Raw genomic sequence first — 56838 nt, forward strand, 5'->3', positions numbered from 1 at the left:
GTTGGCGGCGAGGCCACGCAGGCTGAGGCCATGCGGGAAACGATCGCCGTGGCCCAGGCGGCCGAGCGGCTGGGCTATGACCGGTTCTGGGTGGCCGAGCACCACAACATGCGCAGCCTGGCCTCGGCATCGCCCGAGATCCTGATGGCCGCCCTGACCCAGGCCACCAAGACCATCCGCCTCGGCTCGGGCGGGGTCATGCTGGTCAACTATTCGCCCCTGAAGGTGGCGGAGGTCTTCATGGCCCTGGAGGCCCTGGCGCCGGGGCGGATCGACCTGGGCGTCGGCCGGGCCCTGGGGACGGACGGGCGGACCGGCGGGGCCCTGCGCTCGGCGGGGTCGGAGGCCTTCCCCCAGTACTTCGCCCTGCTCAACGCCTGGCTGCTGGACGCCGGCGGGGTGGAGCCGATCACCGAGGCCCATCCGGCCCGGGGCATCCACGCCTCGCCCTCGGGGCCCTCGCACCCCGACCTCTTCCTCCTCTGCTCCTCGCCGGAGACCGCCGACTTCGCCGGCCGCGCCGGGGTGGGCATGGTCTTCGCCGAGTTCATCGCCCGGGCTGACGGCGGCCCGGCGGTGAGCGCCTATCGCGCCGCCTTCACCCCCTCGGCCTTCCGTGAGCAGGGCTGGGCGGCGGTGGCGACCATCGCCCTGGCCGCGGAGACCGCCGAGGCCGCCGAGCGCCTCGCCGCCCCCATGCGGGCCAGCGCCCTCGCCGGCCTGGACGGCCCCGGCGCAGACGGCGAGCGGCCGCGCTTTCCCCGTATCGAGGACGCCCTCGCCTTCCTGGAGGCCCGCCGCGACGACCCCCGCCTGGCCGGCGTGATCGCTCGGGCGATCGTGGGTGATCCGGAGACCGTGCGCCGAGGTTTGGCGCAGAAGGCCGAGGCGACCGGGGCGGACGAGCTGTTCGTCATGGCCGTAGGGCCGGACCTGGACAGCCGGGTGCGGTCGCTGGAGCTGATCAAGGGGGGGTGAGGCGGGGGTCTTCGGTGAGCGGTTGAAGCTCCGTCGACCCCCTCACCCGGCTTCGCCGGGAGCTCCCCCTCGGGGGAGCAATTGCTGAGTCATTCCTCCCCATCAGGGGGAGGTAGACCGCGCAGCGGGCCGGAGGGGGTCAACCAGACCGCCGTTGACCCCCTCAGTCGGCTTTGCCGACAGCTCCCCCTTGGGGGAGCAAACTACGGGCCTCAGACCGCCACGGTCGCCGCCGGGCGGGCGCGCATGGCGGCCATCCAGCGGTGCACGCCTTCCAGCTCCGCCGGGATCTCCAGCTTGATCATCCGGGTGAAGTCGATGCCGATGAAGGCGACGATGTCGGCGATGGTGAGGCGCTCGCCGGCCAGCCATTCATGGTCGCGAAGCTGGCGGTCGAGGACCTTCAGGCCCCGCAGGCCCGCCGTACGGTTGGCCTCGGCGATGGCGGGGACCTGGGTCTCCAGCCGGGCCAGGGCCGGGTGGGTGTGGCGGACGGCCAGCATGAGGGGCCAGGCGACCAGGAGCTCGCCGCGGCGGGTCCACATCTCGATGACGGCGGCCTCTTCCGGCGTGGCGCCGAACAGGTTGCCCTGCGGGTAGCGGCTCTCGAGGTATCGGCAGATGGCCAGGCTCTCGGTGAGGCAGGTCCCGTCGTCCAGTTCCAGGGCCGGGATATTGGCGAGGCCAAAACGCTGAATGTAGTCGGGCGTCTTGTGGTCGCCCTCCATGATGTTGATGCGGACGATCTCGACGTCCTCGATCCCCTTCTCGGCCATGAACCAGCGCACACGGCGGGGATTGGGGGCGAGGGGCGTGTCGTAGAGCTTCATGGGGAACTCCCGTTCCAGCGGCTCAGTGGAAGAGTTCGCGGGGCAGGAGACCCACGACGGCGGCGGACAGGCAGGTGGCGAGGAAGCCGGCGAACATGGCCTTCCAGACCATGCCGATGACCTCGGAGCGGCGCTCGGGCACGAGGACGGAGTAGCCGGCCACGTTCATTCCCACCGAGGCGATGTTGGCGAAACCGCAGAGGGCGTAGGTCATCAGGACCCGGGTGCGCGGATCGATGGCCTCCAGGGGCGTCGCGCCCAGCTGTATGAAGGCGGAGAACTCGGTCAGGACCAGCTTGACCCCCAGGAGGGAGCCGGCGAGGCGGGCGTCCTCGGCGGGAACACCGGTCAGCCAGACCAGGGGGGCGAAGATGAGTCCCAGGATGCGCTCGAGGGTCAGGGGGGCGCCGGCCACGTCGGGCAGGAGGCCGAGGACCCCGTTCAGCAGGGCGGCGATGGCCACGAAGACGATCAGGGTCGCGCCGATGTTGAGGGCGATCTGAAGGCCGTCGGAGGCGCCCCGGATCACCGCATCGATGCTGCTCTCGTAGACCTTGTCCGGACCGTGATCGAGGGGATCGGCCTGCTCGGCGACGCGATCCCGGGGCACGAGGATCCGGGCGAGGAGCACCCCCGCCGGCGCCGAGATGATGGAGGCGGTGATGACGTGGGCCGCGGCGTTGGGCAGGAAATCCTTCAGGATGGCGGCGTAGGCCACCATGGTCGAGCCGGCCACGCAGCTCATGCCGACGGTGATCAGCATGAAGAGCTCGGAGCGGCTCAGCCGGGCGAGGTAGCTTCGGATGAAGATCGGCCCCTCGACCTGGCCCATGAAGATGGTGGCGGCGACGGCCAGGGCGGGCGGGCCGCGCAGGCCCATGGTCTTCTCGAAGACGAAGCCGAAGCCCCGGGTGAGGACCTTGAGGATCTTCCAGTGCCAGAGCAGCGCCGCCAGGGCGCAGACCACCAGGATGACCGGCAGGACCCGGAAGGCGAAGACGAAGAGGGCGCCGGAATTGGCGACGGCGTAGGGCTGGCCCTCCCCGCCCGCGAGGTAGCCGAAGACGAAGGCCACGCCGGTCTGGGTGGCGGCGGCGAGGGCCTCGACCCCCTGGCCGAGGGCGGCCACCACGGCCCGCAGGGGCGGCAGGCCGAACAGGCCCAGCACCAGCAGGAGCTGGATCAGGAGGGCGCCGCCCGCCAGCCGCCAGGGAAAGGCGCGGCGGTTCTCGGACAGGGCCCAGCACAGGCCCATGATGACGGCCAGGCCCAGAAGGCTCTGGGCGTTCTCGGCGCGGAACATGTCCTGGTCTCCCCCGGTGCAAACCCCACTTGAACGCTGGAGGGCCTCCGGCGCAACCCGCTAGCTGTTGGGGATCAACAGGTTGTCGGCGAGGCCGTCGACCCCCTCACCCGGCTTCGCCGGGAGCTCCCCCTTGGGGGAGCAACGGCTTAGTGATTCCTCCCCCCAGGGGAAGGTGGACCGCGAAGCGGGCCGAAGGGGGTCAGCTGAGGGGCCGTCGACCCCCTCACCCGGCTTCGCCGGGAGCTCCCCCTTGGGGGAGCAACGGCTCAGTAATTCCTCCCCCCAGGGGGAGGTGGACCGCGAAGCGGGCCGGAGGGGGTCAGCTGAGGGGCCGTCGACCCCCTCACCCGGCTTCGCCGGGAGCTCCCCCTTGGGGGAGCAATTGAGGCGTTGCTAGCCTTCGACGAAGCCGGCCCAGGTGCTCATGTAGTTCACGAAGGTCGGGCCCAGGCCCTCAGCCTCGAGATGGGAGCGGGAGACCGGGAGGCTGACGGGGCGGAAGTCGGGGTTGGCGCGGGCCTTCTGGGGCCAGTCGTGGTGCAGGATGGCGGCCCGGCCGAGGAGGACGAAGTCGGCGCCGGCGTCCAGCATGGCCCTGGCGTCGGCGGCGCTCATGAGCTTGCCGGCGACGCCGAGGCGCACGTCCCCGCGGGGCAGGTCGGTGAAGAACGACATGAGGGTCCGGCCGCGATGGGCCTCCTCGACCGGTTCCTTGAAACAATCCCAGAGGGACATGTCGAGGTAGTCGATCCTCGCCTCGGACAGGAGGCGGCCGGCGAGGTCGCGGACCTCCATCAGGCTGAGGCCGAACCGCTCGGGCGACAGGCGCAGGCCGAGGTTGAAATCGGCGCGGCAGGCGGCCCGGACGCCGTCGATGATCTCGAGGATCAGGCGGGCGCGGTTCTCGGGCGAGCCGCCGTAGGCGTCGGTGCGGCGATTGGTCTCGGCGCTGAGGAACTGGCAGAGCACATAGCCGTGGGCGCCGTGGATCTCCACGCCATCGAAGCCGGCCTTGTCGGCGCGGACGGCGGCGGCGACGAAGTCATCACGCAGCTGGTGGACCTCATCCAGGGTCAGGGCGCGGGAGCCCGTACCGGCGTCCTCCGAGGGGCAGACCGGCGCCTCGCCGATCAGGGCGGCGGGCGAGCGCATGCCGGCGTGGTGCAGCTGAACGACCCCGAGGCTGCCCGCCTTGCGGATGTCCTCCGCCAGGCGGGCGAGGCCCGGGATGTGGACGTCGGAGAAGATGCCGACCTGGCCGGGGAAGCCCTGGCCGATCCGCTGGACATGGGCCGCCGCGGTCATGGTCAGGCCAAAGCCGCCCTGGGCGCGCAGGGTGAGCCAGCGGTGCTCGTCGTAGGAGAGCGTCCCGTCGGGATGGCTCTGCAGGTTGGTGAGCGGCGCCAGCATCAGCCGGTTCTTCATCTCCGGACCGCGGATGAAGCTCATCGGTGCGAACAGGTCGGTCATCGGTTTCCCCCTCTATCCCTTGGTCGGCCCTAGCGGACCCCGAGTTCCCGGACCAGGGCGTCGGCGCCGTAGACATGGCGCAGGGCCTCGGTGGCGCCGGCGGTGGAGACCACCACGGTCCGGTTCAGGGTTCCGTCATAGCCGTAGTTGCCGCCGAGGGAATGGATGTTCCCGTCGAAGGCGGCTCCCAGGACCTCGCCCTTGGCGCTGATCACCGGCGAGCCGGAATTGCCGCCGATGATGTCGTTGGTCGTGACGAAGTTGAAGACGGTGTCGAGCTTCATCCGGTCGCGGGCGGCCAGCCAGCGGTCGGCGACGCGGAAGGGCTCGGCGCCGGTGGCGCGCTCATAGAGGCCGGCCAGCTGGGTGGTCGACGGGACCTCGGTCCCGCGCCAGGTCCAGCCGGCGACCTTTCCGTAGGACAGGCGCAGGGAGAAGGTGGCGTCCGGATAGACCTTGTCGCCGTAAACCGCGAAACGGGCGGTGGCGATACGGGCGGCGGCGGCCTCGGTAGGGGCCGAGACCTGGGTCTCCCAGGACTTGCGGGCGGCGCGGGCCTCGGAGTCGATGCGGAGGGCGTAGCGGATCATGGGGTCGTCAGACGCCTCGATCGCAGCCTGGCCGCCTTCCCAGAGGGCCTTGCGGACGGCGGGGTCGCCCAGCTTCGAGCCGGAGACGAGGGCGGCCGAAAGGGCCTCGGGGCTCTCGCGGCCCAGGAGCAGCTTGGTGACCGGATCATCGGCGGTCAGGTACTCGCGGGTCTTCAGGAGCCAGAACTCCAGCTCCAGCTGCTCGAGGGGCGCATCGATGGGCGTCGAGTCCAGGAGCTGCTTGGTCAGGAGCGGCAGGCGGGCATCGGCGAACTCGGGCAGGCGCTCGGCGCTGGGCAGGGTGCGCTCGCGCGCGCCGCGGACCAGGATCTGGGCGAAGTTGAACAGGTCGGAGGATCCCCCCGACGCCGCCTCGAGCTGGCGGAAGCGCAGGTACTGGTCGCCGTAGACCTTCTGGATGGCGGCGATCTCGGACCAGGGGTCGCCGATGCGGGCGGCCAGGGCCGGGTCGGCGGCGACGCGCGCCCTCAGGTCGGCCTCGTCGGCCCGCTTGGCGTCCATCAGGGACGGCGTGTTGAGGGCGAACTGGCGGCCGAAAAAGACCTTGAAGCCGTTCTCGAGCCCGAAGAGGGAATCGGTGGCGATCCGCCGGCTCTCGGCGTCGCGGCGCGAGAACTCGATCAGGCGTCCGCGCATCTCCGAGCGCTGCAGCTGGCTGACCGGGATGACCAGGTCGCGCTGGGTCTCGAGCTGGGAGACGGTCAGCAGGCGGTCCGTGGAGCCCGGGTTGCCGGAGACGAAGGTCGCCTCACCCGGCAGCGGGGCGCGGGCCTTCCAGGTCAGGTGCTGGGGCGTGCGGACGGCCTTGCCGTCCTCGTACAGGCGCAGGAAGCCGACATCGAGGGCGTAGCGCGGGAAGTTGAAGTTGTCCGGGTCGCCCCCGAAGAAGGCGGCGCTGAGTTCAGGAGCGAAAACAAGGCGGACGTCGGAATACTTCCGGTAACGGTAGAGCTTGTGCTGGCCGCCCCGGTAGAAGCTGATGACCTGGCAGCGGACGGTCGTATCCGTCCCGCAGGCGGCGGTTTCCAGGCGGGCGTAGGCGGCGTTGCGGGCCTTGATGAAGTCGCCGCCGGACAGGCCGTTGGTCGCCTTGGCGACATCGGCCGACACATCGGTGATGGTCTGGAGGATCTCGGCCTGCACCCCGGGGCAGGTGCGCTCCTCGGCCCGGGTGCGGGCCAGGAAGCTGTCCTTCACGTAGTCGGCCGAACCGGAGGACAGGTTCTGGGCGCAGTCGACCACGCAGTGCTGGTTGGTGAGGACGAGGCCATCCGGCGAGACCAGAGAGGCCGAGCACCCGCTGGTGAGGCGCACGGAGGCGGCCTGGACGCGGTCCAGCCACTTCTGGTCGACCTTCACGCCCAGGGATTGCTCCACCCGGGCCGAGGGGAAGGCGTCGAAGGTCCACATGCCTTCGTCGGCGCGGGCAAGGGCGGGAAGGCAGAGGGTGGCCGCCGCGAGGGCGCCAGCGAGCTTGTAGGTCATGTCAGCATCCGTCCGCGCCCGGGAGGGGCGCCTTTTCCGCCTTCTAGCGAGCCCGGGACAAACGGGCCACCCCCCGGGCGTGGCGCCGGTGCAAACCCCGGGTGTTCAGGCCATAGCCTTACCTTCAGTTAACGCAGTCGGTGGAATGGTGCAGGCGGGGAATGGTCCCCGCGGAGCGTCCATGTCCCTGGCCCTGGCCACGCTGGTCCACGAATGGCGACGGTATCTGGCCGCCGTGATCGCGCTTGCGTTCTCGGGGGTGCTGATCCTTTCCCAGGTCGGGCTGATGACGGGAATCCTGCGCGCCTACACCGCCACAATCGACCGCTCGCCCGCCGAGATCATCATCCTGCCGCCCAAGGCCCAGAGCCTGATGGGAACGACCCAGGCGGAACTGCCCAGCCGGATCCGCCCACGGATGTACCTGCATCCGGACGTCGAGGCCGTGGACACCTGGGAAGACAAGGTGGGCGAGTGGACCAACATCCCCAAGCCTGGCGACAAGCAGGTGCGGACCTACGCCCGCTTGGCCATGGCCGATCCCGCGCCAGGGTCCGTCACCCTTCCCGTGGACTTTCCCGAGAGCGCGAGGCGCGCCCTCGAGGCGCCCCTGTCGGTGGTCGTGGATGTTTCCGCCCTCCAGAGGCTGGGCGTCGGCGTCGGCGATTCCGTCATCATCAGGGGCCAGACCCTTCAGGTTGCAGCCGCGGTGTCGGGCTACGCCAACATTGAACTCCCGACGGTCTTCGTGTCCCGGGACACGCTCATCCGGCTGGGGCTGATGACGGGGGGCGACAAGACCGGCCTGCTCCTCCTGAAGATCCGGGACGGCGGCGACCCCGCAGCGGTCCGGGACTTTCTCAACACCGCAGCAAACGGTGAATACCGCGCCTGGCTCCGCGAGGACCTGTCGGAGGCCAACAGCGCCGCCTTCATGGAGGAACAGGTCGTAGGCATCCTGCTGGGATTTTCACTGGTCCTTGCGATGCTCATCGGGGTCGGCATCACCTCCCAGACCCTTCGCGGCGCGGTGGCGTCCAACATCCGCGAGTTCGCAAGCCTGCGCGCCCTGGGGGTGTCCATGCCCGCCCTGCGGGGTGTGTTGGTGGAGCTGTCCTTCTGGGTCGGGATTGCAGGCCTGGCGGGAACCGCAGTCCTTACCGGCTGCGTCCTGGCGGCGGCGCGCCTCGGCAATGTCAACATGAGCCTGCCCCCCACCTATGTCGGAGGCGTCGCGGCGCTCCTGATGGCGATCTCCCTGGTCTCGGGCTTCCTGTCCCTCGGAGCCCTGTCGCGCAGCGAGCCGGCGGAGCTGCTGCGATGAGCGGAGAGACAGCGATCCGGTCGCAGGGCCTGACCAAGCGTTACCGGTCCGGAAACGCAACCCTGACCGTCCTGGACCGGGCGGACTTCGACGCCCGGAGCGGCGAGATCGCCCTGGTGATGGGGCCGTCAGGCTCGGGCAAGTCGACCCTGATCGCGGTGCTGTCGGGCCTCCTGCGCCCGGACGCCGGATCGGTGAACGCCCTGGGCGTGGACCTCTGGGGGCTGAAGCCCGCCCAGATCGACCGCTTCCGCCTGGACCACTGCGGCTTCATCTTCCAGGGGTTCAACCTGTTCCCCGCCCTGACGGCCCTGGAACAGGTGGCCCAGGTCCTGAGGTTCGCCGGCCGTTCCCCGCGCGAGGCGCGCCGCCAGGCCGAGGCGGCCCTGGACGCCGTGGGCCTGACCCCGCGCCTGACCCTGCGCCCGGCCGAGCTGTCCGGCGGCGAGAAGCAGAGGGTGGCCATCGCCCGGGCCCTGGCCAAGAAACCCCGGCTGATCTTCGCCGACGAGCCGACCTCGGCCCTCGACGGCGAGAACGGCCAGAGGGTGATCGCCCTCCTGCAGACCGCCGCCCGCGAACAGGACGCCGCGGTGATCTGCGTGACCCATGACCAGAGACTTGAAGCCTGGGCGGACCGGGTCATCCATATCGAGGATGGTCGGATCGCCGGAGCGGAAGAGGAAACCCGATGACTGGCCTGCTGCGTAACCCCCTGGTTTGGGTCCTGGCCGTGCTGCTGGCTGGCGGCGGCGGCTTCGTCGTTTGGAGGACGCTGGGCGCGCGCCCGCCCGTCGCGCCTGTCGCGCCATCCTCGCCCTACTCGGCGGCGGCCAGCGGCAAGGTGGACGTGGAAGGCGGCATGATCCAGGTCGCCGCCCGTCGCGCAGGGATCATCCGGGACGTCCTGGTCAACGAAGGCGATGACGTGGTCCGCGGACAGGTCCTGGCCCGGCAGGAGGACGAGGAGCCCCGCCTGTCCGCCGGTCGCGCCTCAGCGGCCCTTGGCGAAGCGCGCGCCCGGATCACCGCCCTGGAGGTCGCGGTCTCGACCGCGAAGCGGGAGCGCGAGCGCCTGCGGGGCCTGGTGGGCTCGAACTTCGTGGCCGCCCAGAAGCTGGACCAGGCCGAGGACCAGGTGCGCCAGGCCGAGGCCGATCTGGCGGCAGGACAGGCTTCGGTGGACACCGCCCGGGCGGCCCTGGCCCAGGCCCAGTACGAGCTGGAGCTGACGATCGTGCGCGCGCCGGTCGACGGCCGGATCGCCCGCCGCTACGCCAACCCGGGCAGCGGCGCCTCGACCCTGAACGTGTCCACCCTGTTCGACCTGGAGCCCAAGGCGCCCCGCATCGTGCGGGTGGAGGTGACCGAGGGCGCCCTGCCCTCCGTGGCCCAGGGCCAGGCCGTACAGATCAGTCCCGAAGCCGATCCGGCGAAATCCTATCCCGGCAAGGTGGCGCGCATCTCGGCCGTCTTCGGCGCCCGGCGCCTCCAGTCTGATGACCCCGCCGAGCGCAAGGACGAGCGGGTGGTCGAGGTGGTGGTCACCGCCGACGGCGCGCCCCTGCTGATCGGCCAGCGCGTACTGGTGCGGTTCCTGAAGCCCGGCGCGAAGGCCGTGCCCGCCGCGGCTTCTTGACGCCCGGCCCCGGCCGCCGCACAACCCGGCCCGACTTCAATTCTGGGCAGGGAGCCTTCTCATGGCTGACATCCGTTTCGACGGTAAGGTTGCGATCGTCACGGGCGCGGGCGGCGGCCTCGGCCGGCAGCATGCGCTGGAGCTGGCGCGGCGTGGCGCGAAGGTCGTGATCAACGACCTGGGGGGCTCGATGGATGGCTCGGGCGGCTCCTCCGCCGCGGCCGAGGCGGTCGTGGCCGAGATCAAGGCCTTCGGCGGCGAGGCCATCGCCAACGGCAGCTCGGTGACCGACGACGCCGGCGTCGCCAACATGGTCCAGCAGGCCATGGACGCCTGGGGCCGGATCGACATCCTGGTCGCCAACGCCGGCATCCTGCGGGACAAGACCTTCTCGAAGATGGAAATGGCCGACTTCGAGGCGGTGATGAATGTCCACGTCATGGGCTCGGTGAAGCCGGCCAAGGCGGTCTGGGAGATCATGAAGGCCCAGAACTACGGCCGGATCGTTGTGACGACCTCGTCCACCGGGCTCTATGGCAACTTCGGCCAGTCCAACTACGGCGCCGCCAAGCTGGCCCTGATCGGCTTCATGAACACCCTCAAGCTCGAGGGCCAGAAGAACAACATCCACGTCAACGCCATCAGCCCGGTGGCCGCGACCCGGATGACCGAGAACCTGATGCCGGCCGAGGTCCTGGCCAAGCTGAAGCCGGAGTACGTGACCCCTGCCGTGGTCTACCTGGTCTCGGAAGAGGCCCCCACCGGCGTGGTCATGACCGCCGGCGCCGGCGCCTTCGCCCAGGCCCGGATCTACGAGACCGAAGGCGTCTATCTGGGTGAAGGCGGGCTGTCGGTCGAGGAAGTGCGCGACAACTTCGCCCGCATCACCGATCCCACGGGCCAGCAGGCCTACGTGAACGGCGGCGAGCAGAGCGGGAAGTTCTTCCGCAAGATGCAGGGCGGCTAGGCCTGGGCGGGGCCGGAGTTTCCCCTTGCCCTGAGAGGGGGAACCCGGCCTATCCTTCTGGCGACCCGGAAACACCGGGCGCTGTGTAGGGGGAGTCCAGAGTGTCCAACGTGAACCGGCCGACGGCGAGCCATAACCTGAGCCTGCCGGCGGCCCTGGCCTTCGCCGCGATCAGCCTTCCCCTGGCTGCCCTGGGCCTTTCGGTTGGCGTCCAGCTGCCGCCCTATTTCGCCAGCCAACTGGGCGTCAGCCTGGCGGTTGTCGGCGGCGCCTTTGGCATCGTGCGGCTCCTGGACATCTGGCTGGACCCGATCATCGGCCTGGGCATGGACCGGACGCGGACGCGGTTCGGACGCTACAGGGTCTGGATGGTGGCTGGGGCGCCGCTCCTGATCGTCGCCGTCTACATGCTCTACAATGCGCCCAAGGGCGCGACGCAGGTCTACCTGATCATCTGGCTGCTCGCGATGTACCTTGGCCAGTCGATCATGGGCTTGTCCCACTCGGCCTGGGCCGCGGTCCTGGCCAAGAGCTATGAACAGAGGTCACGGATCTTCGGCGTGCTCACGGCCGTGGGCGTGATCGGCTCGCTGACCGCCCTCGCCATCCCAATTCTCCTGGAACAGGCGGGCGTAGAAGGGGTCAACCCGATCCAGGCGATAGGATGGTTCGTGATCGCCATGATCCCGGTCACCCTCCTGATCGCCGTGATCCCGACCCCCGAGACCATCAACAGGGACGACGGGGCGCACTTCACCCTGGCCGACTACGCCAAGCTGTTCAGCCGTGGAAACGTCATCCGGATCCTGGCGGCGGACCTCTTCGTCACCCTGGGTCCCGGCTGGATGGCCGCCCTCTACATGTTCTTCTTCACCAGCACCCGGGGCTTCTCGCCGACCGGCGCCAGCCTGCTGCTGATGGTCTACATCGTCGCGGGCTTCGTGGGCGCGCCGCTCACGGCGGCCCTGGCCAACCGCATCAGCAAGCACCGGGCCCTGATGCTGGCGACCACCCTCTACTCCATTGGCCTGATCCTGCTCCTGTTCCTGCCGAAGGGGAGCTTCGCCTGGTTCGTACCCGCCATGGCCGTCGAGGGCGCACTGGCCGCAGGCTTCGGGGTCATGACCCGGGCCATCACAGCCGACATCGGCGACGAACTCCGCCTCGAGGGCGGCCGGGAACAGATCGGCCTGCTCTATGCCCTGACGGCCGCGACCAGCAAGCTGGCGGGCGCCTTCTCCATCTTCCTGACCTTCAATGTCCTGGCCCTGGTCGGTTACGACGCCAAGGTCGGCGCGAAGAACACGCCAGAGCAGATCCTGGGCCTGGAGCTCGCCTACATCGTCGGACCCATCGTCTTCGTCATGCTCGCGGGCGCCTGCTTCATCGGCTACAAGCTGGACGCCGAGCGGCACGCCGAAATCCGGCGCCAGCTGGACGAGCGCGACGGCCATACCGAGGTGGCCTATGACGAGGCTGCGGTGCTTGAGGGCCTGACCGGCGAGCCGGGAGGCCACTCGTCCGTGGACCGGCGTTAGGTTCTGAAACCAAACGCCTGCTCACCCGGCTTCCGGCCGGAGCTCCCCCTTGGGGAAGCCATTGCTGTGTTTCAGCCGGGGCTCAGGCCACCGCCGCGGCCAGCGCCGCGAAGGCCCGGGATGAGGCGCTGTCAGGATGGGAAAGCACGCCTGGCCGGCCCTCGTCGCAGGCCGCCCGCAGGGGCGTCTCCAGGGGGATTTCCGCCAGCAGGGGCACGCCCAGCCGGACGGCCTCGGCCCGGGCGCCGCCCTCGCCGAAGATCGGGATGCGGGCGCCGGTAGAGGGTTCCTCGAACCAGGCCATGTTCTCGACGACGCCCAGCAGGGGCGTCTCGGTCTTGCGGAACATGGCGGCGGCCCGCCGGGCGTCGATCAGGGCGATCTCCTGAGGGGTGGAGACGATGAGGACCCCATCGATCTTCAGCTTCTGGACCAGGGTCAGCTGGATGTCGCCCGTACCCGGCGGCAGGTCGACGACCAACACATCCAGGGGCGCCTCAGCGGTTCCCCACAGGACGTCCTGCACCATCTGGCGGGCGGCGGAGGAGGCCATGGGGCCGCGCCAGATCATGGGCGAGCCCTCGTCCACCAGAAAGCCGATGGACATGACCTTCACGCCCCAGGCCTCGAGGGGAACGAGCTTCTTGTCGGCGTTGAAGGCGGGACGGGAATCCAGGCCCATCATTCTCGGCGCCGAAGGGCCGTAGACGTCGGCGTCGAGCAGGCCGACCGACAGGCCGCGGGCGGCGAGGGCGGCGGCCAGGTTGACCGAGATGGTGGACTTGCCCACCCCACCCTTGCCGCTGGCGACGGCGATGACCCGGCGGACGTGCGGGGGACGTACGGCCTCTCCGGACGGCGCCGGGCGGGCGGCGGGGTCCTCGGACACCCGGGCGGCGGTCCGGCGCTGGGGCGCGGCGCCCACAGGGGTGACCGTGGCGCTGGGCCGGCCGGCCGGCGCTTCGGCGGTCAGCACCACCTGGGCGCGGGTAACGCCGGGCAGGCCGGCGATCAGGGCCTCGGCGGCGTCACGGACAGGCTGGTAGTCGGCCACCTCGCCCGCCGGGACCTCCAGCATGAATCCAGCCCGACCCGGCGCCAGGATCAGGCCACGGACGAGGCCCGCCGCGTTGAGGCCCTTGCCGGACTTGGGATCGACGATTCCGTCGAGGGCTGCAAGGAGGGCGGCTCGGTCGATGGGAGCGTCTGCGGTCATCGGGGTCCCTTCCGGCGTGAGGCCCTCATATCCCGTCGCCGGGCGGCGAAGACAAGAGGCGAAGGTCCCCCGCCAGGCGCCCTTGCCCGCGCGCCGGCGGCGTCCGACAAGGGAGCCATGCCCCTGCCCCGCCCGCCCCGCGCCGTCATCTTCGACATGGACGGCCTGCTGTTCGACACCGAGGTCCTCTATCGCGACGCTCTCTCCGCCGCCGCCCGGGACATGGGGGCCCATATGCCCGAACCCGTCTTCCACAGCCTGATCGGCCTGCCGGGAGAGAGCAGCCGCCGGCTGCTGCTGGACCATTTCGGCGAGAACTTCGACGTCGACGGGCTGTGGGACGCCTCGGCGGAACACTTCCACACCCTCGCCCGCGGGCAGGACTTCCTGAAGGCGGGGGTGCGCGAGTTCCTGGACCTCCTGGACGCCCTGGCCCTGCCCCGGGCCATCGCCACCTCGTCCCGGCATGAGGACGTGACGTTCAACCTGGGCCGGCATGGGCTGGAAGGCCGCTTCCACGCCGTGGCGGCGCGGGGCGACTATCCCCGGGGCAAGCCCCATCCGGACCCATTCCTGGTCGCAGCGGGGCGACTGGAGGTGGATCCGGCAGACTGCCTGGCGCTGGAGGACAGCCACAACGGGGTCCGGTCGGCGGCCTCGGCGGGAATGATGACGGTGATGGTCCCGGACCTGCTGGCGGCGACCGACGAGATGGACGCCCTGTGCGCCCGCATCGTGGACGACCTGCACGCCGCCGCTGACCTGGTCCGTTTCAGCCTCGGGGCCTGAGCCCTCAGTCGCGGACGAACTCGGCTTCGGAGAAGCCCATGAAGTAGAGGGCCGCCGTCAGGTCGGCATGGTCGATCTGGGCGTCGGCCTCGGCGGCGACCACCGGCTTCGCGCGGTAAGCCAGTCCCAGGCCCGCGGCCCCGATCATGGCGAGGTCGTTGGCGCCATCTCCGATGGCGGCCGCCTGGGACAGGTCCAGCCCGAGACGATCAGCCTCCGAGACGAGGGTGGCGAGCTTGGCCTCGCGGCCCAGGATGGGATCCTCGACCGCGCCGGTGAGGTGGCCGTCGGTGACGACGAACCGGTTGGCCCTGTCCCCGTGGAACCCGGCCTGGATGGCCACCCTGCGGGTGAAGAAGTCGAAGCCGCCGGACACCAGGACGCAGTGGGCGCCTGAGGCGGCAAGGGTGCGCACGAAGGTCCGGGCGCCAGGATTGAGGCGGACCCGCTCGGCGTAGGCGCGCTCGAGCTGGGACTCCGGAAGGCCCGCCAGCATGGCCACCCGTTCGCGGAGGGCGCCCTCGAACTCCAGTTCACCCCGCATGGCCCGCTCGGTGATGGCGGCCACCTCCGCCTTGCGGCCGGCGAAGTCGGCCAGCTCGTCCAGGCATTCGCAGGCAATGATGGTGCTGTCCATGTCGGCCAGGAGGAGACGCTTGCGACGTCCCTCCTCGGGCTGGACGCAGAGGTCCACGGGCAGGCCGGAAGCCGCCTCCAGGGCGGCGCGGCGCAGGTCCTGAAGGTCTGCGGGCTCGAGGCGGAGTTCGCGCGCCGACGGGCCGGGCGCGGGCGCCGGCTTGACGGGGCGCCCCCGGGCTGCGAGCGCTTCGGAGATCCGACCCGCGGCGGCGTCCGCCGCAGCCGGGTCCTGGCCGACAAGGGTAAGCGCGATCTGCATGACGTCCCGCATCTGGCTCATCGCCGGCCCCACGGCAAGCGGCAAGTCCGCCCTGGCCCTGCGACTGGCCCGGCTGACTGGCGGCGAGATCGTCGGGGCGGACGCCCTGCAGGTCTACCGCGGCCTGCCGGTCCTGACCGCGGCGCCGGATGCGGCCGACCTGGCGGCGGCGGCGCATCACCTGGTCGGGACAGTGGACGCCGGCGAGGCCTGGTCCACGGGGCTCTGGGTCGCCGCCGCGCGGGCGGTGATCGACGACCTCGCCGCCCGGGGGACCGACGTGATCGTCGCCGGCGGGACGGGCCTGTACTTCGAGGCCCTGGTGAACGGGCTGGCGGACATTCCCGCCGTTCCGGCCACTGTCCGGGCCCGGACGGGAGACGACTACGCCGCCCTGGGCGAAGCGGCCTTCCGGGAGCGGTTGGCCGGGGTCGATCCCGCCGCCGCGGCGCGGATCCTGCCGGGGGACCGGCAGCGCCTCTGCCGGGCCTGGGAGGTGTTCGCCGCCTCGGGCCGGGCGCTCAGCGACTGGCAGGCCGAGCCCGCCGGCGGCCTTCCCGCCGGAAGCTGGCGGGGCGTGCGGCTCATGCCCCCGCGGGAGGCCCTCTACCGGCGCGGAGACAACCGGTTCCTCGCCATGGTCGAAGGCGGCGCCCTGGACGAGGTGCGGGCCCTGGTCGCCCGCGGCCTGGGCCCCGCCCTGCCCGCCTGCAAGGCGGTGGGCGTGCGGCCCATCGCCAGCTTCCTGTCCGGGGAAGTCTCGCTCGACGACGCCATCGCCGCCGGCCAGAGGGAGACCCGGAACTACGTCAAGCGCCAGGAGGTCTGGCTGAGGGGCAGGATGGACGGCTGGCCGACGATTACCGACCTGGAGACTGAGGCGCAGTGGAGGTCATTTCTTGCGCTGAACCCTGACTTGACGCCCTGACAGGGGCATGGCACTAGCCTTTCGACCTGTTTTTGGAGACGACACATGCGTCGCGTCCTCGTACTCGCCAGGCGGCCCGCCGCGGACTGACACCGTCAGCCGCGACTGGTCGCACACGCCCGGGCCCCTTGAGGGCCTTTTTTGTTGCCCATGACACCCTTCGGAAGACCCCCGACATGACCGCCCAGACCCAGACCCTGACCGCCGCCTCCGCCGAGACCCTGACGGGCGCCGAGATCGTCGTGCGCGCCCTGGTGGACCAGGGGGTGGAAGTCCTGTTCGGCTATCCCGGCGGGGCGGTCCTGCCGATCTACGACGCGCTCTTCAACGAGCCGCGCCTGCAGCACGTGCTGGTCCGCCACGAGCAGGGCGCCACCCACGCCGCCGAGGGCTACGCGCGTTCCACCGGCAAGCCGGGCGTGGTGCTTGTGACCTCGGGCCCCGGGGCCACCAACGCCGTCACGGGCATTGTGGACGCCCTGATGGACTCCATCCCCCTGGTGGTCATCACCGGCCAGGTCGCCACCCACCTGATCGGCACCGACGCCTTCCAGGAGTGCGACACCATCGGCATCACCCGGTCGATCACCAAGCACAACTACCTGGTCAAGGACCCGGCGGACCTTCCCCGTGTCATGCACGAGGCCTTCCACATCGCCACCTCCGGGCGGCCGGGCCCGGTGGTCATCGACATTCCCAAGGACGTCCAGTTCGGCAAGGCCGCCTACCAGGGGCCCGGCGAGGTCAAGCACGCCCACAACTATCGCCCGCGGACCCAGGGCGATCCGACGCGCATCGCCGAGGCGGTGCAGTTGATCGCCGGGGCCCGGCGGCCCATCCTCTACACGGGCGGCGGGGTCATCAACGCCGGCCCCCGGGCCGCCGCCCTGCTGAGGGAATTCGCCGCCCTGACCGGCGCGCCGGTGACCTCGACCCTGATGGGCCTGGGCGCCTTCCCCGCCTCGGATGACAAGTGGCTGGGCATGCTGGGCATGCACGGCAGCTTCGAGGCCAACAACGCCATGCACGACTGCGACGTCATGGTCGCCATCGGCGCGCGCTTTGACGACCGGGTCACCGGCAAGCTCGACGCCTTCTCGCCGGGCTCGCGGAAGATCCACATCGACATCGACCCGTCCTCGATCTCCAAGAACGTGCGGGCCGATATCGGCATCGTCGGCGACGCCGCCAGCGTGCTGGAGGACATGATCGCCGCCTGGAAGGCCCGCGGCCTGTCCAACGACGCCGGGGCCCTGGCGGAATGGTGGCGGCAGATCGAGGCCTGGCGGGCGCGCAAGTCGTTCCGCTATGCGCCCTCCGCCGACAGCATCAAGCCGCAGTACGCCATCGAGCGCCTCTACGCCCTGACGCGGGACAAGGACGTCTACATCACGACCGAGGTGGGCCAGCACCAGATGTGGGCGGCCCAGTTCTTCCACTTCGAGGAGCCGAACCGCTGGATGACCTCCGGGGGTCTCGGCACCATGGGCTATGGCCTGCCCGCCGCGGTGGGCGTGCAGCTGGCCCACCCGGACAGCCTGGTCATCGACATCGGCGGCGACGCCAGCGTGCAGATGACCATGCAGGAGATGTCGACGGCCATCCAGTACGGCCTGCCGATCAAGATCTTCATCCTGAACAACGAGTGGATGGGCATGGTGCGCCAGTGGCAGCAGCTGCTGCATGGCGAGCGCTATTCGCACTCCTACTCGGCCAGCCTGCCCGACTTCGTGAAGATGGCCGAGGCCTTTGGCTGCCTGGGCCTCCGGGCCCGGACCCCGGCCGAGCTGGATGACGCCATCCGTCAGATGATCGACTATCCCGGTCCCGTCATCTTCGACTGCTGCGTCACCAAGGAGGAGAACTGCTTCCCCATGATCCCCTCGGGCAAGGCGCACAACGACATGATCCTGGCCGAGGAGACCCGCGACCTGGGATCGATCATCGACGACGCCGGCAAGCGCCTGGTCTAGGTCCTGAGCCGGGACGAAGGGGAGATCAGGCCGCTCGGCTGACCCCTCCGGTCCGCTACGCGGTTCACCTCCCCCTCGGGAGGGAATGACCCGGCAATTGCTCCCCCAAGGGGGAGCTCCGGACGAAGTCCGGTGAGGGGGTCAACGGCGACTCGGGAGACCCCCTCCGGCCCGCTGGGCGGTCCACCTCCCCCTGGGGGGAGGAATTGGGGGGCTGTTTCTTCCCATCCGGGGGGCCTGCCGGCGGCAGGGGTCAGGAGACCCTGGGCGCCTCGACCAGGACGAGAGAGCCCTCGGGGCCCGGGGCCGGCAGGGCGTCCAGGTCGCCACGGTCCAGCCAGGCGAGGCCCTCGGCGAGGGTGAGGATGACCGGCTGGCGGTCGTGGATGCGCGACATGTCCGTGCCCGCCGGCCGGGTGATGACGGCGAAGCTGTCGAGGCCCTGGGGCAGGTCGGCGGGGCGGGACCGGGCGCAGAGGCCGGCCAGGAAGCGGACAGGGCCGGACGCGGCGTCCGCCGGCCAGGAGACCTCCCAGCGCCGCTTGGGCTGGCCCTTCCGCCACCCCGGCGGGGCGTCGTACTCGAAGATCGAGGTCACGGGGGCGAGGCAGCGCCCCGACCGGACGGACTCCCGGAAGGCGGGGGTCGTCGCGGCGGTCTCGATGCGGGCGTTGGTGCACATCGCCTTCCAGTCTGAGGCGGGACCCCGGTGGAAACCCGGCACCAGCCACCAGCGAGCCTCCAGGCCCTCCAGGCCGGCTCCCGGGGCGGCGCGGCGCAGGATCGGCGCCCGGTCGGTCGGCCGGAAAGGCCGGTCCGGTGGGCGGTTGGGCTCGGCGTCCCGCCAGAGGATGTCGACCCCTGCCCCCCGGAAGGCGGCGTCATAGTCGGCGCGCCGAACCTTGAGCTGGTATTCGTTGCACACGCGCCGGGATCAGGCGGAAGCGACCGGCCCGGTCAGGCGTCGCAGGCCCAGGCCCACCCGGACCCATCCGAACCCTGCGAACAGGAGGTCTATCCCGAGCAGGAGGCCCAGGATCGTCAGGCTGGACGCCGGCCATTGCAGGAGAACCACCAGGCCCAGCAGGAGGGTGGCGGCGCCCGAAGCGGCCAGCCATCCCCAGGCGTCCGTGACCTGCCGGACCTGGAAGGCCAGGGCGATGCGGACGATGCCCGAGGCGGCGAGGCCGGCGCCGAGCATCAGGGTAAGGACCCCCGCCGCCAGTGTCGGATTGCGGAGCACCAGGATTCCGCACACGAGGTAGAGGGCCCCCAACAGGACCCAGAAAGGCGCCCGTCCGGTGCCGCGCTGGCGGAACCCGTGGACGATCTCGACGAGGCCGGCGAGGCACATGGCGACACCCACCAGGGTCACGGTGGCCAGGGTGGCGAAGGCCTGGGAGCCCAGGGCGAGGACCCCGAGGACGATCAGGACCGCCCCGACTCCAATGACCCATCCCGAGGCGCCGCGAAGGGCCTCAAGCCCGCGAAGGACCCGGCCGCGAAGGGCCTCCAGGATTTCAGATTCTTCCGTCACGGCGCCCTCCCCGGCCTGCTGTCCAGGGAGGCTGCGCCCCGCCCCGACGGGGTGTCAAGGCGGGGCGGCCGGGCCGGGAGATCAGGCCTTGAGCTTCATCGCCCCGAGATAGTCGCGCTTGCCGAGGGGCGCGCCCTTCTGCCGGAGGATGTCGTAGGCGGTGGCGGCGTGGAAATGCAGGTTGGGCAGGGAGAAAGACATCAGGAAACCCTCGGCCGTGAAGGGGATCTGCCCCTGGCCGATCCTGAAGACGACGTCCTTGCCTTCCAGGGCGTTGACCTCCTCCGGGGACAGGGCCTTCAGCCGGGCCAGGGCGTCTGCGACCAGGGCCTCGAGGCCGGCGTAGTCCAGCTCCTTCGGCCCCGGCGGGCCGAATTCCCCGGCCCGCGCGCCCTCGATGGCGTTGATGGAGTGATGGACGACGGAGAGGAGCTGGAAGCTGAAGGGGAACATGTCCGCGGCCAGGCGGGTGTCGACCACCTCATCCGGATTGATCCCGGCCTCCTGGCACCAGGTGCGCCCCTTGCCGATGAAGGCTGAAACGGCGCCAACGGTCTGAATCATGGAACCGACGCTGACGTCGTAGAGCGATATCGCCATTCCCGTTTCTCCTTCATTCACAGGCTGGTCTCGGCGGGCGGCCCGCAGGGGGCGGGTCTTCGGCCCGGAACCCGGACAAGCTTTTCTTCACGGTTGACGGGCACTCTGTCCAGACCGGACATGGGGAGCCGGTCGGATCAGGCTCCGGAAATCTAGCCGATGGCGATGGTAAGCGACAGTCGGCCCTTGGGGGCAGGCGGCCAGAGCCTTGGCCGTCGCCTCTGGCGTCTGCTGTCTGAAAGTCCTGTCCAGGACGCCCTGGCGGGCTTGGCCGTCGCGGGCGCTGCAAGCCCTCACTTCGAGGGGCGCGCCCTCCTGGCCTGGCTGGGATTCGTCATCGCGAGTTCAGCGGCCGAGTGCCTGCTCATGGCCAGGGGCCGTGAAAGGCCTCTGCTGAAGGACCTCCTCGAGTTGTCCCGAAGCCTCGTCTTCACAGCGCTCGGCGCGGCCCTGATGTGGAGCGGAGAGGGGGAAGCCCCGCTCCTGGGCATCGCCATCTGGGGCGCCATGGCCTTCCGGACGCTCATCGTAGACTACCGGCGTCCCATCCAACTCCTGATCCGTCTCGGCCCCCCCATGACCGCCGGGATCGGCAGGCAATTCTTCCTCTCCCTGGAGCACATCGCGGCCAGGTCGCCAAAGCTGATACTGGCGGACATTTGCCTGCTTCTCTTCATCCTGGCCGCGACCCTGACGGGCTTCATGAGCCTACGCGAGCGCCGGCGGGCCTACGAGCGGGTGCTGGCCGAGAGCAGCGAGAAGACCCGCCAGGTCGAGGACGCCCACCGGGTGGCCCTGCTGGCGGAACAGCTGGTGGGCTCGGGACACTTCCGGTTCGACATCAGAACCTTCGTGACCACCTTCTCCGCAGGCCTCTACGAACTCTATGGTTTCGACCCGTCAGAAGGCCGGCCCAGGCTGGACGTCATCCTCTCGCTCTTTGAGGAGGGCGACCAGACCCGGACCCGGGAGATGATCGCCGAGGTGGTGAACACCCGAGCGCCGGTTCGGATCGAGGCCCGTTGCCGGCTCCAGGACGGTCGCGAGAAGGTCATCCTGACCCAGACCAATCCCGAGTTCAACGAGGCCGGCGAGGTGATCGCCATCTTCGGGATCTCCATGGACGTGACCGAGGCTCGCCGGCGCGAGGCCGCCCTCGCCGACAGCGAGGCGCAGCTGCGGCTGCTGGCGGACAATGTCACCGACATCGTGATCTGGGTCAGCGCCGGCGGACGAATCCTCTACGTCTCGCCGTCGGTGGAGACCCTAGGATACACGCCTGACGAAATGGTCGGTCGGGCTTCGATCGACTTCATCCATCCGGACGATCATGGCGAGGCCACCCGCCTGCTGAACCGTGTCTTCGAGGACCGCCAGCCAGAGGCGGGTCACCGGGGCGAGTTCAGGTTCCTCAACGTCCGGGCCTCCGGCGATCCGGTCTGGCTTGAAGGCTACGCCCGGGCGATCCGGGATCCCGAAGGCAGGCCCAGGTCAGCCGTCATCAACTTCCGGGACGTGACGGTTCGTCGGGAGCTCGAGGAGGACCTGCGTCGGGCCAAGACCCGCGCGGAAGCGGCCGCGGAGGCCAAGAGCGAGTTCCTGGCGAACATGAGCCATGAGATCCGCACGCCGCTGACCGGGGTGATCGGGTTCTCCGCGCTCCTGGCGCAGGTACCGAAGCTTCCGGATACGGCGCGAGGTTATGTCCGGAAGGTCATCAGCAGCGGCGAGGCCCTGCTGACGGTGGTCAATGACATCCTTGATTTCTCGAAGCTGGAAGCCGGACAGGTGGACCTGGACCCCGCCCCGTTCCATGTCGAGGACTTCCTTGAGGAGGTCGTCGGCCTGTTCGGGGCCCAGGCCTTGGCCAAGGGACTGCGCCTGGAAACCCGCATCGCGGAGAGGACGCCGGAGTACCTGTTCGCGGACCGCTCACGGGTCCAACAGGTGCTGTCCAACCTGCTCAGCAACGCCATCAAGTTCACGGAGACGGGGTCGATTGTGGTCCACGCCCGGTATAGCTGGGACAAGCCCGGACTGGAGATCTCGGTCACCGACACCGGGGTCGGGATCCATGAAGACCAGGTGGAGAAGCTCTTCCAGAGGTTCACCCAGGCGGACGGGTCGATCAGCCGCCAGTACGGGGGCACCGGCCTAGGGCTTTCGATCTCCCGGCAACTGACGACCCTGATGGGCGGTTCCATCTCCATCGCCTCGGCCCCGGGGGCCGGCTCAACCTTCACCTTCGACTTCCTGGCGCCGCAGGCCGATGGGCCCGCTCCGGCCGCTGTCGAGGCATCGCCCGCGAACGAAAGCGGAGAGAGCCTGAAGATCCTGGTGGTCGATGACCTGGACGCCAACCGGGAGCTGGTGCGCGCGCTGCTGGAGGCCGTGGGGCAGGAGGTCGAGGAGGCCTCCGGCGGAGCCCAGGCCGTCTCCATGGCGGTGCGCCAGACCTACGACCTGATCCTGATGGATCTCCAGATGCCGGGCATGGACGGCTTCGCCACCACGCGGGCGATCCGGCAGCTGTCGCAGGAAAACCGGTCGACCCCCATCGTCGCCCTGTCGGCCAATGTCCTGCCCGAGCACGTCGCCGAGGCCGAGAAGGCGGGCATGAACGACCATATCGGGAAGCCCATCGTCCCGGCGCGGCTTATCGCGACCCTGAACCGCTGGGGGGGCGTGCGCGTCGGATCGGAGCCGGCCTCGGGCGACAGCTGACGAAGCGCGGCTTTCCGACGTCCCGTCTCCGTTCTAGGCTGAAAAGGTCCAGGGAGAGGCCACATGATCCGACGCCGAGACCTCCTGCTTTCGGCAGGCGCCGCCGCAGCCGCAGGCCCCGCCTTCGCCGCCGGCGCTCCCGGCGTTGTCCGGGTGCGCCTTGTCACCCGGCTTGGCGACATCCTGCTGGAGCTCAGGGGCGACAAGGCGCCCGCCACCACCGCCAACTTCCTCCGCTATGTGGATGAGAAGCGGATGGACAAGGGAACCTTCTACCGCCGGTCCGTCCCGCCGGGGGCGACCGAGTTCGATTACGGCGTCATCCAGGGCGGCCTGCAGAACAACCCGGCCTGGGTGCTGCCCCCCGTCCGGCATGAATCCACCAGCCGGACCGGCCTGAAACACACGGACGGCGCCATCTCCATGGGCCGGCGGGCGCCTGGGTCGGCGACCTCGGACTTCTTCATCTGCGCCGGCGAGCAGGCCTACCTGGACGCCGATCCGGCCGCCAAGGGCGACAACCTGGGCTTCGCCTGCTTCGGCTATGTGGCGGAGGGTATGGAGACGGTGCACAAGATCCTGGCCCAGCCGGTCTCGCCCACCGCAGGGGTGGGGACCATGAAGGGCGAAATGCTGCGGAATCCCCTGCCGATCACTGCGCGCCGGGCCTGAGGTTCAGGCGAGCTTCCCCGGAAAGGCGGCGAGCAGCCGGGCGAGGCCGGGCTCGTCCACCTGGGTGGCCGCCTCAGCCGAAGCCATCCACCGGCGTTCGCGCTGGTGGGCCTCGGGCCAGGCGTCATGGATCTCGACAACCTCCAGCGGGTAAACCTCCACCCGAACCGGCTGCAGCTGTCCCCCGGAGAGGCGCTTGTCATAGTCAAAGACGCCGATCTTGCGAGCGCGTGTCCGGCCCTCGACCCCCGCCTCCTCCCAGGCCTCGCGGGCGGCGGCCTGGTGCGGCTTGAGGTCCTTCATGGGCCAGCCCTTGGGAATGACCCAACGACGGGTTTCCCGGGAGGTGATCATCAGGATCTCGACCCCTCCCTCCGCGCACCGCCGCCACGGCAGGGCCGCATACTGGCTCAGGCGGCGAGCGGGATTGCGGGGGATCTGGCCTGGCTTCATTGCGGCTCCGGCAGGGGCATGGCCGACCACACCCGCAGAGTCGCTGCACGGATGCAAGCCCGTATCCCGCCCGAGACCCCGATCACAGCCCCTTGCCCATCGGCCGGGCTTGTGACACCTGCCGGTCACACCCCAGCGAGAGCGCCATGACCGATCCCCAGCCCGCCTCCGTCTATGACCTGGCCCACGAGGACCAGGCGGAGAACCTCGCCACCTTCGCCATCCTCGTCGACAACGAACCTGGCGTCCTGCACCGGCTGGTCGGCCTGTTCGCCGCCCGGGGCTACAACATCGAGAGCCTGACGGTGGCCGAGACCGACCGCAAGGCGCACACCAGCCGGGTCACCATCGTCACCCGGGGCGCGCCCCAGGTCCTGACCCAGATCGAGGCCCAGCTGCAGAAGATGGTCGCAACCCGTCACGTCCAGGACGTGACGCGCGATCCCAACGGGCTGGAACGGGAGTTGGCCCTGGTCAAGGTGCGCGGCCTGGGCGCCGAGCGCGTCGAGGCCCTTCGGATCAGCGAGATCTTCCGCGCCCGGGTGCTGGACACGACCATCGACAGCTTCATCTTCGAGGTCACCGGGGCCTCGTCGAAGATCGACAAGTTCATTGACCTGATGCGCCCCCTGGGCCTGGTTGAGCTGGCCCGTACGGGGGTGCTGTCCATCACCCGGGGCGTCGAGACCGTCTGAAACGAAAACGGCCCGGGACCTTCGCCCCGGGCCGCAATCTCTTGGGTCGTGTTCTGGCTCAGGCCAGCAGGCGGACCCTGTAGAGCAGGGCGCCGATCACGGCGCCGATCGCCGGGGCGACGAAGAACAGCCAGAGGTGCGCCAGGGCCGGTCCGCCGACCAGCACCGCGGGGCCGAAGCTCCGGGCCGGGTTCACCGACACGCCCGTCACCTGGATGCCGACAATGTGGATGACGGCCAGGGTCACGCCGATCGCGACGCCGGCGAAGCCTGCGGGCGCCTTTTCGGAGGTCGAGCCCAGGATCACGATCACGAAGAGCGCGGTCATGACGATCTCGAAGAGCAGGGCCGACTGCATGCTGAACTCACCGAGATATCCCGGGCCAAAGCCATTCTGCCCGAGGTTGGTGGTCTGGCCGCTGACCACGGCGAGGACGGCGGCCGCCGCCAGGGCGCCCGCGAACTGCGCCACCCAGTAGGTGACCATGTCCCGGCCATTCATGCGGCCTGCGATGAAGGCCGCCAGGCTGACGGCCGGATTGACGTGGCAGCCCGAGATCGAGCCGATGCCGTAGGCCATGGCGATGATGGCCCCGCCGAAGGCGATGGAGATTCCCAACTGTCCCACATTGTCGAATCCGCCGAGCACAGCGGAGCCGCAGCCGAACAGGACAAGCGTAAAGGTGCCGATGAATTCGGCGAGCATCTTGGACATTTCACCCTCCCTCCGTGGTGTTTGGAGGTTCACTGAGAACACCCTTACGGTGAACAGTGAATTAACCCTCTCGCCTGCGACCGTATCCGACGTCCGGGGGGATTGAGAAGTCCGGCGTGAAAGCCTATCTCTCGGGTGTCCGGTTCGCCGGACTATGGGGATAAACGCGCACGAAATAAGCGGACTGGACCCGGGTGCGATTCCCGGCGGCTCCACCAAAACCTTTCCCCCGCTCCGGCGGGGCGGTGCGGGGCCGATCAGCATCGACAGACGTGTAAAGGTGTTGCTTTCTCCCGGCCTGGCCCACCGTTTCGGGCTTTAAACTAACTGCGAACGATAACTTCGCTGAAGAAGTTCGTCTGGCCGCGTAAGCGACCCGACGGGTTTCGACCTGAAGCCCTGGCGTCTTAGCAGCGTCAGGCGGGGCTCGGAGGGGGCCTGGCAACAGAACCCCTCCACTTTCCCAAGCCCTGCAGACATTTGCCCCTGGCTTCGCGCTGGGGATGGCGACTTGCGCCCGGCGCCGGGGGCGCTAGTTTGGCCCCAGAACCGCGCCCGACAGGATCCGAATGGCCCAGGAACCCCCCGCACAGGACCTGATGAACTACGAGGGCATGGCCCAGGACGCCCTGCGGGGCGTGGTCAAGGCCGCGCTCCTGCGCGCAGGGGCCCCGGGTGGCCTGCCCGGCGCCCATCACTTCTACCTGACCTTCAAGACCGGCGCGCCGGGCGTGGAGGGGCCGGAAGAGCTCCTGTCCCGCTATCCGGACGAGATGACCATCGTCCTCCAGCACCAGTTCTGGGACCTGGAGGTCGGAGACCGAGATTTTGGGGTGACCCTGAAGTTTGGCGGCCGGCCCCAGTCCCTGGTGGTGCCCTACGCCGCCATGACGCGCTTCTACGATCCCAGCGTCCAGTTCCTGCTGCAGTTCGACGCCGAGGCGGGCCCCGGGCCCCAGGCTGCGCCAGCCCCAGCGCCGCTGGCGGCCGCCCCGTCCTCCGCCGGCGTCGCCGACGCGGACCCCGAGGCGCCGAACGTCGTGTCCCTTGATCAGTTCCGGAAGAAGTGAGGCCTGACCGTGTCCGACACCCCCAAGGAGACCGGCGCCACATCGGCGGATGAGCCCCTTACCGACGAGGCGATCCTGGCCCGTTTCCACCGGACCAAGAACCAGCCCACGGGCTCCCAGACCCTGGGGTTCCGCATCACGGCGGTCAGCCAGGCCGAGAAATCCGTCGAGGTGGCCTTCGAGGCCCGGGCCGAGCTGCTCCTGAACCCGATGAAGCAGATCCAGGGCGGCTATCTCTGCGCCATGCTTGATGAATGCATGTCCGTGGCCTGCATGGTCGCCTCGGGCATGACCCATGTAGCCCCCACCGCCGAGATGAAGACCTCCTTCTTCCGTCCTGCCCAGCCGGGACCGATCCGCGGCGTGGGACGGGTGGCGAAGTGGGGGCGGACACTGGCCTTCACCGAGGGCGAGCTCTACGACCCCGAGGGTCGTCTCCTGGCCAAGGCGACCGGCACAGCGGTCCCCACTCCCTTCAAGTCCTACAAGAGCTAGATGCGCCTCCGGGCCCTCCCTCTCCTTCTCTTCATCGCCCTGCTGCAGGCGGTCGCCGGGCAGGCGGCGGCGGAGTCCCCCTTCCGGAACTGGGGCGCGATGGTCATCGCCGGGGACTGGAAAGGCGCCAACGGAGGTCCCACGGAGGCCTTCGACAACGCCCGGCGCGACGTCTCGGCTGAGCTTGTCCGGATGGGGTTCGAACCGGGCAACATCCTCCAGTACTCGGTGCGGCCCGAACGCTATGGCAAGGAGAAGCTGGCCAAGTCTGACATCCGGGCGATCTTCGAGGGGATGGGCCAACTTGCGGCCCGGACACCCGATGGCTGCCTCGTCTACCTGACGACCCACGGCGCCCCGCAGGGCGCAGTCATCGACCAGTCCCTCCTGCCGCCCGGGATCCTCGCAGCCATCCTTGACCGGACCTGCGGCGCGCGCCCGACCATCGCGGTGATCTCCGCCTGCTTCTCGGGGGTCTTTGTCCCTGACCTGGGCGGCGCCAACCGCATGGTGATGACCGCGGCGCGGCCGGACCGGACATCCTTTGGCTGCGGACAGTCCAACCGTTACCCGTTCTTCGACGAGTGCTTCCTGCAAAGCGCGCCCTCGTCCCGGGACTTCCCGGCCCTCGCAGACCGGATCCGGACCTGCGTGACCGAGCGCGAGGTCAAGGAGGGCATGCGCCCACCCTCGGAGCCCCAGGTCTTCATCGGCGCGCAACTCAGGCCCGTCCTGCCCTTCTACGTCTTCCCCGCCAGGTCCCCGCCATGAACCGGACCTGGGCTGCCCGTGGACTTGCGGGGCTCCTGATCGCCGGCCTCCAGCTCGCCGGAGGGCCAGCCGCCGCGCAATCTCCCTCCACGGCGACTGCGGCGCGCGCGCCTGCGGGCGTGACTGCGCCCGCCGCCCCGGCGCCGGTGCGGGCCACGCCGCCCGCCGCCGAACTTGAGGCCTTCGTGGACGGAGTCGTCCGGGACGCCCTGGTTCAGGACCACATCGTCGGCGCGACCGTAGCCATCGTCCAGGACGGCAAGATTCTCCTGAAGAAGGGATACGGCGCCGCCGATCTTTCCCCGCGGCGCCCGGTGGATCCGGACCAGACCCTTTTCCGGCTGGGATCGGTGTCCAAGACCTTCACCTGGCTGACGGTGCTCAAGGAGGTGGAGGCTGGCCGGCTCAGGCTGGACGCGCCGATCAACCTCTTCCTCCCGGAACCCGTGCACGTCCGTGACCAGGGATTCACCCGGCCGGTGACGCTGCAGAGCCTCATGTCGCATTCGGGCGGCTTCGAAGACCGCGCCCTTGGCCATCTGTTCGAACGCGACCCGGCGCGTATCCGGCCGCTGGCCGTCTACCTTCGCCAGGAGCGGCCCCGGAGGGTCCATCCGGTGGGCCAGATGTCGAGCTATTCGAACTATGGCGCCGCACTTTCGGGACAGGCGGCGGCCTGGGCGTCGGGCCGGACCTTCGAGCGCCTTGCAGAGGAAGGCCTGTTCGAGCCCCTCGGGATGAGCCGGACGACCTTCCGGGAGCCAAGGCCGAAGCGGGCCGACCTTCCTGCGCCGATGCCGGCGAGCCTGGCGGCGGACCTTTCCCGGGGCTACGCCTGGACGGGCGCCGGCTTCCAACCGGAGTCCTTCGAGTACATTGGACAGATCGCTCCGGCCGGGTCGGCATCGTCGACGGCGGGCGACATGGCCCGCTACATGATGGTCCTGCTTGACGGCGGCCAGGCGGGCGAAGGCCGGCTGTATGGCGAGGCTACAGCGCGGGCGCTTCGCCAGCCTCTCCGCTCCACGCCGCCCGGAATCAACGGATGGCGGCACGGCTTCATCGCCTACACCCTTCCGGGCGGCCTCCAGGGCTTCGGCCACGATGGGGCGACCCGGACCTTCATGACCAACATGACCCTGGTTCCCGAACTGGGCCTGGGCGTCTTCATCAGCACCAACACCAGCACGGGCCGCGCACTGACCCAAAGGTTCCCCGTCCGGGTGGTCGAGGAAATCCTGGGTCGCCAGGGTGACTGGCCGCGGCCTGCGGCGCCCCAGCTCCATGCATACAAAGGCATGTACGAGGGTCGCTACCTCGGCACCCGGCGCGCCTATTCCGGCCTGGAGGGGATGCTGGAGCGCCTCTCCGGCGAGATGCAGGTGGAAGTCACTCCCGAGGGCCGCCTGTTGACCCGCGAAGGCGACCGTATCCAGTCCTGGGTCCCGGAGGGTCCGGTGACTAGCGGGCGCTTCGTCTCCGACACGGGTTGGGAGCGGCGCGTCTTTGTCATTGAGGGCGGCAAGGCCCGCAGGATGCTGACGGCCCTGAACACCCAGGTCTATGAACGCTCGCCCTTCTGGGGCCGGCCGGGCCTGCTCGCCGCCGCGGCGGCTGCGACAGGGCTGGTCTCCCTCCTGGCCCTGGGCGCAGCCCTCTTCCGGAACCGACGGGACTTCCGGCAGACCCCGGTCCAGGCCCGGGCGGGAATCCTCCAGGCCCTCCAGGCGCTTCTCTGGCTGGCCGCCCTGGGACTGTTCCTCTTCTGGTCCGCGACCACGCCGGGAAGCGAACTCATCTACACCTGGCCCGGCCTGACCCTTCTCGCCGCGTCAGCCTGCGCCCTCGTGGCCAGCCTGCTCGGCCTCGCCTGTGCGGCCCTGCTTCCCTTCGTGCTTCGCAGCGGCCGCCGGCTGGACAGCTGGTCGCCCCGCAGGCGGGCCGGGTTTGTCCTGACCGTCGTCGTTTCCCTGGCCTTCGGCCTCCTGCTCGCGCTTTGGGGCGGATTGTCCCCCTGGGCGGGATAGAACTGGCCGCCAAGGACCCCGCGTAAACGTCTCGTTTACCAACCACTGGGTAATTCCTGCCTATTCGTCGGCAGGAAATGCAGTCCTGAGGCCGGCGCGGGAGACTGCGGACCGTGAACGGGATCTTCGCCGCCCTGCAAAGATTTGGCCTCGGCCGCCTCGCCGCCTTCGCGGGCATCGGGGTGGGCATCGCAGCCGCCCTGGCCGCCGTGTTCATGAACATGGGGCGTCCCAACGCCCTCCTCTATTCGAACCTGGACCTCAAGGAAGCCGGTGAAATCACCAAGGCCCTCGAACAGGCGAACATCCGCTACGAGGCCAAGGGCGACGGCTCGACCCTCATGGTCTCGCGGGACCAGGTTGCCTCCACCCGGCTCCTGCTTTCTGGCAAGGGACTGCCGACGGCCGGGTCCGTGGGGTACGAGATCTTCGACCAGTCCAGCGTGGTGGGGCAGACGGACTTCGTCCAGCAGCTGAACCGCCAGAGGGCGCTGGAGGGTGAGCTGGCCCGGACGATCCAGAGCCTGGACGGCGTGGCCTCGGCCCGCGTGCACCTGGTCCTGCCGAAGAAGGAGCTCTTCGAGGACGAGATCCAGCAGCCCTCGGCCTCGGTCAGCATCGCCGTGGGGGCCCGAGAGCCCACCCCCGACCAGGTCCGGGCGATCCAGAACCTCGTGGCCGGCGCCGTGCCCAACATGAAGCCGGACCGGGTGACGGTGGTCGACCAGCACGCCAAGACCCTGTCGGGGGGCGCCGAGGGCGACGCCATGGCCGCGGACGGACGCAAGTCGACCGTCGAGGCCCGCATCGCCAAGACGGTGAAGACCCTGGTCGAGGGCGTGGTCGGCCAGGGCAAGGCCCGGGTGAACGTCACCGCTGATCTCGACCTGTCGCAGGTGACCATCCAGGAAGAGACCTTCGATCCCGATGGCCAGGTGGTGCGGTCCGAGACCACCAGCGAGGAAAACGCCAACGAAAACCAGCCCAACGCGAACGGCCAGGTCACCGCCGCCGCGAACATTCCCGGCGCACCCCCGAACGCCGACGGCACGATCGCCTCGACCTCGGGCCGGACGGGAACCACCACCAACTACGACATCTCCAAGACGATCCGGACCGAGGTGAAAGAACCCGGGCAGGTCAAGCGGCTCTCCGTCGCCGTCGCCGTGGACGGCGTCACCGCCCCTCCGGGCAAGGACGGCAAGCCGGGCGCATACACGCCTCGCCCCGCGGCGGAAATGCAGAGGATCGAGCAGCTCGTCCGCACCGCCGTTGGCTTCGACCAGCAGCGTGGCGACCAGGTCACGGTCATCAACGTCCAGTTTCCGAGCGCGGACGGCGCCGGCGGCGGGGTGGTGGCGGCCAACCCCCTGATGGGTTTCGACAAGAACGACATCATGCAGATCGTCCAGTGGGTGATCCTGCTGATCGTCGCCCTGCTGACCATCTTCTTCGTGGTTCGGCCGCTTTTCAACGGATCGGCTGGCCCCAGGACCGGCGTGACCCGCCTGGTCACCACCGTCGACGGCCAGGGCATGCTGCCCCTGGACCCTTCAACGGGAGAGCCCCTGGCCCTTCCGGGCCCGGACCCGACCGAGATGGAGCAGAGGATCGAGATCGCCAGGATCGAGGGCCAGGTGAAGGCCAGCTCGATCCGGCGGGTCGCGGAGTTCGTGGAATCCCATCCTGAGGAATCCGTCGCCCTGCTCCGCACCTGGCTGCATCAACCGACATGAGCAAGGCCTCCTCAAAATCCACCATCATCACCGACCCCTCCCAGCTGACGGGTCCGGAGAAGGCCGCGATCGTCCTGCTCACCCTGGGCGAGGACCACACCGCGATCTGGCAGATGCTGGATGAGGAGGAGATCCGCGAAGTTTCCCAGGCCATGGCCACCCTGGGCAATGTAAACTCCAGCGTGGTTGAAGCCCTGCTGGTCGAGTTCATCTCGAACGTGTCCGGCGGGGGCACGGTCATGGGCTCGTTCGAGCAGACCCAGCGCCTCCTCGCCTCCTTCCTCGACCCTGACAAGGTCGACAACCTCATGGAGGAGATCCGGGGTCCGGCCGGCCGGACCATGTGGGACAAGCTGGGGAATGTCAGCGAGGGGGTCCTCGCCAACTACCTGAAGAACGAATACCCGCAGACCGTCGCCGTGGTGCTGTCCAAGATCAAGCCGGACCACGCCTCGCGGGTGCTGGGCGCCCTGCCCGAGGACTTCGCCATGGAGTGCGTCACCCGCATGCTGCGGATGGAACCCGTGCAGCGCGAGATCCTCGACAAGATCGAGCAGACCCTGCGCACCGAGTTCATGTCGAATCTGGCCCGGACGTCCAAGCGCGACAGCCACGAGATGATGGCCGAGATCTTCAACTCGTTCGACCGGCAGACCGAGACCCGGTTCATCTCGGCCCTCGAGGAGCGCAGCCGGGACAGCGCCGAGCGGATCCGGGCCCTCATGTTCGTCTTTGAGGACCTGTCCAAGCTGGATCCCGGCGGCGTCCAGACTCTTCTGCGGGCTGTCGACAAGTCCCAGCTGGGCCTGGCCCTGAAGGGCGCTTCGGAAGACCTCCGGAACCTCTTCTTCTCGAACATGTCCGAGCGCGCCGCGCGGATCCTGCGGGAGGACATGGAGAACATGGGTCCGGTGCGCCTTCGCGATGTCGACCAGGCCCAGATGGCCATGGTCCAGTCGGCGAAGGACCTGGCCCAGAAGGGCGAGATCATGCTGGCCGGCTCCAGCGGCGATGACGAGCTGATCTACTGATGACCGGTCCCACCCTGGAGAGGTTCGGCTTCGACACCGTCTTCGACGGCGGCGGCAACGTGGCGAGCTCCACGCCCCGGGCGAAGCGGTATTTCAACGCCGAGGAGGTTGAGGCGGTGCGCGCCCGCGCCTTCGCAGAGGGCGAACGGAAGGCGATGGGCGAGACGGCGGCGCTACAGGCCCGCGCCCTGACGGACATCGCCCGCAGCGCGGAGCAGGGCCTGGGCGGCCTGGCGCATGTGGCCCACGCCCACCGGGAAGGCTCGGCCGCCCTGGCCCTGGCCTGCGCCCGCGCCATCGCCGGGGAGGTCCTCGAGATGTTCCCCAGGGCCGCGATCCAGACGGCCCTTGAAAGCTTGGCCCGGGAGATCGAATCCGAACCCCGCCTTCTCGTCACCGTCGCGCCGGGCCTGGGCGAGGGACTGCAGGAGCTGTTGGCGGGCACGGCTGCGGCCGGAGGCTTCAACGGCCAGATCCTGGTGCGGGAGGACGCCGGCCATGCTGGCGCGGCCTTCACCCTCGACTTCGGCGACGGCGCAGCCAGCTACGACCCCGACGAAGCGGCCCAGAGGGTCGGGGCGGCGCTCAAGGCGGCCCTTGCCACGGAAGGCCTGCATGCGGAATCCCTCGACCCCTCCGGGGAAGGCTAGGACATCATGAGCGACAACGAACTCGAACTCGATGAACTCGGCCCGGACGACGGCTCCCAGGCGCCGGGACCTGAAGAGGGCGGCGAGAAGACGGCCAGCGACCTTGCGCCCATCTTCGACGTGCCGGTGTCGATCTCCGCGGTCCTGGGCCGGGCGACGATGAGCGTTTCCCAGCTCCTGCAGCTCAACTCCGGCAGCGTACTGGAGCTCGACAGGCGGGTCGGCGAGGCGATCGACATCTACGTCAACAATCGCCTGGTGGCGCGCGGCGAGGTCGTCATCGTCGACGAGCGGCTGGGCGTGACCATGACCGAAATCATCAAGGACGGCGACACCCAGGCCTGAGGCCCGGATGACGTAGCGGAGACGGAAACATGCGACTTCTGGTCGTTGGACAACTGAACGGGCAACTGGCGTCCGCCGTGAAGATGGCGATGACCCAGGGGGCCAAGGTCAGCCACGTGGAGACGATCGCGGCGGCCACCCACGCCCTCCGCGCCGGCCAGGGGGCGGACCTGCTGCTGGTCGACTACAGCCTCGACATCGCCGCCCTCATCGCCGCAAACGAGGCCGAGCGGATCCGCGCGCCGGTCGTGGCCTGCGGGGTGGACCCGGACGCCCGCAAGGCGGCCGACGCCATCCGGGCGGGCGCCAAGGAATTCATTCCCCTTCCGCCGGACGCCGAGATGATCGCCGCCGTGCTGGCCGCGGTCTCGGATGACAACCGGCCGATGATCGCCGAGGACGCGGCGATGAAGGCCGTCATCAGCATGGCCGAGCAGGTGGCGCCTTCCGAGGCCTCGATCCTGATCACCGGGGAAAGCGGTTCCGGCAAGGAGATCGTCGCCCGCCATGTGCACCTGAAGTCGCGCCGGAGCGGCAAGCCCTTCATCTCGGTGAACTGCGCGGCCATCCCGGAGAACCTCCTCGAAAGCGAACTCTTCGGCCACGAGAAGGGCGCCTTCACCGGCGCCCTGGCCCGGCGGATCGGCAAGTTCGAGGAGGCCAACGGCGGGACCCTGCTGCTGGATGAAATCTCCGAGATGGACGCGAGGCTGCAGGCCAAGCTCCTGCGGGCCATCCAGGAGCGCGAGATCGACCGCGTGGGCGGCTCCCAGCCGGTGAAGGTGGACATCCGCATCCTGGCCACCTCCAACCGCGACCTGGTCCAGGCGGTCCGGGAGGGGACTTTCCGGGAAGACCTGCTCTACCGGCTGAACGTGGTGAACCTGAGGCTGCCGCCGCTCCGCGACCGGCCCGGCGACATCCTGCCCATGGCGGACTTCTTCGTCCGCAAGTACGCCGCCGCCAATGGCCTGTCGGCCCAGCCGCTCTCGCAGGAGGCCCGTCGCCGGCTGCTCGCCCATCGCTGGCCCGGAAACGTGCGCGAGCTTGAGAACGCCATGCACAGGGCGGTCCTTCTCGCCAGCGGGCCGGAGATCGATGAGTCCGCCATCCGCCTGCCCGATGGCCAGCCCCTCGGCCCGGCGGACCCGGCCGTCCGCACCGCCCAGGCCGCAGCCACGGCTGCAGAGGCCGTCTCCCGGGGCTTTGTCGGCCAGACGGTTGCTGCGATGGAGCAGCAGCTCATCATCGAGACCCTTGAACACTGCCTCGGCAACCGGACCCACGCCGCGAACATTCTCGGCATCTCGATCCGCACCCTCCGCAACAAGCTGAAGGAGTACTCCGAGGCGGGCGTGAGCGTGCCGGCGCCCCAGATGGGCGCGAGCGCGGCCTGAGGAGCTGATCGGTGACCGACACCACATTCGCCGGGCCCTCCCCGCAAAAGGTCACCCCCGCCGTCGTGATCCGGTGGCTGGCCCGGGGCGAGGTGGCGCTGGCGCTTGGCGTCGTATCGGTCCTTGTTCTTCTGATCCTGCCGGTTCCGGCCTTCCTGCTGGACGCCCTGCTGGCGATCTCTCTGGCCTCGTCCATCCTGATCCTGATGACCTCGCTGTTCATCAAGAAGCCGCTGGACTTCACCTCCTTCCCGACCGTCCTCCTGGTCACCACCCTGTTCCGTCTCGCCCTGAACGTCGCATCGACGCGGCTGATCCTGGCGCACGGACACGAGGGCGTGCACGGGGCGGGACAGGTGATCGAGTCCTTCGGGCGCCTGATGACGGGCGGCAACTTCACCATCGGCATCATTGTCTTCGCCATCCTGGTGATCGTGAACTTCATAGTCATCACCAAGGGTTCCGGCCGGATCGCGGAAGTCGCCGCCCGGTTCACCCTCGACTCGCTGCCCGGCAAGCAGATGGCCATCGACGCCGACCTGTCGGCCGGCCTGATCGACCAGGAGGAGTCGCGCCGCCGCCGTAAGGAGCTGGAGCAGGAGTCGACCTTCTTCGGCTCCATGGACGGCGCCTCGAAATTCGTCCGCGGGGACGCGATCGCCGGCCTGATCATCGTCGCCATCAACGTCATCGGCGGGATCCTGATCGGGACGTTCCAGCATGGCCTGCCGATTGGGCAGGCGGCCTCGACCTACACCCTCCTGACGATCGGCGACGGCCTGGTGACCCAGATCCCCGCCCTGATCATCTCGATCGCCGCCGGTTTCCTGGTGTCCAACGCCGGCGTGGACGGGGCGACGGACCAGGCCCTGGTCACCCAGCTGGCCATGAACCCCATCAGCCTCGGCATGGTGTCGGCAGCCTCGGGGGTCATCGCCCTGATCCCCGGCATGCCGGTCCTGCCCTTCGCCGCCCTGTCGATCGCCGCCGGGATGCTGGCCTGGAGACGATCGTCGAACGCCCAGCTCGCAGAGGTGCTGGGGATAGAGGACCCGGCTCCGCCCCAGGACGTCGAGGAGCCCATCAGCCAGACCCTGGCCATTGACGAGATCAAGATCGAACTCGGCTATGGCCTCCTGCCCCTGATCAATGACCTCGACGGCCGGCGACTGACCGACCAGATCAAGGCCCTCCGCAAGACCCTGGCGGCGGAGTACGGTTTCGTCATGCCGCCGGTGCGGATCCTGGACAACATGCGCCTGCCCTCCCAGGGGTACCTCATCCGGATCAAGGAGCTCGAGGCCGGGACCGGTGAGGTCCGCCTGGGAGCCCTCATGGCGATGGACCCGCGCGGAGGCCAGGTGGAGCTGACCGGCGAGCACATGCGCGAGCCCGCCTTCGGCCTGCCGGCGACCTGGATCGAGGACGGCCTGCGGGAAGAGGCGACGTTCCGCGGCTACACCGTCGTGGATCCATCCACCGTCCTGACGACCCACCTGACCGAGATCCTCAAGGAGAACATGCCCGACCTGCTCTCCTACGCCGAGGTGCAGAAGCTCCTGCGGGACCTGCCGGCGGAACAGAAGAAGCTGGTGGACGACATCATCCCGTCGGTGGTCTCGGTGACCACGATCCAGAGGGTTCTCCAGGCCCTGCTGCGCGAGCGCGTTTCGATCCGCGACCTGGCGGCCATCCTCGAGGGTCTCAGCGAGGCCGCCCCCCACAGCGCCTCCCTGACCAGCCTCGTCGAGCAGGTTCGGGCCCGGCTCTCGCGGCAGCTGTCCTTCGCCTTCCGAGGCGAGGACGGGGCCCTGCCGATCATCACCCTTTCGCCGGACTGGGAGATGGCCTTCGCCGAGTCGCTTGTGGGCTCGGGAGAGGAACGCCAGCTGTCGATGGCCCCGTCCCGGCTCCAGGAGTTCATCCGGTCGGTCAGCGACGCCTTCGAGCGTGCGGCGCAGGGCGGGGACTCCCCGGTACTGCTGACCAGTCCCGGGATCCGTCCCTATGTGCGCTCCCTCGTCGAGCGGTTCCGGGGCCAGACCCCCGTGCTGAGCCAGAATGAAGTCCACCCGAGGGCCCGCCTCAAGACTGTGGGCATGGTCTGATGGAACGGATGGCAAGACCTGCCGGCGTGTTGCAGGCCTCACCCGGGACTGCTAGCGAGGGTGCACTCCTGACCGGCGCCGCCCCGAACATGGAAAGCTGATGTTTGACCTGAAACCGAACAGCCGGCCGGCGAAGTTCACCCCGGACATGCTCTGGGAACTGATGTCCTTCGAGACCCTGATGACCCGGCAGGTGATCCATCTGATCTACTGGTCCGGCCTGGGGATCACGGCCCTTGTCGGCTTCGGCTTCATCGGGACCGCCGTCGGCGTGGCGATCCGCGAACAGTCGATCTTCGGCTTTCTCCTGGCGATCGGGGTCCTGGTCGGCGGAACCCTGGTGATCGGGATCCTCGCCCTGCTCTGGCGCGCCTTCTGCGAGCTTTACGTCGCCCTCTTCCGTCTCAGCGACGACATCCACGCCCTGCGCAAGGCGAACGACCCGGACCTGGGCGCGCAGGCGGGCGGCTGAGGGTCAGACGCCGCCGGGAGCCGGGCGACCCGCCTGACGAACGCCCAGTTCATCCAGCTCTGCGGTCTCACGGCGGGCGGCCTCGCGGAGCCTGCGCCGGGCCATGCCGTCGGCCACATGCTCGTACTTCTTCTGGGCTTCGAAGGCCTCCGCCAGGGCGTCCCGCGCCCCGGACTCCTCAGCGAGGATGAGATCGATCTCAGCCCGGATGTTCAGGCGCCGGGCCTTGCAACCGGCCAGGTAGGCCGACTGGTGAAAGGCCGCTTCGGGCCGGCTGCGGATGAAGGCCGCCTCGGCCTCCTGCTCGGCGTCGATCATGAGCAGCCGCATCTCGGCCGCCTCCCGGCGCAGGACGACCTCCGCCAGGCGCTTCTGCCGGATCTCGACGTCGTAGCCGGCGATCCGGATCAGGCTCTTCTCCCAGCTCAAGCCCCGCCTCCGGCGAGGATCGCCTCAAGCCGCGAGAAGGACTCCCCCAGCGTGGACATCTCGTCCTTGTCCTGGCCGAGGAAGGCCTCCAGGGCGGGGTTGAGGGCGATGGACCGGTCCACCAGGGGATCGGATCCCGCCCGGTAGGCGCCGATCCGGATCAGCTCCTCCATGTTGGCGTAGGCCGACAGGACCTGGCGGGCGTCACGGACGATTTCCCGTTCCCGGGGTTCCTGGCAGCCGGGCATGGTCCGGCTGATGGACTTGAGTACGTTGATGGCCGGGAACCGGCCCCGCTCGGCGATGGCCCGCTCCATGACGATGTGGCCGTCGAGGATGCCGCGCACGGCGTCGGCGATGGGCTCGTTGTGGTCATCCCCGTCGACCAGGACGGTGAAGAGACCGGTGATCGGGCCCGCCCGTGCGCCGTCCGGCCGGATCGGGCCGGGACCGGCGCGCTCAAGGAGCTTTGGCAGCTCGGTGAAGACGGTGGGGGTGTAGCCCTTGGTCGTCGGCGGTTCCCCGGCGGCCAGGCCGATTTCCCGCTGGGCCATGGCGAAGCGGGTGACCGAGTCCATCAGGCAAAGGACCTCCAGGTCCTGGTCGCGCATGAACTCGGCGATGGCCAGGGTCATGTAGGCGGCCTGGCGGCGCTTGAGGGCCGGCTCGTCCGAGGTGGCCACCACCACGACGGCTCGCTTGAGCCCCTCCTCGCCGAGGGTTTCCTCGATGAACTCCCGGACCTCGCGGCCCCGCTCGCCGATCAGGCCGACGACCACGGCGTCGCACTCCGACTGGCGGGCCAGCATGGACAAGAGGACGGACTTGCCGACCCCGGATCCGGCGAACACCCCGAGCCGCTGGCCGCGGCAGCAGGTGGTGAAGACGTTCATGGAGCGCACGCCCAGGTCGAGCCGGGCGCCGACGCGGTCGCGGGCGTGGGCGGGCGGCGGCGAGGCGCGCAGGGGATAGGCGGCCAGCCCCTGCGGAAGGGGGCCCTTGCCGTCGATGGGCTCGCCGAAGGCGTCGACGATCCGCCCGAGCCAGGCGGTGGTCGGCCGGACCGCAAAGCCCTGGGTCTCGATATGGATCGCGGCGCCGGGCGCCACGCCTTCGACAGGTCCGAACGGCATCAGGAGCGCCCGGGATTCCCGGAATCCGACCACCTCGGCGGGAAGGGGCGGCGCACCCCGGCGCTGGATTTCCGCCCGGGCGCCGACGGCCAGGCGGGTCATGCCGCCACGGGCCTCGATGAGAAGTCCGGACACGGCCGCGACCCGCCCGGTGACCACCAGCGGATCCAGTTTCTCGACCGCCTCGACAAGGTTCTGCAAGACGCGGACTCCAGACGCGACTCAGGTCGCCCAGAGTGTGTCCTACAGGCTTAACCGGCTGTGAAGGGGTCAGGCCCGCGGATAAGCCTGGCCGCGGTCGGCGTGCAGCAGGAAACGGCCCAGGAAGAGGCCTGCGGCCACGCCGGCCAGCAGCGCCGCGCCAAGGCTTCGGCTGGGACGAAGGCGAACCTCATCGGACAGGCTGAAGGGCTGGGGAGGAAGCGCCTCCACCGGCGCAGACAGGTCATCGTCGCCCCAGTGGTCCTGCAGGCTCAGGCCGGCCCCCGCCTCTGCAAGGCCGGAAGGACCGGGATCGGCGTCGAGATCCGGGGACATCCAGGATACTCCTTCAGGCCGGCCCACCGCCGGTCCCTTCAGATATGGGTTCCTGTACGCGCCGCGCCAGTCCGAATGCGCCGCAGGTGTTCGCCGGGACTGTCCAATCACAAAAGATTCATCCGGCCGAAATGGACGCCGATGCGTCGGGGCTTGCCGCTGATTCGCGAACCGGGTTAACGATATTCACAGCAAGGTTACCAACGTTAACCTTTCTTAAATTAACCCTCTGGCAGGGTGATTTTGCCGGGGCGCGTCGCGAAGCGAATCAGCGCCCGGCCAGAGGGGCAAGGAGGCGAGTATGCGCGTACTGCTGATCGAGGACGACAGCGCAACGGCTCAGAGCATTGAACTGATGCTCAAGTCCGAGGGATTCAATGTCTATACGACGGACCTGGGGGAGGAAGGCGTGGATCTGGGCAAGATCTACGACTACGACCTGATCCTCCTGGACCTGAACCTGCCCGACATGAGCGGCATGGACGTGCTGCGCAACCTGCGGGTCGGCAAGATCGACACCCCGATCATGATCCTCTCGGGCACCTCCGAGATCGACACCAAGGTCAAGACCCTCGGCGGCGGCGCCGACGACTACATGACCAAGCCCTTCCACAAGGATGAACTGGTCGCCCGGATCCACGCGGTGGTCCGCCGGTCCAAGGGCCATGCCCAGTCCGTCATCCGCACCGGCGACATCCTGGTGAACCTCGACGCCAAGACGGTGGAGGTGAACAACAACCGGGTGCACCTGACGGGCAAGGAATACCAGATGCTCGAGCTCCTCTCCCTCCGGAAGGGCACGACGCTGACCAAGGAAATGTTCCTGAACCACCTCTATGGCGGCATGGACGAGCCCGAACTGAAGATCATCGACGTCTTCATCTGCAAGCTGCGCAAGAAGCTTGCCGCCGCCGCCGACGGCAAGCACTACATCGAGACGGTCTGGGGCCGCGGCTATGTGCTGCGTGATCCCATGGAGGGCCAGGCCGCGGCCTGATCCCAGGACCGGCCAAGGTCGACGAGCGCCCGCCCTCAAGGCGGGCGTTCTTGTTTCCGGTGGGCGCCAAGATAAGCTCAGGGACGGATCCGGGGGGAAGGAAATCCAGATGAACAGACTCGCCGTCCTCGGCGTAACCCTCGTCGCCGCCCTGGTCCTGGCCACGGCGGCGGGACGTCCGCCTTCGCCCAGGCCGGCGACCGCACCGCCCGAAGTCTTCTCGGCTGGCCGGGCGCTGACGGACGTCGGCGTCATCGCCCGCGAGCCCCACCCCATCGGGTCGGTCGAGAACGCCCGGGCGCGCGACTACATCCTCGCCCGCATGACCGCCCTGGGCCTTTCGCCGCAGGTCCAGGCCGATTTCGGCCTCCAGCGGGTCGCAAGGGCGCAGGAGCCCATCTTCGTTGGCGGCCAGGTCGAGAACATCGTCGGCGTCCTTCCCGGACGCGACCGGTCTGCGCCCGCCCTGGCCCTGATGGCGCATTACGACAGCGTACCCGGCTCGCCGGGCGCCGCGGACGACGCGGCTGGCGTCGCCGCCGCCCTGGAAGTGGCGCGGATCCTCAAGGCGCGGGGAACCCCTGCCCGGGACGTCATCTTCCTGATCACCGACGGAGAGGAGGCCGGGCTCCTGGGGGCCGAGGCCTTCTTCGCCCGACATCCGCTGGCCGGACGGATCGGCTTCCTGGTCAACATGGAAGCCCGGGGCGGTGGCGGCCTTGTCCAGATGTTCCAGACCGGCGCCCAGAACCAGGGGACCATCGACCTCCTGCGGCGGGCGGCCAGCCAGCCCTCGGCCTCGTCCCTCTCGGTCATGCTCTATTCAGCCATGCCGAACGACACCGACTTCACGGTTTCCCGGGCCGCGCGGATCGACGGCCTGAACTTCGCCTTCATCGGCCGGCAGTTCGACTACCACGCCGCGACATCGACCCCCGCCAACCTGGACGCCGGAAGCCTCCAGCACATGGGCGACCAGGTCACGGCGGTTGCGCTTGACCTCTCCCAATCCCCCACCCTGCCCAGCCGGGGACCCGACAGGGTCTTCTCGCACGTCTTCGGCGACCTCCTGATCGCCTATCCCGCAGCCGCCGGCTGGCTGATCCTTGCCGCCTGCGCGGGCCTGCTTGCCCTCGCCGTCCGCAACGCCCGGCGAAGCGGCCTCCTTGACGCCCCCGGCGTGGTCCGCGGCGTGGGCGCGGCCGTCTACATCCTTCTCCTCTCGGGCGCCCTGATGCACCTGGCGCGCCGGGTGGCGACGGAAGGGGCCGGCTTTCTCGAGCAGAGATCGCTCCTGGCCCGCGTGACGACCTGGGAGACGGCCCTCCTGCTCCTCGGCCTGGGCGTCCTGCTGCTGACACCGCGCTTCACGGCGCGTGGCCGAAGCCGCCTTCAGGCCGGAGCCCTGGGCCTCGCCGCCGGCGCCGCAGCCCTGCCGCTGGGATGGGACCTCGCCGCCGTCGCCCTGGGGATCGCCGCAGCCGTGGCGGGCTTCATGACCTTCGGCCCCCCCGTCCGTGTGGCGCCGGCCTGGACCGGCGTGCTGCTCACCGCGCTGGCGGCAGCCCTTGTCCTCCAGGTCCTGGCCCCGGCCGCCGCCTTCCTGGTGGCCTGGCCCCTGCTGGCGGCCTGTCTCCTGGCCGTCCTGACCACCCTTGGCGCCGCACCCAGGCCGTGGATCACGCCCCTTGCAGGCCTCCTGGTCGCTGCGCCCGTGACGGCCTGGATCCTGGGATACGCCCACGGCGTCTTCCTCGGGCTCGACCTTCCCGCCCTGCTGGCCCTCTTCGCCTGGCTCGCCGCCCTCTGCCTCTGGCCCCTCGCCCATGACGCCACGGAGCCCGGACAGAAGCAGGTCCAGGCCGGGCTTGTCGCCGTCGGGATGCTGGCCGCAGGCCTCAGCCTCGCCATCTTCCTTCGGATGAGCCCGCCGTGGAGCGAGCGACATCCCCAGGTCACGATTGTCCAGCACCTTCAGGACGCTGGCGCCGCCGGCGCCCTGCTGATCTCCGCCGAGCCGCGACTTTCGAAGTGGACGGCAGGCGTCCTTGCCCGTGATGGCGGACGACCTTCCCTGACCACGGATGACCTGGTATCGCGCAGGGACTTCTGGGCGGCTCCCGCCCGGCCAGCGCCCATGATGATGAGCGCCGAAACGACACTGACTGCGCTGGAAGGCGATCGCCAGAGACTTGTGATCCGGCCGCCGGCCGACGCCTCGGGCCTCAGCCTGAACCTTCGAAGCAACACCCTGGCGACGGCGCTCACGGTCAACGGAAGGCCCGTCAGGCTCCTCGCCGCTCCCGGGGTCTGGAACCGGATCCGCCTGCAGGCGCCGCCGGAGACCCTGGTCATCGAGTTCACGCCCGCCGGCCCGGGCGCCCTGGAGGTCCGGACCCTCTCCCGGCTTGGAAAGTGGCCCGCACAGCTGTCGCCCCTGCCCGCCCGCGGACCCCGGGAGATGGCCTTTGGCGACAGCGACACCGCCCTCGTCCGGGCTGCGGCGACCCACAGATGGTGATGAAGGAGAAAGCCGTGTCCGAGGTGGTCATCTACCACAACCCCGCCTGCGGGACTTCTCGCAACACCCTGGCCCTCCTGCGGGAGAAGGGCGTCGAGCCCCGGGTCGTGGAGTACCTCAGGGCCGGCTGGACAGAGGCCCAGCTCACTGCCCTGGCCGCCCGCGCCGGCGTTCCCCTCCGGGCCTTCCTGCGCACTCGCGGCACCCCCGCCGAGGCGCTGGGCCTGACCGCCCCCGATGTCAGCGAGGCGGCCCTCGCCGCCGCCATGGTCCGTGACCCCATCCTGGTGGAGCGGCCGGTGGTCGAGGGACCGGGCGGCGTCGCCGTCTGCCGGCCGCCCGAGAAGGCCCTCACCCTCCTCTGAACCGCCCATGAAAAAGGGGCCCCGCCGCAAGGCGAGGCCCCCGTTTCGTCTCGTCCGTTTGGATCAGTCGAAGACGATGACCGAGCGGGCGAGACCGCCCTTCTTCATGTCGTCGAAGCCCTCATTGACCTGGTCCAGCCGGATGCGCTGGGAGATCATCTGGTCGAGCTTGAGCTTGCCCGACATGTAGAAGTCGACCAGGCGGGGCATGTCGACCGGGAAGCGGTTGGAGCCCATCAGCGAGCCCTGGATGCGCTTCTCGCCCAGGAAGGCGGCGCCCGGCAGGGTCACGTTCTGGCCGATCGGGATCATGCCGATGATGTTGGCCGTTCCGCCTCGGCGCAGCATGTTGAAGGCCTGTTCGGCGGTCTTGGACAGGCCGATGGCCTCGAAGGCGTGGTGCACGCCGCCGCGGGTCATCTCGAGCACTTCCTTCACCGCGTCGGTCGAGGAGGCGTCGATGAAGTCGGTGGCGCCGAATTCCCGGGCCAGGTTGTCCTTGCCGGCGAACATGTCGATGGCGATGATCCGGCCGGCGCCGGCGATGGCCGCGCCGTTGATTGCGGAGAGGCCCACGCCGCCGCAGCCGATGACCGCCACGGTCTCGCCGGGACGCACGCCTGAGGTGTGGATGGCCGCGCCCACGCCGGTCATGACCGAGCAGCCGATCAGGGCGGCGCGGTCCAGGGGCATGTCCTTGCGGATCGAGACGCAGGCGTGCTCGTGGATCAGCATGTACTCGGCGAATGACGACAGGTTCAGGAACTGCGGCAGGGCCGCCCCGTTCTGGGTCAGGCGGGGTTCGTCGTCGGCGCCGCGCTTGGTCTCGGGGCTGACGCAGAGGGACAGGCGCCCGGTCAGGCAGCTCTCGCAGTGGCCGCAGTAGGCCGAAAGGCAGGTGATGACGTGGTCGCCCGGCTTCACGGTGCGCACTTCGGAGCCCACCGCCTCGACGACGCCGGCGCTCTCGTGGCCCAGGACCGCCGGGAGCGGGTGCGGGTAGGAGCCTTCCATGAAGTGCAGGTCCGAATGGCACAGGCCGGCGGCCTTGGTGCGGACCAGGACCTCATGCGGGCCGGGCTTGTTGATCTGGACGTCTTCGATCTGAAGCGGCTTGCCCACTTCCCGCAGAACGGCGGCCTTCATGTCGGCATCTCCCCAAGTCTCGCCCCTGCGGGCGTTGGCAACGCGCCAGCCTTCAGGGCTGGGTCGGCGGAACCTTATCGCCCTTGGGGCGGCGGGCGCCAGCGTCTTTTCAGGTCCTGGCGAGCCCGGCCCTCAACTCCCGCTTGAGGACCTTGCCGGTCGGGCCGATGGGCAGGCTCTCGACGATGCGCACCTCGTCCGGAACCCACCACTTCGCCACCCGCTCGGCGACATGGTCGCGCAGCGCCGCCGGATCGGCGTCCTGGCCGGGTCGCAGCACCACGAGCAGGAGCGGGCGCTCATCCCACCTGGGATGCGGGACCCCGACTGCGGCGGCCAGGGCGACGGCGGGGTGGGACGAGACCGCATCCTCGAGGTCAAGGGTCGAGATCCACTCCCCACCCGACTTGATGACGTCCTTGGCCCTGTCCGTCAGGCGCAGGTAGCCCTCGGGATCGATGGCGGCGATGTCCCCCGTGTCGAACCAGCCGTCGTCGCCGAAGGCCTCGGCGCCGTCGTTTCGGAAATAGGCCGAGGCCACCCACGGCCCCCGGACCTGAAGGGCGCCTGACTGCTGCCCGTCGTGCGGGAGGACGGCGCCGTCCTCGCCGACGATGCGCAGCTCGACGCCCCAGTTGGCCCGGCCCTGCCTCTGCTTGCGGGCCAGCGCCGCCTCGGCCGTCTCGCCCGCGTGCGCCGCCAGGGGGGTGTTGATCACGCCGAGGGGGCTGGTCTCGGTCATGCCCCAGATCTGCCGGACATCGGCGCCGAGCCGACCCTGGACCCGGGAGATCAGCGAGGCCGTCGGGGCTGAACCGCCCACCGCCACCGTACGGACCGAGGTCAGGGACTGGCCCGTCCCGTCCAGGTGGTCCAGCACGCCCACCCAGATGGTCGGCACGCCCAGGAGAAAGGTCGCCTGCTCGGCCACCGCCAGGCCGCACACCGAGGGCCCGTCGAGGTGCCGGCCGGGCAGGATCAGCTTGGCCCCCACCAGGGGCGCGGCGTAGGGCGTGCACCAGGCGTTGGCGTGGTACATCTGGGCGCAGGGCAGGATGCCGTCGGCCGCGCCAAGCCCGAAGCAGTCCGGCTGGATCACCGCCAGGGCGTGGAGGACGGTCGAGCGGTGCGAATAGAGCACCCCCTTGGGATTCCCCGTCGTGCCTGAGGTGTAGCAGAGGGTGGAGGCCTGCCGCTCATCGAGCTCAGGCCAGTCGAAGTCCGACGAGGCCGCCGCGACCAGCTCCTCGTACACCAGGGTCCCGCCCGGGGCGGAGGCCGGCAGGTTGTCCCGGTCGGTCATGGCGACAAAGGTCTTCACGGTCTCCATGCGCCCGGCGATCTCGGGCACGAGGTCGGCGAAGGAGATGTCCCAGAACAGCAGGCTGTCGCCGGCATGGTTGGCCACCCAGGCCACCTGGTCGGGATGCAGGCGCGGATTGATGGTGTGCAGCACCGCACCCAGGCCGCTGACCGCGTAGTAAAGCTCGAAATGGCGGTGGGTGGACCAGGCCAGGGTGGCCACGCGGTCGCCAGGCTTCACGCCCAGGGATCGCAGGGCGTTGGCCATGCGCTTCACGCGATGAAGGGCGTCGGCATAGCCGTAGCGATGGATCGGCCCCTCGACCGTGCGGGTGACGATCTCGCGGGCGGGATGCCAGGCGGCGGCGTACTCCAGGATGGAGGGCAGGGTCAGGGGCCTGTCCATCATCAGTCCGAACATGCGCCAGTCCCTCCCTGGACCCGGGCGCCCGGCCGTTCAGTCCGCCCGGCGCGTCACCGTCATCATGTAGTTCACCCCGGAATCCGACGAGAGCCGCCAGACGCCGGAAAGGGGATCAAAGCTCACCCCGAATGGCCCCTTCATGTCCAGGGACGTCCCGGAGAGGAAGCTCCGAAGCTCCTCCGGGGTCAGGAACTTCCGCCAGTCATGGGTGCCGGCCGGCAGCCAGCGAAGGACATACTCGGCGCCGATCTTGGCCAGGGCCAGGGCGCGCAGGGTTCGGTTCAGGGTCGCCACGATCATCAGCCCGCCGGGCGCCAGGAGGCGGCCGCAGGTGCGCAGGAACCCGCCCGGATCAGCCACGTGCTCGATCACCTCCATGTTGAGGATCACGTCGAAGGGCGGCGTTCCCTCGGCCTCGAGGGCCTCGGCGGTCGAGGCGAGGTAGGTAACGGGAACCCCGGTCTGTTCGGCGTGGGTCCGGGCGGTGCCGATGTTGCGCTCGGAAGCGTCGACCCCGGTCACATCGAAGCCCAGCCGCGACATGGGTTCGGACAGGAGGCCGCCCCCGCAGCCGATGTCCAGCAGCCTCAGGCCCTCGAAGGGCCGGCGGGCGTCGCCGTCGCGGCCGAAATGGGCGAGGCCCTGTTCTCGGATAAAGGTGAGCCGGACCGGATTGAAGCGATGCAGGGGGGCGAACTTGCCCTTCGGGTCCCACCATTCGGCGGCGATGCGTGAGAACCGCTCGACTTCGGCGGGATCAATGCTGGAACCGGGCTCGGGCATGAGCCGCACATACCAGAGCCCCGGGCCGGCTGCACAGGGAAAAGCCCGGTCGCGCAGGTGTTGCCCCCTCCCCGCCCCGCCGCTAGAAGGCCTCTCTTCCCGGGTCTGGAGTGCGGATTTCGAGCCATGTCGCGGCTGGTCATGAAATTCGGCGGCACGTCCGTCGCCGACCTCGAGCGCATCCGGCGCGTCGGGCGGCTCGTGGCCGCAGAGGTCGCGGCCGGGCACAGGGTCGCCGTCGTTGTCTCGGCCATGGCCGGCAAGACCAACGAGCTGGTCGCCTGGACCGACGCGGCGGGTCCCGCCGCCGAGGGCCTGCCTGCGTCGGATGACGAGTACGACGTCGTCGTCGCCTCGGGCGAGCAGGTGACCGCGGGCCTCCTGGCCATGACCCTTCGCAACATGGGCCTTCCGGCCCGGTCCTGGATGGGCTGGCAGGTGCCGATCGTCGCCGACGACGCCCACGGCCGCTCCAGGATCGACGATGTCCCGCCGGAAAAGCTCTCCGCCGCGCTGGATTCAGGCGAGGTGGCGGTGATCGCCGGCTTCCAGGGCGTCACGACCTCGGGCCGGATCGCCACCCTCGGCCGCGGCGGATCAGACACCAGCGCCGTCGCCATCGCCGCCGCCGTGCGGGCCGAGCGCTGCGACATCTACACCGACGTGGACGGCGTCTACACCACGGACCCCCGGATCGAATCCCGGGCCCGCAAGCTGTCGCGGATCTCCTACGAGGAAATGCTGGAGATGGCGTCCCTGGGCGCCAAGGTCCTGCAGACCCGGTCTGTAGAGCTCGCCATGGCCCAGAAGGTGCCCGTCCGGGTCCTGTCCAGTTTTGTCGAGCCCGGCGAGGCCCCGGGCCAAGGCACCATCGTGTGCGACGAGGAAGAGATCATGGAAAAGCGGATCGTCAGCGGAGTCGCCTACAGCCGGGACGAGGCCAAGATCAGCCTGTTCGGCCTGCCCGACCATCCGGGGGTGTCCTCGATCATCTTCGGGGCCCTGGCGGACGCCAACGTCAATGTCGACATGATCGTGCAGAGCCACGCCCGGATCGCCGACACGGCGAACATGGAGTTCACCGTCGGCAAGCGGGACGCCAGCCGGGCCGTCGAGATCGTCCGCGGCCTCAAGGAGAAGGTCGGCTTCGAGGACGTGAAGGTCAACGAGGACGTGGCCAAGGTGTCAGTGATCGGCGTCGGCATGCGCAGCCATGCGGGCGTGGCCAAGACCATGTTCGGCGCCCTGGCCGACAAGGGCGTGAACATCCAGGTCATCTCGACCTCGGAGATCAAGATCTCCGTCCTGATCGACGCGGCCTACACCGAGCTGGCCGTCCGCGCCCTGCACGCCGCCTACGGCCTCGACCAGCTCTGAGGCGTGACTAGGGGGCCCTCGCCGCGGGCGGGAAGGTCATCGGATAGTCGGGCGACCAGTGGTTGGCCGTGCCGCTGGTCACGTACCAGGACAGGAAGAGGGCGCAGATCAGCGCACCGGGCAGGTAGCTGTTGGTCCGCCGCCAGGTGAAGACGGCGATGACGCCCACAAGGCTCAGCAGGGGAATGAACTGCAGGGCGACGATGACATTCAGCGGCTCGGTTGGAGTCAGCAGCAGGCCCGTCTTGAACAGGGTTGCGTACTCGGCGATCGCCAGGACCAGGAACCCACCGCCCATGACGGCCGCAGCCGTGAAGTAGGTCATCCGGCGCCCGGCGCCGTCCACAGCCAGCAGGGCGCAGAGCCCGCGCACGGCGATGACCGAATGCACGATCCAGAAAGGCAGGTAGGTCAGGAAGATTGGCAGCCGGTCTGCGGTCAGGGGACGGAAACCCACGACCCAGAAGCGGAAATCCACGTGCAGCAGGCGATCGACAAGGGTGAGGGCCAGGGCGACCGCACCCACCGAGAGCACGGCGGCGAGGACCGAGCGAACGATGTCGACGCTGAAGACCGGCCGGCCCCGCCTCAGCAGCAGGGCGATAAGGATGGCCAGGGCCGTGTTGACCAGGGCCCAGGCCAGGAGCTGGTTGTGGACCCACTGCGGGAACAGGGCGGAGGGGAACCACAGGGCGCCCAGCTTCATGACGGGCAGGTAGGTCAGGGCCGGCAGTACGGCGGTCAGGCCCAGCGCCAACCATCCGCCTGCGCCCCGGACCGCCGCGGCGGGCTCGGGCGAGCGCCTCAGGCCTGAAAGCCAGGGCAGGCCCAGAGCGAGTTCAAAGGCTCCGAGCAGGAGAAAACCGGCGCCGACCAGGGCCAGGAGGGTCCCGATCTCCTTCCAGAACCACACCTGGTCATTAGGCGGCAGGGGATGGGCCTCGCCCTCGAGCCGGGCCTGCATCCAGTCCACCACCGGGGCAACGCCGCCGGACGAGAAGTGTTCCCAAGGATGGGTGACGTGGGGCAGGTCCAGGCGCCGCGCGGTCCCGAGGGCCGGATCGCCGTAGAGCCGGCCGGGCTGCACAGCCTCGGTGACGCCGAAGACGGTCTTCAGCTTCTCCGCGCCCGGCAGGTCCGTTCCCCGGGGCGTGCGCCACATCAGGCCGGCGAACTCGTCCAGGCCGCCGAAGACGACGTTCAGGTTACGGGGGAAATCCGGGCGGACCTCCGTGGGCGGACCGAAGAGCCCTGGAGCCGATCCCACCAGGGCGACGGCCCGGTATCCGTCCGGCTGGGCGTGGGCCGCCGCGAGGATGGGTCCGCCCCCCATGCTGTGGCCGGCGAGCCCCACCTGCCCGGCGTCCACGTAGGGCTGGCGCTTCAGGTAGGCCAGGGCGGAAGGCCCGCCGAAGCCGGCGGCTCCGACATTGCCTCCGGAGCCGCCATGCCCCGTCATGTCCATGGCCAGGACCACGAAGCCCCGCCGCGCCAACTCGATGGCGAAGGGGCTCTGCATCTCGCGGGTGTTGATGTAGCCGTGGCTGAGAAGGACGGCGGGCGCCCGGCGGCCTTCCGAAAGGCCGGGCGGCCGGTAGAGCAGTCCCGACATCACGGCGCCCTCAGCGGTCCGCCAGCGGGCCTCGGTCACCTGGACTCCGCCCCGGGTCTGGACGAATGCGGCCAACAGGGCGCCGCAGACGATCAGGGCCGCGCCGAGCGCGGCGAGCCTGTAGCGCATGGAATTCCCCCCGTGCTGACCGGAGCCTGAGCCGGTTCGTGAAGAGAGTATGACGGCGTGGCGGCCTCGGGACAATCCGCTTACCCTGCGCCTTGCATACGCCGGAGACACCCCATGCGCCCTGTCCTTGCCCTCGCCCTTGTCCTTCTCGCCGCCGCACCCGCCAACCTGGGAACCGCCCAGGCCCGCGGAGGCTACCTGGCGGGCCAACCCCCGATTGACGCCGTCCGGCTCCTGCCGCCGCCGCCGGCGCCCGGATCGAGCCAGGACGCCTTCGACCGCGCAACCGCCGCCGCCGCGCGCGCCGGCGTGGACGGTCCGGCGTGGAAGGCGGCGATCCGCGAAGCGAACATCCCCGACGCCAACTTCATGCAAGGCCTGTCCTGCGCCGTGGGCGTACAGGTCTCTGCAGAGAAGACCCCGACGATCCAGAAGCTGTTCATGTCGGTCACGTCGGACTTCGTCGGGCCCATGGAACAGGCCAAGTCGGCCTGGAAGCGGCCGCGCCCCTTCAGCGTGGACGGCGGCCCGGCCTGCGATCCGCGGGTGGCCGCGGGGCAGGGCGAGAAGCTGGGCTATGCCTACCCCAGCGGACATGCCGGAATTGGCTGGCTTCTTGCCCTCGTCCTGTCCGACGCTGCGCCCGCCCGCGCCGACGCCATCCGCGCCTGGGGCGCCGAGGTCGGCCAGCACCGTGTGGACTGCCGGGTCCACTGGGCCAGCGACGTCGCAGCGGGCCGGATGCTTGGCCTGGCCGTCTACACGCGGGTCTCGGCGAGCCCCGCCTACCAGGCCGACATCAAGGCGGCGGCGGCGGAGATCGCGAAGGCGGCGCCCATTTCCTGCCCGGCGGGCTGAGCGGCGCCTCCTGCGCAGGCGCCCAGGGGTCCGGACGCCTGCTGCAAGGGCATTTGTTTTCCGTTCCGTCATGCCTTGCTGCTAAAAGACGGCCCGGGACGCCGTTGTCCCGCTTCAAGGGACGCCTGTGCCGACATCGACCGCCAGTTTCGCCGTCCGGGGGCAGCGCAGCCTGCTCCGGCAGATCCGCGAGGCGCTTGCCTCGGGCGGACCTGTCCAGGCGCGGCTGGACATGGTGGTGCGGATCATCGCCCGGTCGATGGTGGCCGAGGTCTGCTCGCTCTACATGCGCCAGGCGGACGGCCAGATGGAGCTCTTCGCCACGGAGGGCCTGTCGCCTGAAGCCGTCCACCTGACGCGGATGAAGCCCGGCGAGGGCCTGGTCGGCGAGATCATGCGGCTGGGCCGCCCGCTCAACCTGTCGGACGCCCCCAACCATCCGGCCTTCTCCTACCGGCCGGAGACCGGGGAAGACCCCTTCCACGCCTTCATGGGCGTGCCCCTGCTGCGCGGTGGACGGGCGATCGGCGTCCTGGTGGTGCAGAACCGGACCGAGCGCGTCTATTCCGAGGACGAGGTCGAGGACCTGCAGATCATCGCCATGGTCCTGGCCGAGATGGTCGCCGGCGGCGAGCTGGCCACCGAGGGGCCGCTGCAGAACATCGACCTGGTGCCCAAGAAGCCCGAGCGGCTCAAGGGCGCCCGGTTCGCCGAGGGCCTGGCCCTGGGCGTGGCGGTGCTCCATGAGCCGCCCGTGGCTCCCTCGGACCTGCTGGCCGAGGACGTCGCCGCCGAGGAAGAGCGCCTGCAGGCGGCCATCACCGCCCTCCAGGCCCAGATCGACAGCATGCTGGAGGGCCAGCATGGGCTGGTCGAGGCCTCGTACGAGGTCCTCGAGACCTACCGCATGTTCGCCTACGACCGCGGATGGCGGCGATCCCTCGAGGACGCCGTGCGCAACGGCCTCACCGCCGAGGCGGCGGTCGAGCGGGTCCGGTCCGAGCACCGCGCCCGCCTGGGCCAGGCGCGCGACCCCTACCTGCGCGAGCGCCTGCACGACTTCGAGGACCTGGCGGACCGGCTGCTGCGGCACCTGGCGGGCGACGCCGGACTGGCCCGCGATCTGCCGGAGAACGCGATCCTGATCGCCCGGAACCTTGGCCCCGCGGACCTCCTCGAATACGACCGCACACGCCTGAAGGGGCTACTGCTGGAAGAGGGCTCCACCGCCAGCCACGCCGCCATCGTGGCCCGGGCCCTGGACATCCCCTGCGTCGGACGACTGGCTGGCCTGAGGGACAAGGTCTCGGAGGGCGACACCGTCATCGTCGACGCCGAGACCGCCGAGGCCTACCTGCGGCCGCGTCCGGACGTGGTGAAGGCGCTGAAGGCCCGCCTCGACGTCCGCCTGCAGCGGCGCGCCGAGTTCGCCCGGCTGCGTGACCGGCCCGCCGTCACCCAGGACGGGGCGAAGATCCAGCTGCTCATGAACGCCGGCCTGGACGTGGACCTGGACATGCTGGGCGAGGCCGGAGCCGAGGGGATCGGCCTCTTCCGCACCGAGTTCCAGTTCATGGTGGCCGAGGAAATGCCCCGGCTGACGGCCCAGACGGCCCTCTACAGCCGTGTCATGGACGCGGCCGGGGGCCTGCCGGTCACCTTCCGCACCCTGGACCTGGGGGGCGACAAGGTCCTGCCTTACATGGAGGCCGAGCGGGAGGACAATCCGGCCCTGGGCTGGCGCGCGGTGCGCATGGGGCTCGACCGTCCGGCCCTGCTGAGGCTCCAGCTGAGGGCCCTGATCGCCGCCGCCCGCGGCCGGCCGCTGAAGGTCATGTTCCCGCTGGTGGCCAGCGTCGACGAGTTCCGCGCCGCCCGCGCCCTGGTGGACCTGGAGATCGCCTGGGCGAACCGCAGGGGACGGCCCGAGCCCGCGCGTCTCGACGTCGGCGCCATGATCGAGGCGCCCTCGGTCATCTGGCACCTCGACGCCCTCCTGCCGATGACCGACTTCGTCAGCGTCGGCACCAATGACCTGATGCAGTACCTGTTCGCCGCCGACCGCGGGAACCCCCGGGTCTCGGAGCGGTACGACCTCTTGTCGCCCCCGGCCCTTCGCGCCCTGGAGATGATCCAGAAGGCCTGCGCCGAGACGGGCACGCCGGTCTCGGTCTGCGGCGAGATGGCGGGCCGGCCCCTTGAGGCCTTTGTCCTGGTCGCCCTCGGCTTCGAGGCCCTCTCCATGCCGCCGGCGGGGATCGGCCCGGTCAAGCAGATGGTCCTGTCCTGCGACCGGTCCGCGGCCCGTAAGGGCATACAGAGCCTCCTGCGGAGCACCTCCGGCTCGATCCGGAACGAGGTGGAGACCCTGGCCCGGAAGCTCTACCTCGCGGTCTGAGCCGATCCGTCGGGCCGCAATTGGACTCCCCCGCCCGCCATGCTATCGCCGGGCCGCGTTGAGGGGATCGTCGCAGCCATGGCCGAGGAAGGCTCCGCGGAAGGTGAGGACAGGGCCGGGTCCTCCGCGCCTGCGCCCGATCTCCAGGATGGCGAGCACGTGGGAGCGGCCCTCCGGGCGATCCGGGAGTCGCGGGGCCTGTCCATCGCGGACATCGCAGCCCTCACCCGCATCCGGCCGGCCTATGTGGAGGCGATCGAGGCCCTGCGCCTGAAGGAGCTGCCCAGCCGCCCCTTCACCATCGGCTACATCCGGGCCTACGCCCAGGCGCTGGGCTTCCCGGGCGACGCCGCCATCGCCCGATTCAAGGCCGATGATCCGGACCGCAACGACGCCCTCAGGCCCCCCGTTGGCGTCCGCCGGATGGCCGACCCGCGCCTGAGGCTGATGGTCCTTGCGGGCGTAGTGATCCTGTCGGCCATCGTCGCCTGGAACCTGGTCCGCCGGGGGACCCTGCACGACGAGAGCCGGCGCCCCACCACCCTGGTGGCGGCCTCCCCGCCCGCGGCCACGCCGGCGGGTCCCATGAGCCTGGGCGCGCCCCTGCCGGCCCCGGTGGAGTCCAACGCCCCGCCGCCCTACCTGACGCCGGGACTCGAGGCGCAGCTCTCGGCGGCCCTGCCAGAGGGGATGACCTCCGGCGAGGACCCGACCCTCATGGACCTTGGCGAGACCTTCGCCGCCCGGGGCGCCGTGAACGGCGTCCCCGCCGGCGCGGGACGTCTGGTGCTGCAGGCCCGTCGCCCGACGACCCTGATTGTCTGGGGGCCCGACGGCGCCGCCTGGTTCGCCCGCCCCCTCGCGGCCGGCGAGGCCTATCGCGCGCCCGACGGGGCCCGGGTCACCTTCGAGACGGTGGAGGCGGGGGTCATGGCCGTCTTCGTCGACGGCCAGGCCCGGGGAGTCCTGCCCGCCGGGCGGACCCCCGCCGGCGCCATCGCCCTGCCGCCCCCCGCCTGATACGCCCGCCTGAGACGCCCCGCCTGAGACACCCCGCCTGAGACACCCCGCCTGAGACACCCCGCCTGAGGACCCCCGCCTTACATGCCCTTGGGATTCACCCGCTAGGCCCCTATTCTCACTCCATGTCCGAAACCCACGCCCTTCGCCCCTGGCGAACCATCGTCCGTCGGAAGAGCCGAAAGATCCGCGTCGGCCGTGTCGAGGTCGGCGGCGACGCGCCGATCAGCGTCCAGTCCATGACCAACACCCTGACGGCGGATACAGCGTCGACCCTCGACCAGATCCGCCAGCTGGAGGAGGCCGGCGCCGACATCGTGCGGGTGTCGTGTCCCGACGAGGCCTCCACCGCCGCCCTCTCCCAGATCGTGAAGGGCTCGAAGGTCCCCATCGTGGCGGACATCCACTTCCACTACCGCCGGGGAATCGAGGCGGCGAAGGCCGGCGCGGCCTGCCTGCGGATCAACCCGGGCAACATCGGCAGCCCCGACCGGGTGCGCGAGGTGATCCAGGCCGCCCGGGACCACGGCTGCTCCATCCGCATCGGCGTCAACGCCGGCAGCCTGGAGAGCCATCTCCTGGAAAAGTACGGCGAGCCCTGCCCTGACGCCATGGTCGAGAGCGCCCTGGACCACGCCCGCATCCTCCAGGACCACGACTTCCACGAGTTCAAGATCAGCGTGAAGGCCTCGGACCTGTTCATGACCGTGGCCGCCTACCAGATGCTGGCCGAAGCCATCGACTGCCCCCTGCACATCGGCGTCACCGAGGCCGGCGGCCAGCGCATCGGGACGGTCAAGTCCTCCATCGGCATGGGCGCCCTGCTCTGGGCCGGCATCGGCGACACCCTCAGGGTCTCCCTGGCGGCGGACCCCGTCGAGGAGGTCAAGGTCGGCTTCGACATGCTCAAGTCCCTGGGACTGCGCCACCGGGGCGTGAACATCATCGCCTGCCCGTCCTGCGCCCGACAGGGATTCGACGTGATCCGCACGGTCGAGACCCTCGAGGCCCGGCTGGCCCACATCGCCACGCCCATGAGCCTGTCGATCATCGGCTGCGTGGTGAACGGGCCGGGCGAGGCCCTGATGACGGACGTCGGCTTCACCGGCGGCGGCAAGGGTTCCGGCATGGTCTACCTGGCCGGCAAGGCGGATCACAAGATGGACAACGACCGCATGGTCGACCACATCGTTGAGCTTGTGGAGCAAAGGGCTGCCCAGCTTGACAGCGTGCAGCCAGACCCCACCTAGGCTCAGACCGCGGCGGCCTCGTCGACGGTGAATGGAAGCGCCGCTTGCAAGGCCCCGCCCGGGTTGATTAGGTGCCGCTTCGCAAAGAGGAGAGAGCCATGTCTGCGGACGGCAACTGGAAGATCACGATCAACACCCCGATGGGCGCTCAGGAAGTGAACGCCTCCATCACCACCAGCGGCGACACCTTCACCGGCAAGACGACGGGCCGCATGGGCGACCAGGACATCTCCGGCAAGGTCGACGGCGACAAGCTGGTCTGGTCCTCGGCCATCACCAGCCCGATGCCGATGACCCTCGAGTTCGAAGCCACCGTCAGCGGCGACAGCCTTTCGGGCAACGTCAAGCTCGGCGCCTTCGGCAACGCCTCGCTGAGCGGCGTGCGCGTCTGATCCGAATGTGGATCGCGGGCGGCCCCCAGCGGGTCGCCCGCCCCTTCGCCGGCCAGCCTCCGGGATTTGGCAAGCCGCGCGCGGCGGGCTAGAAGCCTGCCTCTCCCGCCCCCCTGAAGATCCCGCCCCTTGCGACTTCCCCAAGCCCGACTCGACCAGGTCCTCGGCCGCTTCCACGAGATCGAGGCCCGCATGTCCGCCGCCTCGGACGGCGCGGAGATCGTGCGCCTGTCGCGTGAGCATTCCGAGCTGAAGCCCGTGGTGGAGGCTGTCCAGGCCCTGGAGAAGACCCGTGCCGAAGCGCCCGAGCTGGAAGAGATGGCCGCCTCCGGCGACGCCGACATGTCCGCCCTGGCCCGGGACGAGCTGGAGGCCCTTAAGGCTCGCCTGCCGGAGCTTGAGCGCCAGGTCGCCCTGCTCCTCGCTCCCCGCGACCGCGACGAGAACGCCTCGGCCATCCTTGAGGTCCGGGCCGGCACCGGCGGGGACGAAGCCGCCCTCTTCGCCGGCGACCTCTTCCGCATGTACCAGCGCTATGCCGCGGTTCATGGCTGGCGGGTCGAGATCGACTCCATCTCCGAGGGCGAGGTCGGCGGCTACAAGGAAATCATCGCCTCCATCACGGGCGAGGGCGTCTTCGGCCGGCTGAAGTTCGAGAGCGGCGTCCATCGGGTCCAGCGTGTGCCCGAGACCGAGGCTGGCGGGCGCATCCACA

At 69.7% G+C, this 56838-nt stretch carries 51 protein-coding genes and 1 other RNA gene (2 of these 52 only partly in view); 34 read left to right on the forward strand and 18 right to left on the reverse strand.

What is annotated here, in order from left to right; translation table 11 throughout:
* Positions 1-978, forward strand: the 3' portion of a protein-coding gene (locus HYN04_RS09300) for an MsnO8 family LLM class oxidoreductase (protein ID WP_110450503.1). Its footprint begins 36 nt before the window's first position; 978 of the gene's 1014 nt are visible here — the last part of the coding sequence; its start codon lies off the left edge, out of view; its stop codon occupies positions 976-978.
* Positions 979-1190: 212 nt separating this feature from the next.
* Here HYN04_RS09300 and HYN04_RS09305 read toward each other — a convergent pair whose 3' ends face one another.
* The 4 genes from HYN04_RS09305 to HYN04_RS09320 form a co-directional block, all read right to left on the reverse strand.
* Positions 1191-1808, reverse strand: coding sequence for a glutathione S-transferase family protein (locus tag HYN04_RS09305; protein ID WP_110450504.1), 618 nt, complete (start codon positions 1806-1808; stop codon positions 1191-1193).
* A gap of 22 nt (positions 1809-1830) precedes the next feature.
* Positions 1831-3111, reverse strand: coding sequence for a NupC/NupG family nucleoside CNT transporter (locus HYN04_RS09310; RefSeq protein WP_110450505.1), 1281 nt, complete (start codon positions 3109-3111; stop codon positions 1831-1833).
* A gap of 396 nt (positions 3112-3507) precedes the next feature.
* The gene (locus HYN04_RS09315; RefSeq protein ID WP_110450506.1) at positions 3508-4584 is read right to left on the reverse strand and encodes an NADH:flavin oxidoreductase; all 1077 of its coding nucleotides are present in this window, start codon (positions 4582-4584) and stop codon (positions 3508-3510) included.
* Between the two features lie 29 nt (positions 4585-4613).
* Positions 4614-6680, reverse strand: coding sequence for a S46 family peptidase (locus HYN04_RS09320; RefSeq protein ID WP_241962603.1), 2067 nt, complete (start codon positions 6678-6680; stop codon positions 4614-4616).
* Positions 6681-6861: 181 nt separating this feature from the next.
* Between HYN04_RS09320 and HYN04_RS09325 the strand changes: the two genes are divergently transcribed.
* From HYN04_RS09325 to HYN04_RS09345, 5 genes are all read left to right on the forward strand, one after another.
* Positions 6862-8004 carry an ABC transporter permease gene (locus HYN04_RS09325; RefSeq protein ID WP_110450507.1) on the forward strand — a complete coding sequence of 381 codons (1143 nt, stop codon included), beginning with the start codon at positions 6862-6864 and terminating at the stop codon, positions 8002-8004.
* Entirely contained in the window at positions 8001-8699 is a 699-nt protein-coding gene (locus tag HYN04_RS09330) for an ABC transporter ATP-binding protein (RefSeq protein ID WP_110450508.1), read from the forward strand. The genes HYN04_RS09325 and HYN04_RS09330 overlap by 4 nt, the downstream gene beginning before the upstream one ends.
* Entirely contained in the window at positions 8696-9643 is a 948-nt protein-coding gene (locus HYN04_RS09335) for an HlyD family secretion protein (protein ID WP_110450509.1), read from the forward strand. Before HYN04_RS09330 ends, HYN04_RS09335 begins: the two co-directional genes overlap by 4 nt.
* A gap of 61 nt (positions 9644-9704) precedes the next feature.
* Positions 9705-10610, forward strand: a complete 906-nt coding sequence (locus HYN04_RS09340) for an SDR family NAD(P)-dependent oxidoreductase (protein WP_110450510.1) — start codon at positions 9705-9707, stop codon at positions 10608-10610.
* 101 nt (positions 10611-10711) lie between these two features.
* Positions 10712-12148: an MFS transporter gene (locus tag HYN04_RS09345; protein WP_110450511.1), complete on the forward strand. Its 1437-nt coding sequence runs from the start codon at positions 10712-10714 to the stop codon at positions 12146-12148.
* An 82-nt stretch (positions 12149-12230) separates the two neighbouring features.
* On the opposite strand, the gene HYN04_RS09350 is transcribed toward HYN04_RS09345, so the two are convergent.
* Positions 12231-13364, reverse strand: coding sequence for an Mrp/NBP35 family ATP-binding protein (locus HYN04_RS09350; protein ID WP_110450512.1), 1134 nt, complete (start codon positions 13362-13364; stop codon positions 12231-12233).
* Positions 13365-13481: 117 nt separating this feature from the next.
* Here HYN04_RS09350 and HYN04_RS09355 point away from each other — a divergent pair, with 117 nt between their 5' ends.
* Complete coding sequence (locus HYN04_RS09355; protein WP_110450513.1) at positions 13482-14153, forward strand: HAD family hydrolase; 672 nt, start codon at positions 13482-13484, stop codon at positions 14151-14153.
* Positions 14154-14157: 4 nt separating this feature from the next.
* Here the strand turns inward: HYN04_RS09355 and serB are convergent, their stop codons facing one another.
* Positions 14158-15072: a phosphoserine phosphatase SerB gene (gene serB / locus HYN04_RS09360; RefSeq protein WP_110450514.1), complete on the reverse strand. Its 915-nt coding sequence runs from the start codon at positions 15070-15072 to the stop codon at positions 14158-14160.
* Here serB and miaA point away from each other — a divergent pair.
* Together miaA and HYN04_RS09370 are read left to right on the forward strand one after the other, a co-directional pair.
* Positions 15050-15979 (forward strand): tRNA (adenosine(37)-N6)-dimethylallyltransferase MiaA, encoded by a 930-nt coding sequence (gene miaA / locus HYN04_RS09365; protein ID WP_110450515.1) that lies wholly within the window; start codon positions 15050-15052, stop codon positions 15977-15979. The genes serB and miaA overlap by 23 nt on opposite strands.
* Positions 15980-16155: 176 nt before the next feature.
* Positions 16156-17952: an acetolactate synthase 3 large subunit gene (locus HYN04_RS09370; RefSeq protein WP_110450516.1), complete on the forward strand. Its 1797-nt coding sequence runs from the start codon at positions 16156-16158 to the stop codon at positions 17950-17952.
* 253 nt (positions 17953-18205) lie between these two features.
* Here the strand turns inward: HYN04_RS09370 and HYN04_RS09375 are convergent, their stop codons facing one another.
* The 3 genes from HYN04_RS09375 to HYN04_RS09385 form a co-directional block, all read right to left on the reverse strand.
* Positions 18206-18877, reverse strand: a complete 672-nt coding sequence (locus HYN04_RS09375) for an SOS response-associated peptidase (RefSeq protein ID WP_110450517.1) — start codon at positions 18875-18877, stop codon at positions 18206-18208.
* Positions 18878-18886: 9 nt separating this feature from the next.
* Positions 18887-19489, reverse strand: coding sequence for an HdeD family acid-resistance protein (locus HYN04_RS09380; RefSeq protein WP_199285942.1), 603 nt, complete (start codon positions 19487-19489; stop codon positions 18887-18889).
* Between the two features lie 81 nt (positions 19490-19570).
* The gene (locus HYN04_RS09385) at positions 19571-20089 is read right to left on the reverse strand and encodes a DUF1993 domain-containing protein (protein WP_110450518.1); all 519 of its coding nucleotides are present in this window, start codon (positions 20087-20089) and stop codon (positions 19571-19573) included.
* Positions 20090-20248: 159 nt separating this feature from the next.
* Here HYN04_RS09385 and HYN04_RS09390 point away from each other — a divergent pair, with 159 nt between their 5' ends.
* The gene (locus tag HYN04_RS09390; protein ID WP_110450519.1) at positions 20249-22813 is read left to right on the forward strand and encodes an ATP-binding protein; all 2565 of its coding nucleotides are present in this window, start codon (positions 20249-20251) and stop codon (positions 22811-22813) included.
* A gap of 63 nt (positions 22814-22876) precedes the next feature.
* Positions 22877-23485, forward strand: coding sequence for a peptidylprolyl isomerase (locus HYN04_RS09395; RefSeq protein WP_199285943.1), 609 nt, complete (start codon positions 22877-22879; stop codon positions 23483-23485).
* A 3-nt stretch (positions 23486-23488) separates the two neighbouring features.
* On the opposite strand, the gene HYN04_RS09400 is transcribed toward HYN04_RS09395, so the two are convergent.
* Positions 23489-23938: an NUDIX hydrolase gene (locus tag HYN04_RS09400; protein ID WP_110450520.1), complete on the reverse strand. Its 450-nt coding sequence runs from the start codon at positions 23936-23938 to the stop codon at positions 23489-23491.
* 146 nt (positions 23939-24084) lie between these two features.
* Between HYN04_RS09400 and ilvN the strand changes: the two genes are divergently transcribed.
* Positions 24085-24633 (forward strand): acetolactate synthase small subunit, encoded by a 549-nt coding sequence (gene ilvN / locus HYN04_RS09405; RefSeq protein WP_110450521.1) that lies wholly within the window; start codon positions 24085-24087, stop codon positions 24631-24633.
* A gap of 58 nt (positions 24634-24691) precedes the next feature.
* On the opposite strand, the gene HYN04_RS09410 is transcribed toward ilvN, so the two are convergent.
* On the reverse strand, positions 24692-25348 hold the full coding sequence (locus tag HYN04_RS09410) for an aquaporin (RefSeq protein WP_110450522.1): 657 nt from the start codon (positions 25346-25348) through the stop codon (positions 24692-24694).
* 98 nt (positions 25349-25446) lie between these two features.
* On the opposite strand from HYN04_RS09410, the gene ssrA reads away from it, so the two are divergent.
* From ssrA to HYN04_RS09470, 12 genes are all read left to right on the forward strand, one after another.
* Positions 25447-25808: a transfer-messenger RNA gene (gene ssrA, locus HYN04_RS09415) on the forward strand.
* 109 nt (positions 25809-25917) lie between these two features.
* Positions 25918-26418, forward strand: a complete 501-nt coding sequence (locus HYN04_RS09420; protein WP_110450523.1) for an SspB family protein — start codon at positions 25918-25920, stop codon at positions 26416-26418.
* A 9-nt stretch (positions 26419-26427) separates the two neighbouring features.
* The gene (locus tag HYN04_RS09425) at positions 26428-26913 is read left to right on the forward strand and encodes a PaaI family thioesterase (protein ID WP_110450524.1); all 486 of its coding nucleotides are present in this window, start codon (positions 26428-26430) and stop codon (positions 26911-26913) included.
* A complete protein-coding gene (locus HYN04_RS09430; protein WP_110450525.1) occupies positions 26914-27684 on the forward strand; it encodes a C13 family peptidase in 771 nt (256 codons plus the stop codon). It abuts the gene before it with no gap.
* A complete protein-coding gene (locus tag HYN04_RS09435; RefSeq protein ID WP_110450526.1) occupies positions 27681-29711 on the forward strand; it encodes a serine hydrolase domain-containing protein in 2031 nt (676 codons plus the stop codon). The genes HYN04_RS09430 and HYN04_RS09435 overlap by 4 nt, the downstream gene beginning before the upstream one ends.
* 113 nt (positions 29712-29824) lie before the next feature.
* Complete coding sequence (gene fliF / locus HYN04_RS09440) at positions 29825-31447, forward strand: flagellar basal-body MS-ring/collar protein FliF (RefSeq protein ID WP_110450527.1); 1623 nt, start codon at positions 29825-29827, stop codon at positions 31445-31447.
* The gene (fliG, locus tag HYN04_RS09445) at positions 31444-32478 is read left to right on the forward strand and encodes a flagellar motor switch protein FliG (RefSeq protein WP_110450528.1); all 1035 of its coding nucleotides are present in this window, start codon (positions 31444-31446) and stop codon (positions 32476-32478) included. Before fliF ends, fliG begins: the two co-directional genes overlap by 4 nt.
* Complete coding sequence (locus HYN04_RS09450) at positions 32478-33128, forward strand: FliH/SctL family protein (RefSeq protein ID WP_110450529.1); 651 nt, start codon at positions 32478-32480, stop codon at positions 33126-33128. The genes fliG and HYN04_RS09450 overlap by 1 nt, the downstream gene beginning before the upstream one ends.
* Before the next feature lie 6 nt (positions 33129-33134).
* Positions 33135-33473: a flagellar motor switch protein FliN gene (gene fliN / locus HYN04_RS09455; protein ID WP_110450530.1), complete on the forward strand. Its 339-nt coding sequence runs from the start codon at positions 33135-33137 to the stop codon at positions 33471-33473.
* 29 nt (positions 33474-33502) lie between these two features.
* A complete protein-coding gene (gene flbD, locus HYN04_RS09460) occupies positions 33503-34870 on the forward strand; it encodes a sigma-54-dependent transcriptional regulator FlbD (RefSeq protein ID WP_110450531.1) in 1368 nt (455 codons plus the stop codon).
* Between the two features lie 65 nt (positions 34871-34935).
* The gene (gene flhA, locus HYN04_RS09465; protein ID WP_110451372.1) at positions 34936-36978 is read left to right on the forward strand and encodes a flagellar biosynthesis protein FlhA; all 2043 of its coding nucleotides are present in this window, start codon (positions 34936-34938) and stop codon (positions 36976-36978) included.
* 100 nt (positions 36979-37078) lie between these two features.
* Positions 37079-37450, forward strand: coding sequence for a DUF4282 domain-containing protein (locus HYN04_RS09470; RefSeq protein WP_110450532.1), 372 nt, complete (start codon positions 37079-37081; stop codon positions 37448-37450).
* A 3-nt stretch (positions 37451-37453) separates the two neighbouring features.
* On the opposite strand, the gene HYN04_RS09475 is transcribed toward HYN04_RS09470, so the two are convergent.
* The 3 genes from HYN04_RS09475 to HYN04_RS09485 form a co-directional block, all read right to left on the reverse strand.
* Positions 37454-37879, reverse strand: coding sequence for a flagellar export protein FliJ (locus tag HYN04_RS09475; protein WP_110450533.1), 426 nt, complete (start codon positions 37877-37879; stop codon positions 37454-37456).
* Positions 37876-39213: a flagellar protein export ATPase FliI gene (fliI, locus tag HYN04_RS09480; RefSeq protein WP_110450534.1), complete on the reverse strand. Its 1338-nt coding sequence runs from the start codon at positions 39211-39213 to the stop codon at positions 37876-37878. The genes HYN04_RS09475 and fliI overlap by 4 nt, the downstream gene beginning before the upstream one ends.
* Positions 39214-39282: 69 nt before the next feature.
* Positions 39283-39549, reverse strand: coding sequence for a hypothetical protein (locus tag HYN04_RS09485; protein ID WP_110450535.1), 267 nt, complete (start codon positions 39547-39549; stop codon positions 39283-39285).
* A 301-nt stretch (positions 39550-39850) separates the two neighbouring features.
* Between HYN04_RS09485 and ctrA the strand changes: the two genes are divergently transcribed.
* From ctrA to arsC, 3 genes are all read left to right on the forward strand, one after another.
* Positions 39851-40546: a response regulator transcription factor CtrA gene (gene ctrA / locus HYN04_RS09490; protein ID WP_110450536.1), complete on the forward strand. Its 696-nt coding sequence runs from the start codon at positions 39851-39853 to the stop codon at positions 40544-40546.
* 109 nt (positions 40547-40655) lie between these two features.
* Positions 40656-43067: a M20/M25/M40 family metallo-hydrolase gene (locus tag HYN04_RS09495; protein ID WP_162599615.1), complete on the forward strand. Its 2412-nt coding sequence runs from the start codon at positions 40656-40658 to the stop codon at positions 43065-43067.
* 14 nt (positions 43068-43081) lie between these two features.
* Positions 43082-43432, forward strand: a complete 351-nt coding sequence (gene arsC, locus HYN04_RS09500) for an arsenate reductase (glutaredoxin) (protein WP_338418722.1) — start codon at positions 43082-43084, stop codon at positions 43430-43432.
* Between the two features lie 63 nt (positions 43433-43495).
* Here arsC and HYN04_RS09505 read toward each other — a convergent pair whose 3' ends face one another.
* The 3 genes from HYN04_RS09505 to ubiG all read right to left on the reverse strand — a co-directional run bounded on the left by HYN04_RS09505 (position 43496) and on the right by ubiG (position 47087).
* Complete coding sequence (locus tag HYN04_RS09505) at positions 43496-44578, reverse strand: Zn-dependent alcohol dehydrogenase (RefSeq protein ID WP_110450538.1); 1083 nt, start codon at positions 44576-44578, stop codon at positions 43496-43498.
* Positions 44579-44687: 109 nt separating this feature from the next.
* Positions 44688-46301, reverse strand: coding sequence for a long-chain fatty acid--CoA ligase (locus HYN04_RS09510; protein WP_110450539.1), 1614 nt, complete (start codon positions 46299-46301; stop codon positions 44688-44690).
* A gap of 36 nt (positions 46302-46337) precedes the next feature.
* On the reverse strand, positions 46338-47087 hold the full coding sequence (gene ubiG, locus HYN04_RS09515; RefSeq protein ID WP_110450540.1) for a bifunctional 2-polyprenyl-6-hydroxyphenol methylase/3-demethylubiquinol 3-O-methyltransferase UbiG: 750 nt from the start codon (positions 47085-47087) through the stop codon (positions 46338-46340).
* Positions 47088-47213: 126 nt separating this feature from the next.
* Between ubiG and HYN04_RS09520 the strand changes: the two genes are divergently transcribed.
* Positions 47214-48464 (forward strand): aspartate kinase, encoded by a 1251-nt coding sequence (locus tag HYN04_RS09520; protein WP_110450541.1) that lies wholly within the window; start codon positions 47214-47216, stop codon positions 48462-48464.
* 7 nt (positions 48465-48471) lie between these two features.
* On the opposite strand, the gene HYN04_RS09525 is transcribed toward HYN04_RS09520, so the two are convergent.
* Complete coding sequence (locus HYN04_RS09525; RefSeq protein ID WP_110450542.1) at positions 48472-50205, reverse strand: alpha/beta hydrolase family protein; 1734 nt, start codon at positions 50203-50205, stop codon at positions 48472-48474.
* 114 nt (positions 50206-50319) lie between these two features.
* On the opposite strand from HYN04_RS09525, the gene HYN04_RS09530 reads away from it, so the two are divergent.
* The 6 genes from HYN04_RS09530 to prfA all read left to right on the forward strand — a co-directional run.
* Positions 50320-51063 (forward strand): phosphatase PAP2 family protein, encoded by a 744-nt coding sequence (locus HYN04_RS09530; protein WP_110450543.1) that lies wholly within the window; start codon positions 50320-50322, stop codon positions 51061-51063.
* 232 nt (positions 51064-51295) lie between these two features.
* The gene (gene ptsP, locus HYN04_RS09535) at positions 51296-53461 is read left to right on the forward strand and encodes a phosphoenolpyruvate--protein phosphotransferase (RefSeq protein WP_241962721.1); all 2166 of its coding nucleotides are present in this window, start codon (positions 51296-51298) and stop codon (positions 53459-53461) included.
* 78 nt (positions 53462-53539) lie between these two features.
* Positions 53540-54481: a helix-turn-helix domain-containing protein gene (locus HYN04_RS09540; protein WP_206749505.1), complete on the forward strand. Its 942-nt coding sequence runs from the start codon at positions 53540-53542 to the stop codon at positions 54479-54481.
* A gap of 125 nt (positions 54482-54606) precedes the next feature.
* Positions 54607-55731 (forward strand): flavodoxin-dependent (E)-4-hydroxy-3-methylbut-2-enyl-diphosphate synthase, encoded by a 1125-nt coding sequence (gene ispG / locus HYN04_RS09545; RefSeq protein WP_110450546.1) that lies wholly within the window; start codon positions 54607-54609, stop codon positions 55729-55731.
* A 98-nt stretch (positions 55732-55829) separates the two neighbouring features.
* Entirely contained in the window at positions 55830-56123 is a 294-nt protein-coding gene (locus HYN04_RS09550) for a hypothetical protein (RefSeq protein ID WP_110450547.1), read from the forward strand.
* A 129-nt stretch (positions 56124-56252) separates the two neighbouring features.
* Positions 56253-56838, forward strand: the 5' portion of a protein-coding gene (gene prfA, locus HYN04_RS09555; RefSeq protein WP_110450548.1) for a peptide chain release factor 1. Its footprint extends 491 nt past the window's final position; 586 of the gene's 1077 nt are visible here — the first part of the coding sequence; its start codon is at positions 56253-56255; its stop codon lies beyond the right edge, outside the window.

The sequence above is a fragment of the Phenylobacterium parvum genome, assembly GCF_003150835.1.
GTDB lineage: Bacteria > Pseudomonadota > Alphaproteobacteria > Caulobacterales > Caulobacteraceae > Phenylobacterium > Phenylobacterium parvum.

Bases quoted from the DNA above. Each gene is read 5' to 3' on its own strand.
- HYN04_RS09305 (WP_110450504.1), bottom strand. From the start codon at position 1,808: ATGAAGCTCTACGACACGCCCCTCGCCCCCAATCCCCGCCGTGTGCGC.
- HYN04_RS09310 (WP_110450505.1), bottom strand. From the start codon at position 3,111: ATGTTCCGCGCCGAGAACGCCCAGAGCCTTCTGGGCCTGGCCGTCATC.
- HYN04_RS09315 (WP_110450506.1), bottom strand. From the start codon at position 4,584: ATGACCGACCTGTTCGCACCGATGAGCTTCATCCGCGGTCCGGAGATG.
- HYN04_RS09320 (WP_241962603.1), bottom strand. From the start codon at position 6,680: ATGACCTACAAGCTCGCTGGCGCCCTCGCGGCGGCCACCCTCTGCCTT.
- HYN04_RS09325 (WP_110450507.1), top strand. From the start codon at position 6,862: ATGTCCCTGGCCCTGGCCACGCTGGTCCACGAATGGCGACGGTATCTG.
- HYN04_RS09330 (WP_110450508.1), top strand. From the start codon at position 8,001: ATGAGCGGAGAGACAGCGATCCGGTCGCAGGGCCTGACCAAGCGTTAC.
- HYN04_RS09335 (WP_110450509.1), top strand. From the start codon at position 8,696: ATGACTGGCCTGCTGCGTAACCCCCTGGTTTGGGTCCTGGCCGTGCTG.
- HYN04_RS09340 (WP_110450510.1), top strand. From the start codon at position 9,705: ATGGCTGACATCCGTTTCGACGGTAAGGTTGCGATCGTCACGGGCGCG.
- HYN04_RS09350 (WP_110450512.1), bottom strand. From the start codon at position 13,364: ATGACCGCAGACGCTCCCATCGACCGAGCCGCCCTCCTTGCAGCCCTC.
- HYN04_RS09355 (WP_110450513.1), top strand. From the start codon at position 13,482: ATGCCCCTGCCCCGCCCGCCCCGCGCCGTCATCTTCGACATGGACGGC.
- miaA (WP_110450515.1), top strand. From the start codon at position 15,050: ATGACGTCCCGCATCTGGCTCATCGCCGGCCCCACGGCAAGCGGCAAG.
- serB (WP_110450514.1), bottom strand. From the start codon at position 15,072: ATGAGCCAGATGCGGGACGTCATGCAGATCGCGCTTACCCTTGTCGGC.
- HYN04_RS09370 (WP_110450516.1), top strand. From the start codon at position 16,156: ATGACCGCCCAGACCCAGACCCTGACCGCCGCCTCCGCCGAGACCCTG.
- HYN04_RS09385 (WP_110450518.1), bottom strand. From the start codon at position 20,089: ATGGCGATATCGCTCTACGACGTCAGCGTCGGTTCCATGATTCAGACC.
- HYN04_RS09390 (WP_110450519.1), top strand. From the start codon at position 20,249: ATGGCGATGGTAAGCGACAGTCGGCCCTTGGGGGCAGGCGGCCAGAGC.
- HYN04_RS09395 (WP_199285943.1), top strand. From the start codon at position 22,877: ATGATCCGACGCCGAGACCTCCTGCTTTCGGCAGGCGCCGCCGCAGCC.
- HYN04_RS09400 (WP_110450520.1), bottom strand. From the start codon at position 23,938: ATGAAGCCAGGCCAGATCCCCCGCAATCCCGCTCGCCGCCTGAGCCAG.
- ilvN (WP_110450521.1), top strand. From the start codon at position 24,085: ATGACCGATCCCCAGCCCGCCTCCGTCTATGACCTGGCCCACGAGGAC.
- HYN04_RS09410 (WP_110450522.1), bottom strand. From the start codon at position 25,348: ATGTCCAAGATGCTCGCCGAATTCATCGGCACCTTTACGCTTGTCCTG.
- HYN04_RS09420 (WP_110450523.1), top strand. From the start codon at position 25,918: ATGGCCCAGGAACCCCCCGCACAGGACCTGATGAACTACGAGGGCATG.
- HYN04_RS09430 (WP_110450525.1), top strand. From the start codon at position 26,914: ATGCGCCTCCGGGCCCTCCCTCTCCTTCTCTTCATCGCCCTGCTGCAG.
- HYN04_RS09435 (WP_110450526.1), top strand. From the start codon at position 27,681: ATGAACCGGACCTGGGCTGCCCGTGGACTTGCGGGGCTCCTGATCGCC.
- fliG (WP_110450528.1), top strand. From the start codon at position 31,444: ATGAGCAAGGCCTCCTCAAAATCCACCATCATCACCGACCCCTCCCAG.
- HYN04_RS09450 (WP_110450529.1), top strand. From the start codon at position 32,478: ATGACCGGTCCCACCCTGGAGAGGTTCGGCTTCGACACCGTCTTCGAC.
- fliN (WP_110450530.1), top strand. From the start codon at position 33,135: ATGAGCGACAACGAACTCGAACTCGATGAACTCGGCCCGGACGACGGC.
- flbD (WP_110450531.1), top strand. From the start codon at position 33,503: ATGCGACTTCTGGTCGTTGGACAACTGAACGGGCAACTGGCGTCCGCC.
- HYN04_RS09470 (WP_110450532.1), top strand. From the start codon at position 37,079: ATGTTTGACCTGAAACCGAACAGCCGGCCGGCGAAGTTCACCCCGGAC.
- HYN04_RS09485 (WP_110450535.1), bottom strand. From the start codon at position 39,549: ATGTCCCCGGATCTCGACGCCGATCCCGGTCCTTCCGGCCTTGCAGAG.
- ctrA (WP_110450536.1), top strand. From the start codon at position 39,851: ATGCGCGTACTGCTGATCGAGGACGACAGCGCAACGGCTCAGAGCATT.
- HYN04_RS09495 (WP_162599615.1), top strand. From the start codon at position 40,656: ATGAACAGACTCGCCGTCCTCGGCGTAACCCTCGTCGCCGCCCTGGTC.
- HYN04_RS09505 (WP_110450538.1), bottom strand. From the start codon at position 44,578: ATGAAGGCCGCCGTTCTGCGGGAAGTGGGCAAGCCGCTTCAGATCGAA.
- HYN04_RS09510 (WP_110450539.1), bottom strand. From the start codon at position 46,301: ATGTTCGGACTGATGATGGACAGGCCCCTGACCCTGCCCTCCATCCTG.
- ubiG (WP_110450540.1), bottom strand. From the start codon at position 47,087: ATGCCCGAGCCCGGTTCCAGCATTGATCCCGCCGAAGTCGAGCGGTTC.
- HYN04_RS09520 (WP_110450541.1), top strand. From the start codon at position 47,214: ATGTCGCGGCTGGTCATGAAATTCGGCGGCACGTCCGTCGCCGACCTC.
- HYN04_RS09525 (WP_110450542.1), bottom strand. From the start codon at position 50,205: ATGCGCTACAGGCTCGCCGCGCTCGGCGCGGCCCTGATCGTCTGCGGC.
- HYN04_RS09530 (WP_110450543.1), top strand. From the start codon at position 50,320: ATGCGCCCTGTCCTTGCCCTCGCCCTTGTCCTTCTCGCCGCCGCACCC.
- ptsP (WP_241962721.1), top strand. From the start codon at position 51,296: ATGGTGGTGCGGATCATCGCCCGGTCGATGGTGGCCGAGGTCTGCTCG.
- HYN04_RS09540 (WP_206749505.1), top strand. From the start codon at position 53,540: ATGGCCGAGGAAGGCTCCGCGGAAGGTGAGGACAGGGCCGGGTCCTCC.
- ispG (WP_110450546.1), top strand. From the start codon at position 54,607: ATGTCCGAAACCCACGCCCTTCGCCCCTGGCGAACCATCGTCCGTCGG.
- HYN04_RS09550 (WP_110450547.1), top strand. From the start codon at position 55,830: ATGTCTGCGGACGGCAACTGGAAGATCACGATCAACACCCCGATGGGC.